Origin of the sequence: Microbacterium sp. (genome assembly GCF_047607225.1) — a bacterium.
Lineage (GTDB): Bacteria > Actinomycetota > Actinomycetes > Actinomycetales > Microbacteriaceae > Microbacterium.
This window is the reverse complement of sequence record NZ_JASGDO010000072.1, coordinates 1-57,140: the sequence shown is the minus strand read 5'-3', so window position 1 is coordinate 57,140 and position 57,140 is coordinate 1. Positions and strand designations below refer to the sequence as shown.

General features: G+C 68.2%; 53 protein-coding genes and 4 tRNA genes (1 of these 57 running past the window's edge). 30 read left to right on the top strand and 27 right to left on the bottom strand.

Annotated elements, in window-relative coordinates; genetic code table 11:
* From QM591_RS15265 to rpmH, 8 genes are all read right to left on the bottom strand, one after another.
* Positions 1 to 364 carry the start of a ParB/RepB/Spo0J family partition protein gene (locus QM591_RS15265; protein WP_415133577.1) on the bottom strand. The gene continues 599 nt to the left of window position 1, outside the view, so the window shows 364 of its 963 coding nt (coding positions 1–364); the start codon lies at positions 362 to 364; the stop codon falls past the left edge of the window.
* On the bottom strand, positions 364 to 1,296 hold the full coding sequence (locus tag QM591_RS15260) for a ParA family protein (RefSeq protein ID WP_415133575.1): 933 nt from the start codon (positions 1,294 to 1,296) through the stop codon (positions 364 to 366). The genes QM591_RS15265 and QM591_RS15260 overlap by 1 nt, the downstream gene beginning before the upstream one ends.
* A gap of 217 nt (positions 1,297 to 1,513) precedes the next feature.
* Positions 1,514 to 2,203, bottom strand: a complete 690-nt coding sequence (gene rsmG / locus QM591_RS15255; RefSeq protein ID WP_415133573.1) for a 16S rRNA (guanine(527)-N(7))-methyltransferase RsmG — start codon at positions 2,201 to 2,203, stop codon at positions 1,514 to 1,516.
* Positions 2,160 to 2,660 (bottom strand): protein jag, encoded by a 501-nt coding sequence (locus tag QM591_RS15250; protein WP_415133571.1) that lies wholly within the window; start codon positions 2,658 to 2,660, stop codon positions 2,160 to 2,162. Before QM591_RS15250 ends, rsmG begins: the two co-directional genes overlap by 44 nt.
* A gap of 19 nt (positions 2,661 to 2,679) precedes the next feature.
* Entirely contained in the window at positions 2,680 to 3,783 is a 1,104-nt protein-coding gene (yidC, locus tag QM591_RS15245) for a membrane protein insertase YidC (RefSeq protein ID WP_415133638.1), read from the bottom strand.
* Between the two features lie 6 nt (positions 3,784 to 3,789).
* A complete protein-coding gene (gene yidD / locus QM591_RS15240) occupies positions 3,790 to 4,131 on the bottom strand; it encodes a membrane protein insertion efficiency factor YidD (protein ID WP_415133636.1) in 342 nt (113 codons plus the stop codon).
* Positions 4,132 to 4,142: 11 nt separating this feature from the next.
* Positions 4,143 to 4,481 carry a ribonuclease P protein component gene (gene rnpA / locus QM591_RS15235; RefSeq protein WP_415133569.1) on the bottom strand — a complete coding sequence of 113 codons (339 nt, stop codon included), beginning with the start codon at positions 4,479 to 4,481 and terminating at the stop codon, positions 4,143 to 4,145.
* A gap of 12 nt (positions 4,482 to 4,493) precedes the next feature.
* The gene (gene rpmH, locus QM591_RS15230; protein ID WP_204391190.1) at positions 4,494 to 4,631 is read right to left on the bottom strand and encodes a 50S ribosomal protein L34; all 138 of its coding nucleotides are present in this window, start codon (positions 4,629 to 4,631) and stop codon (positions 4,494 to 4,496) included.
* A 384-nt stretch (positions 4,632 to 5,015) separates the two neighbouring features.
* Between rpmH and dnaA the strand changes: the two genes are divergently transcribed.
* The 9 genes from dnaA to QM591_RS15185 all read left to right on the top strand — a co-directional run bounded on the left by dnaA (position 5,016) and on the right by QM591_RS15185 (position 15,315).
* Positions 5,016 to 6,419, top strand: a complete 1,404-nt coding sequence (gene dnaA / locus QM591_RS15225) for a chromosomal replication initiator protein DnaA (RefSeq protein WP_415133634.1) — start codon at positions 5,016 to 5,018, stop codon at positions 6,417 to 6,419.
* 431 nt (positions 6,420 to 6,850) lie between these two features.
* On the top strand, positions 6,851 to 7,996 hold the full coding sequence (gene dnaN / locus QM591_RS15220) for a DNA polymerase III subunit beta (protein ID WP_415133567.1): 1,146 nt from the start codon (positions 6,851 to 6,853) through the stop codon (positions 7,994 to 7,996).
* An 87-nt stretch (positions 7,997 to 8,083) separates the two neighbouring features.
* On the top strand, positions 8,084 to 9,271 hold the full coding sequence (recF, locus tag QM591_RS15215) for a DNA replication/repair protein RecF (RefSeq protein ID WP_415133565.1): 1,188 nt from the start codon (positions 8,084 to 8,086) through the stop codon (positions 9,269 to 9,271).
* A complete protein-coding gene (locus QM591_RS15210) occupies positions 9,264 to 9,752 on the top strand; it encodes a DUF721 domain-containing protein (RefSeq protein ID WP_415133563.1) in 489 nt (162 codons plus the stop codon). The genes recF and QM591_RS15210 overlap by 8 nt, the downstream gene beginning before the upstream one ends.
* A 121-nt stretch (positions 9,753 to 9,873) precedes the next feature.
* Positions 9,874 to 11,916: a DNA topoisomerase (ATP-hydrolyzing) subunit B gene (gyrB, locus tag QM591_RS15205; protein WP_415133561.1), complete on the top strand. Its 2,043-nt coding sequence runs from the start codon at positions 9,874 to 9,876 to the stop codon at positions 11,914 to 11,916.
* A 176-nt stretch (positions 11,917 to 12,092) separates the two neighbouring features.
* Positions 12,093 to 14,687 carry a DNA gyrase subunit A gene (gene gyrA / locus QM591_RS15200; RefSeq protein ID WP_415133559.1) on the top strand — a complete coding sequence of 865 codons (2,595 nt, stop codon included), beginning with the start codon at positions 12,093 to 12,095 and terminating at the stop codon, positions 14,685 to 14,687.
* Positions 14,684 to 15,088 carry a DUF3566 domain-containing protein gene (locus QM591_RS15195; RefSeq protein ID WP_415133557.1) on the top strand — a complete coding sequence of 135 codons (405 nt, stop codon included), beginning with the start codon at positions 14,684 to 14,686 and terminating at the stop codon, positions 15,086 to 15,088. The genes gyrA and QM591_RS15195 overlap by 4 nt, the downstream gene beginning before the upstream one ends.
* Before the next feature lie 66 nt (positions 15,089 to 15,154).
* Positions 15,155 to 15,228 (top strand) — tRNA-Ile (locus tag QM591_RS15190).
* Positions 15,229 to 15,242: 14 nt separating this feature from the next.
* A tRNA-Ala gene (locus tag QM591_RS15185) sits at positions 15,243 to 15,315 on the top strand.
* 19 nt (positions 15,316 to 15,334) lie between these two features.
* On the opposite strand, the gene xerC is transcribed toward QM591_RS15185, so the two are convergent.
* Positions 15,335 to 16,522 carry a site-specific integrase gene (gene xerC, locus QM591_RS15180; RefSeq protein WP_415133555.1) on the bottom strand — a complete coding sequence of 396 codons (1,188 nt, stop codon included), beginning with the start codon at positions 16,520 to 16,522 and terminating at the stop codon, positions 15,335 to 15,337.
* On the opposite strand from xerC, the gene QM591_RS15175 reads away from it, so the two are divergent.
* The 8 genes from QM591_RS15175 to QM591_RS15140 all read left to right on the top strand — a co-directional run bounded on the left by QM591_RS15175 (position 16,521) and on the right by QM591_RS15140 (position 20,177).
* Positions 16,521 to 16,673: a hypothetical protein gene (locus tag QM591_RS15175; RefSeq protein ID WP_415133553.1), complete on the top strand. Its 153-nt coding sequence runs from the start codon at positions 16,521 to 16,523 to the stop codon at positions 16,671 to 16,673. The genes xerC and QM591_RS15175 overlap by 2 nt on opposite strands.
* A 200-nt stretch (positions 16,674 to 16,873) precedes the next feature.
* Complete coding sequence (locus QM591_RS15170; RefSeq protein ID WP_415133551.1) at positions 16,874 to 17,212, top strand: hypothetical protein; 339 nt, start codon at positions 16,874 to 16,876, stop codon at positions 17,210 to 17,212.
* Between the two features lie 12 nt (positions 17,213 to 17,224).
* Positions 17,225 to 17,350: a hypothetical protein gene (locus QM591_RS15165; protein ID WP_415133549.1), complete on the top strand. Its 126-nt coding sequence runs from the start codon at positions 17,225 to 17,227 to the stop codon at positions 17,348 to 17,350.
* A 14-nt stretch (positions 17,351 to 17,364) separates the two neighbouring features.
* Positions 17,365 to 18,162, top strand: coding sequence for a hypothetical protein (locus QM591_RS15160; protein WP_415133547.1), 798 nt, complete (start codon positions 17,365 to 17,367; stop codon positions 18,160 to 18,162).
* Complete coding sequence (locus QM591_RS15155) at positions 18,159 to 18,431, top strand: hypothetical protein (RefSeq protein WP_415133545.1); 273 nt, start codon at positions 18,159 to 18,161, stop codon at positions 18,429 to 18,431. The genes QM591_RS15160 and QM591_RS15155 overlap by 4 nt, the downstream gene beginning before the upstream one ends.
* Complete coding sequence (locus QM591_RS15150) at positions 18,431 to 18,880, top strand: helix-turn-helix domain-containing protein (RefSeq protein WP_415133543.1); 450 nt, start codon at positions 18,431 to 18,433, stop codon at positions 18,878 to 18,880. The genes QM591_RS15155 and QM591_RS15150 overlap by 1 nt, the downstream gene beginning before the upstream one ends.
* Before the next feature lie 200 nt (positions 18,881 to 19,080).
* Positions 19,081 to 19,494, top strand: coding sequence for a hypothetical protein (locus QM591_RS15145; protein ID WP_415133541.1), 414 nt, complete (start codon positions 19,081 to 19,083; stop codon positions 19,492 to 19,494).
* Complete coding sequence (locus QM591_RS15140) at positions 19,491 to 20,177, top strand: hypothetical protein (RefSeq protein WP_415133539.1); 687 nt, start codon at positions 19,491 to 19,493, stop codon at positions 20,175 to 20,177. The genes QM591_RS15145 and QM591_RS15140 overlap by 4 nt, the downstream gene beginning before the upstream one ends.
* 386 nt (positions 20,178 to 20,563) lie before the next feature.
* Here QM591_RS15140 and QM591_RS15135 read toward each other — a convergent pair whose 3' ends face one another.
* Together QM591_RS15135 and QM591_RS15130 are read right to left on the bottom strand one after the other, a co-directional pair.
* Positions 20,564 to 22,729 (bottom strand): phage tail tape measure protein, encoded by a 2,166-nt coding sequence (locus tag QM591_RS15135; RefSeq protein WP_415133537.1) that lies wholly within the window; start codon positions 22,727 to 22,729, stop codon positions 20,564 to 20,566.
* A 163-nt stretch (positions 22,730 to 22,892) separates the two neighbouring features.
* A complete protein-coding gene (locus QM591_RS15130; protein WP_415133535.1) occupies positions 22,893 to 23,558 on the bottom strand; it encodes a hypothetical protein in 666 nt (221 codons plus the stop codon).
* A gap of 108 nt (positions 23,559 to 23,666) precedes the next feature.
* On the opposite strand from QM591_RS15130, the gene QM591_RS15125 reads away from it, so the two are divergent.
* From QM591_RS15125 to QM591_RS15110, 4 genes are all read left to right on the top strand, one after another.
* The gene (locus QM591_RS15125; protein ID WP_415133533.1) at positions 23,667 to 24,320 is read left to right on the top strand and encodes a DUF433 domain-containing protein; all 654 of its coding nucleotides are present in this window, start codon (positions 23,667 to 23,669) and stop codon (positions 24,318 to 24,320) included.
* Positions 24,321 to 24,327: 7 nt separating this feature from the next.
* The gene (locus QM591_RS15120) at positions 24,328 to 24,735 is read left to right on the top strand and encodes a hypothetical protein (RefSeq protein WP_415133531.1); all 408 of its coding nucleotides are present in this window, start codon (positions 24,328 to 24,330) and stop codon (positions 24,733 to 24,735) included.
* A 95-nt stretch (positions 24,736 to 24,830) separates the two neighbouring features.
* Complete coding sequence (locus QM591_RS15115) at positions 24,831 to 25,271, top strand: hypothetical protein (protein WP_415133529.1); 441 nt, start codon at positions 24,831 to 24,833, stop codon at positions 25,269 to 25,271.
* Between the two features lie 206 nt (positions 25,272 to 25,477).
* Positions 25,478 to 25,547: transfer RNA gene (locus QM591_RS15110), tRNA-Ala, on the top strand.
* Positions 25,548 to 25,676: 129 nt separating this feature from the next.
* On the opposite strand, the gene QM591_RS15105 is transcribed toward QM591_RS15110, so the two are convergent.
* The 3 genes from QM591_RS15105 to QM591_RS15095 form a co-directional block, all read right to left on the bottom strand.
* Complete coding sequence (locus QM591_RS15105; RefSeq protein ID WP_415133527.1) at positions 25,677 to 27,308, bottom strand: DUF1501 domain-containing protein; 1,632 nt, start codon at positions 27,306 to 27,308, stop codon at positions 25,677 to 25,679.
* 10 nt (positions 27,309 to 27,318) lie between these two features.
* Entirely contained in the window at positions 27,319 to 28,938 is a 1,620-nt protein-coding gene (locus QM591_RS15100) for a DUF1800 domain-containing protein (protein WP_415133525.1), read from the bottom strand.
* Between the two features lie 64 nt (positions 28,939 to 29,002).
* Positions 29,003 to 29,446 (bottom strand): GNAT family N-acetyltransferase, encoded by a 444-nt coding sequence (locus tag QM591_RS15095; protein ID WP_415133523.1) that lies wholly within the window; start codon positions 29,444 to 29,446, stop codon positions 29,003 to 29,005.
* A gap of 51 nt (positions 29,447 to 29,497) precedes the next feature.
* Between QM591_RS15095 and QM591_RS15090 the strand changes: the two genes are divergently transcribed.
* Entirely contained in the window at positions 29,498 to 29,926 is a 429-nt protein-coding gene (locus QM591_RS15090; protein WP_415133521.1) for an NUDIX hydrolase, read from the top strand.
* 2 nt (positions 29,927 to 29,928) lie between these two features.
* Here the strand turns inward: QM591_RS15090 and QM591_RS15085 are convergent, their stop codons facing one another.
* Both QM591_RS15085 and QM591_RS15080 read right to left on the bottom strand, forming a co-directional pair.
* Complete coding sequence (locus tag QM591_RS15085; protein WP_415133632.1) at positions 29,929 to 30,354, bottom strand: aminoacyl-tRNA deacylase; 426 nt, start codon at positions 30,352 to 30,354, stop codon at positions 29,929 to 29,931.
* Between the two features lie 114 nt (positions 30,355 to 30,468).
* A complete protein-coding gene (locus tag QM591_RS15080) occupies positions 30,469 to 31,044 on the bottom strand; it encodes a DNA helicase (protein ID WP_415133519.1) in 576 nt (191 codons plus the stop codon).
* A 134-nt stretch (positions 31,045 to 31,178) separates the two neighbouring features.
* Between QM591_RS15080 and QM591_RS15075 the strand changes: the two genes are divergently transcribed.
* Positions 31,179 to 31,736, top strand: coding sequence for a peptidylprolyl isomerase (locus QM591_RS15075; protein WP_415133517.1), 558 nt, complete (start codon positions 31,179 to 31,181; stop codon positions 31,734 to 31,736).
* Between the two features lie 25 nt (positions 31,737 to 31,761).
* The gene (locus tag QM591_RS15070; RefSeq protein WP_415133515.1) at positions 31,762 to 32,628 is read left to right on the top strand and encodes a rhomboid family intramembrane serine protease; all 867 of its coding nucleotides are present in this window, start codon (positions 31,762 to 31,764) and stop codon (positions 32,626 to 32,628) included.
* Between the two features lie 134 nt (positions 32,629 to 32,762).
* Here the strand turns inward: QM591_RS15070 and QM591_RS15065 are convergent, their stop codons facing one another.
* Positions 32,763 to 33,005, bottom strand: a complete 243-nt coding sequence (locus QM591_RS15065) for a cell division protein CrgA (protein ID WP_067164914.1) — start codon at positions 33,003 to 33,005, stop codon at positions 32,763 to 32,765.
* A 106-nt stretch (positions 33,006 to 33,111) separates the two neighbouring features.
* Between QM591_RS15065 and QM591_RS15060 the strand changes: the two genes are divergently transcribed.
* Genes QM591_RS15060 through QM591_RS15050 form a run of 3 tightly spaced genes read left to right on the top strand, consistent with a single transcriptional unit; the run spans position 33,112 to position 34,638 of the window.
* The gene (locus QM591_RS15060; RefSeq protein ID WP_415133513.1) at positions 33,112 to 33,810 is read left to right on the top strand and encodes a class E sortase; all 699 of its coding nucleotides are present in this window, start codon (positions 33,112 to 33,114) and stop codon (positions 33,808 to 33,810) included.
* Positions 33,810 to 33,968 (top strand): hypothetical protein, encoded by a 159-nt coding sequence (locus tag QM591_RS15055; RefSeq protein WP_415133511.1) that lies wholly within the window; start codon positions 33,810 to 33,812, stop codon positions 33,966 to 33,968. Before QM591_RS15060 ends, QM591_RS15055 begins: the two co-directional genes overlap by 1 nt.
* Positions 33,961 to 34,638: an anthranilate synthase component II gene (locus tag QM591_RS15050; RefSeq protein WP_415133509.1), complete on the top strand. Its 678-nt coding sequence runs from the start codon at positions 33,961 to 33,963 to the stop codon at positions 34,636 to 34,638. Before QM591_RS15055 ends, QM591_RS15050 begins: the two co-directional genes overlap by 8 nt.
* Positions 34,639 to 34,649: 11 nt before the next feature.
* Here the strand turns inward: QM591_RS15050 and pknB are convergent, their stop codons facing one another.
* From pknB to QM591_RS15015, 7 genes are all read right to left on the bottom strand, one after another.
* Entirely contained in the window at positions 34,650 to 36,332 is a 1,683-nt protein-coding gene (gene pknB, locus QM591_RS15045) for a Stk1 family PASTA domain-containing Ser/Thr kinase (RefSeq protein WP_415133507.1), read from the bottom strand.
* 87 nt (positions 36,333 to 36,419) lie between these two features.
* The gene (locus tag QM591_RS15040) at positions 36,420 to 38,198 is read right to left on the bottom strand and encodes a serine/threonine-protein kinase (RefSeq protein WP_415133505.1); all 1,779 of its coding nucleotides are present in this window, start codon (positions 38,196 to 38,198) and stop codon (positions 36,420 to 36,422) included.
* Entirely contained in the window at positions 38,195 to 39,652 is a 1,458-nt protein-coding gene (locus QM591_RS15035; RefSeq protein ID WP_415133503.1) for a peptidoglycan D,D-transpeptidase FtsI family protein, read from the bottom strand. The genes QM591_RS15040 and QM591_RS15035 overlap by 4 nt, the downstream gene beginning before the upstream one ends.
* The gene (locus tag QM591_RS15030; RefSeq protein WP_415133501.1) at positions 39,649 to 41,040 is read right to left on the bottom strand and encodes an FtsW/RodA/SpoVE family cell cycle protein; all 1,392 of its coding nucleotides are present in this window, start codon (positions 41,038 to 41,040) and stop codon (positions 39,649 to 39,651) included. The genes QM591_RS15035 and QM591_RS15030 overlap by 4 nt, the downstream gene beginning before the upstream one ends.
* Positions 41,037 to 42,269, bottom strand: coding sequence for a PP2C family protein-serine/threonine phosphatase (locus QM591_RS15025; RefSeq protein ID WP_415133499.1), 1,233 nt, complete (start codon positions 42,267 to 42,269; stop codon positions 41,037 to 41,039). Before QM591_RS15025 ends, QM591_RS15030 begins: the two co-directional genes overlap by 4 nt.
* Positions 42,270 to 42,282: 13 nt before the next feature.
* A complete protein-coding gene (locus tag QM591_RS15020; protein WP_415133497.1) occupies positions 42,283 to 42,801 on the bottom strand; it encodes an FHA domain-containing protein in 519 nt (172 codons plus the stop codon).
* A complete protein-coding gene (locus tag QM591_RS15015; protein ID WP_415133495.1) occupies positions 42,798 to 43,538 on the bottom strand; it encodes an FhaA domain-containing protein in 741 nt (246 codons plus the stop codon). The genes QM591_RS15020 and QM591_RS15015 overlap by 4 nt, the downstream gene beginning before the upstream one ends.
* A gap of 189 nt (positions 43,539 to 43,727) precedes the next feature.
* Between QM591_RS15015 and QM591_RS15010 the strand changes: the two genes are divergently transcribed.
* A complete protein-coding gene (locus tag QM591_RS15010; RefSeq protein ID WP_415133493.1) occupies positions 43,728 to 50,702 on the top strand; it encodes a beta strand repeat-containing protein in 6,975 nt (2,324 codons plus the stop codon).
* An 81-nt stretch (positions 50,703 to 50,783) separates the two neighbouring features.
* Positions 50,784 to 50,867: transfer RNA gene (locus QM591_RS15005), tRNA-Leu, on the top strand.
* A gap of 193 nt (positions 50,868 to 51,060) precedes the next feature.
* Here QM591_RS15005 and QM591_RS15000 read toward each other — a convergent pair.
* Entirely contained in the window at positions 51,061 to 54,126 is a 3,066-nt protein-coding gene (locus tag QM591_RS15000) for a carboxypeptidase regulatory-like domain-containing protein (protein WP_415133491.1), read from the bottom strand.
* Positions 54,127 to 54,541: 415 nt separating this feature from the next.
* A complete protein-coding gene (locus QM591_RS14995) occupies positions 54,542 to 55,225 on the bottom strand; it encodes a TetR/AcrR family transcriptional regulator (RefSeq protein WP_415133489.1) in 684 nt (227 codons plus the stop codon).
* 98 nt (positions 55,226 to 55,323) lie between these two features.
* Here QM591_RS14995 and QM591_RS14990 point away from each other — a divergent pair, with 98 nt between their 5' ends.
* Positions 55,324 to 56,769, top strand: coding sequence for an MFS transporter (locus QM591_RS14990; protein WP_415133487.1), 1,446 nt, complete (start codon positions 55,324 to 55,326; stop codon positions 56,767 to 56,769).
* Between the two features lie 259 nt (positions 56,770 to 57,028).
* Here the strand turns inward: QM591_RS14990 and QM591_RS14985 are convergent.
* The coding region (locus QM591_RS14985) for an integrase core domain-containing protein (protein WP_415128629.1) at positions 57,029 to 57,140 on the bottom strand (112 nt) is incomplete at its 5' end.

The window sequence follows — 57,140 nt, the reverse complement described above, 5'->3', positions numbered from 1 at the left end:
CTCGCGATGCGCGCGTCCGCCGCTCACCCATGATGAGCTCGTACTTGCCCTCTTCGTTCGTGCGCACGACGACCGGCTGCAGCACGCCGAACTCGCGGACGCTGTGGATGAGCTCCGCGAGGTCGTCGGGGTCGAAGTGCGTCCGCGGCTGACGCGGGTTGGGCACGATCTCGCGGGGGTCGATCTCGACCAGTCGGGTCCCCGGGATGGCGAGGAGCTCCGACGCCTCACCGTGGGCTTCCGCGCCCTCACCCTTGTCGGCCGGCGCTCCGGGGAAGAAGACGTCGACGGGCCGTGCCTCATTCGACTCGGCAGTGGGGATGAGCGCGCCGATCCCCCGGCCCAGACCAGTTCTCTTCGCCATCAGGACTCCTCTTCTTCACTGCCGCCACGACCACGTCGGGCGATCTCCACGGCGGCCTCGCGGTAAGCGACGGCGCCCGCCGATGCCCCGTCGTACGCGATCACCGTCTGACCGAAACTCGGTGCCTCCGAGACCCGAACGGATCGAGGGATGACGGTGCGCAGAACTTCCCGCGGGAAATGCGAGCGGACTTCGTCCGCCACCTGCTGAGCCAACCGGGTACGTCCGTCGTACATCGTGAGCAGGATGGTGGAGAGGTGCAGCCGCGGATTGAGATGCTTCTGGATCATGCCCACGCTGCCGAGCAGCTGACTGAGTCCCTCGAGGGCGTAGTACTCGCACTGGATCGGGATCATGAGCTCGTCAGCGGCCGTGAAGGCGTTGATCGTCAGGAGTCCGAGCGACGGCGGGCAGTCGATGAGCACGAAGTGCGGCGGTTGCTCGGCAGCAGAGAGATAGTCTTCCAGCGCCGTCCGAAGGCGATGTTCCCGGGCGACCTGAGAGACCAGCTCGATCTCCGCCCCGGCGAGGTGGATCGTCGAGGGGGCACAGAAGAGACGATCCGACTCCGGGCTCGTCTGCACGATGTCACTGAGGGGGAACTCGTCGATCAGAACGTCATAGATGCTGGGGATATCAGCGGTGTGGGGGACTCCCAGCGCCGTTGACGCGTTGCCCTGAGGGTCGAGATCGATGACGAGCACGCGCGCGCCGACCGAGGCGAGAGCCGAAGCGATGTTGACAGTGCTCGTGGTCTTCCCGACGCCACCCTTCTGATTCGACACGGTGAGCACACGGGTCGGCCCGGTGAACTCCAGCTCGACCGCATCCAGGGCCTTTCGGCGGGAGGTGAGGTCGGCGAGCTCGCGGGCAATCGGACTGTCGTCGAACGAGAAGGGTGCGGAGGACGTGGGGTTCTCCGATTCCGTCACCGGCTACTCCTGTCGTTCAAGGGCCTGTTCCACTGTAGTCGAGAGCGCTGACCCTGCTCGGCGTGGGAGGGGGCGCTCCCGGTTCCGTTTCACGTGAAACGGAGGGGTTGACTGTCCGCTCGACGTTTCACGTGAAACGACGACGTTCGGTGCGACGCCGTGGGGTGAACCACTGTTTCACGTGAAACACTCGCCCACGGGTGTGATGAGTTGTCCCTCATCGCACGACGGCACGGAGGACACGGGTCGGCTCGGTGATGAGACCCTCCCCGACGGGCTCTACCCGGACCTGGGTAAGCCTGAACTTCCGGATGACCCTCTCCGCCGCGTCGATCTCACGCTCCGCGCTCGCACCCTTGAGGAAGATGAGCTCACCGCCATCCCGCACCAGTGGTGCGGTCAGGGGAACCAGCGTGCGGAACGCACTGACGGCTCGGGCCGTGACGGCATCGAGGACGGGCCCGCGCTTCCAGTCCTCACCGCGTGCGCGCACCACCTCGACGTTGTCGAGACCCTGCTCCCGGGCCTGTTCCGTCAACCAGGCGACTCGACGCTCCATGGGCTCAATCAAGACCCACCGGATGTCCGGTCGAGCAATGGCGAGCACCAGCCCGGGAAGGCCGGCGCCAGAGCCGACATCGCCGACCTCCGCTCCCGCCGAAAACAGCGGTGCTGCCACGGCACTGTTCAGAATGTGTCGCGTCCAGAGCCGCGGGAGCTCCAGGGGGCCGATGAGACCGCGCCGCTCGCCCTGCTCGGCAAGCGCCGCTGTGAAGGAACGGGCAATCTCGAGACGATCACCGAAGATCAGCGCTGCGGCCGAGGGCTCCGGTTCGACCCCACCGACTGTTTCACGTGAAACATCAGCCACGACGAATGACCGTGTGGCGGTCCGAACCCTCACCATAGGACTCGGAGACGAAGCCCCGCTCAGCGACGATGTCATGCACGAGTTTGCGCTCGTAGCTCGACATGGCCGGGAGCGACGCCTGGGATGCGCCGTCATCGATCCGCTCGATCGCGCGGTCGACGAGCTTCTCCAACTGCTGCTGACGAGCGTCGCGCGAGCCGCCGATGTCGAGGATCAACCGAGAGAACCGTCCGGTCTTGGTCTGCACCGCGATGCGCGTCAACTCTTGCAGCGCCTGGACGGTGTCCGGGTTGGAGAGGAGGCGCAACGAGGAAGCGTTATCGTTCTCGACCGTGACGTAGGCGCGTCCCGAGCGCACGTCGAGTGCGAGGTCACCGTCGATATCGGCGATATCGAGGAGCCCTTCGAGGTAGTCGGCGGCGACGTCGCCTTCCTCTTCGAGCTGGGCGACGGTCGCGGGAGTGGATGCGGTCGATGCGGGCGTGGTGTTCATGAGGATCCTCGGGCGTCGATCAGGACGGATTCTGTGGCTTGTTCTTCTGCGATTGCTTCTTGGCCCGCTGCTTGCTCACGGGCTGCTGACGCTTCGGAGCCTGCTCCTTGGCGCGCTGCGCCTCTTCATAGAGTCGCTGCTGCTCGGCCTCGTACTTCTCCAGCGGAACGATCTTGCCCTGCGCATCGATCGCCTTGCCCTTACGCGCCAGGCGCTCCTCACGAGCCTTGGCCGCCTCCGACCCAGGAGTGGGGAGGTTACGGATGACGAGGAACTGCTGCACCATCGTCCAGATGTTGGACGTGAACCAGTAGAGCACCACACCCAGCGGGAAGAACACACCCGAGAAGATGAATGCCAGCGGAAGGACGTACAGCATGATGCGCTGCATCTGGTACGCCTGACCGGTCTTGGCCTCGGGGGAGAGGTTCTTCGAGATGATCTGCAGCTGCGTGATGAACTGCGACGCGATCATCAGCACGACGAGGATCACGAGGATGACGACGGTCGCCGTCTGGCCGAGACCGATCGCCTCCGTCATGTTGGTGTGCAACGGCGCGACCCCGAACAGCTGGGCGTCGTAGAACTGCCTCGTCAGGTCGGCGTTCAGAAGTCCGACGCCACCGACACCCCACTCGGCGTGCCGTTTCACGTCGCTCAGCGTGTAGAACATGCCGAGGAGGATGGGCATCTGCACCAGGAGAGGAAGACAGCTCGACACCGGAGTGGTGCCGTGCTTCTTGTACAGCGCCATGGTCTCCCGGCTCATGGCCTCCCGGGAGAGCTGATCCTTCTTGCCGCGGTACTTCTCCTGAACTTTCCGCAGTTCAGGAGCGATTTCCATCATCTTCCGCTGACTCTTGATCTGCCGAACGAACAGCGGGATGAGCGCCGAGCGCACCACGATCACGAGACCGATGATCGACAGCACCCAGGTCAAGCCGGCCGCCGGCTCGAGCCCGATGGTCGTGAAGATCCAGTGCCAGAAGACGAGGATCGTCTCGACGATCCACTTGAACGGCCACATGATGGCGCTGAAGAAGTCGAGGCCGCCCGACGGGGCCGGAGTCGTCGGGGTGGGCACGGCCGGACTCGGGGTGGCCGCGGTCAAGAGAAGATCCAGCAAGGATCAGTCCTTTCTCGGGTGCACGACGAATCCGTGCGGAGTGAGACGGTGTCGGAAGTGGTCGTGCGGCGGAACGTCGTCGATACCGCCCTGCGCCCAGGGGTGGCATCGCGCCAGTCGCGCAGCCGTGAGCGCGGCGCCTTTGACGGCTCCGTGCTGCTGCACCGCCCCGACCGCATAGGCCGAGCACGACGGGTAGTACTTGCAGACGTCACCATACGTGTGGGAGATCGTCGCGCGATATGCGTGGAGCACAGCCAGCACGGCATTGCGTGGAACCAGTGCGAGTGACCACCCCGGATCGGCACCGCGAAGGCGACCGTCGCCCAAGGCGTAGGAAGGCAGAGTGGTCGTGCTCACGCGGCGGCTTTCCGTTGCAGACAGCGCACGACATCGCGGCGCAGCACGGCGAACGTGGCGTCGGCCGAAGCGGGCAAGGCGCGGATCACGACGTCGAGGCCGGGACGCACCGTGGGCAGCGCCTCCGCACACACGGCCTTCAACCGCCGACGGACGGTGTTGCGGACGACTGCGGAGCCGACCTGTTTGCTCACGATGAAACCAAAACGCGCCGGTCCCTCTTCTTCAGAGGGAACGACGTACGTGATGGTCATCGTTCCGGCACAGCGGGAACCCCTGCGGACGGCGGCCTTGTACTCCGCCCCGCGGGTGATGCGGTTCCCGCGCGCCAGCACTGCGATGTCGGATCAGGCCGAGAGCTCGGTGCGACCCTTGGAGCGACGGGCCGCGATGATCGCGCGGCCGGCGCGGGTGCGCATGCGAGCGCGGAAGCCGTGCTTCTTGGCGCGACGGCGGTTGTTGGGCTGGAACGTACGCTTGCTCATGAGGATCACTCCGGATCGGCGGTCACCGGAACGCTCTAGACCGGGGACACGGGTACAGGGGACTGCCCGGATGGGCATAAGTCAACCGACTAAGGGTACGTCGAGTCACGCGCGAACTCAAACTCGCGCGGCCGGAACGGAACATTATCCACTGACCTCACAGGTCGCCTGGCGAGGACACGCGGACCGGATCTACAGTGGGTTTGGCTCGTCTCGGCGGGCGTGACTACCGTGTCACGGACGAGTTATCCACAGGTTCCGCGTCGTCGTCACGACGTGGAGTGGATCCGTCCGCCGCAGCTCGTGACGCGACGGCGTCGTCCCACCGACGCCATGCGCCCATCTTTCGACGACCACCCCAGGGGAGCCATGACACCGCACGATCTGCCGGACGTTCCCGTCTGGACCGCTGTGCTCGAAGCACTCGCGGACGACGAGCGGGTCACTCCGCAGTTGCAGGGCTTCCTCAGTCTGGCCGTCGCTCAAGGCGTCATGAGCGGCACCCTGTATCTCGACGTCCCGAACGACCTCACCGCGGCCCAGTTCAACAAGCGCCTCCGCACTCCCATCATGGAAGCACTCGCGCGAGTCGACGCGGAGCCGGCGGCCTCGAGCTTCCGCGTCGTCGTGAACCCGGACCTCGCCGACGCGCACCTGACCGCGCCGGTCCCGGTGCAATCGACGGCGCCGACGGTGCCGGTGAGCCGGCCGCCCATCGAGGACTACACCGAGCCGGTCGCTCCACCCTCGCGCCACGACACACGCCTGAACCCGAAGTACACCTTCGACAACTTCGTCATCGGACAGTCCAACCGTTTCGCGCATGCCGCGGCGGTCGCCGTGGCCGAGGCTCCCGCCAAGGCCTACAACCCGCTGTTCATCTACGGAGACTCGGGGCTCGGAAAGACCCACCTCCTCCACGCCATCGGCGACTACGCATTGAGCCTCTACACCGGGATCCGCGTGCGGTACGTCTCGAGCGAGGAGTTCACGAACGACTTCATCAACTCGATCGCGAACAACCGCGGCGCTGCCTTCCAGGCGCGCTATCGCGACGTCGACATCCTCCTCATCGACGACATCCAGTTCCTGCAGGGGCGTGCCGAGACGCAGGAGGCGTTCTTCCACACCTTCAACACGCTGCACGACCACGACAAGCAGGTCGTGATCACGAGCGACGTGCCGCCGCGGCACCTCACCGGCTTCGAAGATCGCATGCGCAGTCGATTCGAGTGGGGCCTCATCACCGACGTCCAGGCGCCCGACCTGGAGACGCGTATCGCGATCCTCCGCAAGAAGGCCCAGTCGGAGCGCCTCCTGGTTCCCGACGACGTGCTCGAGTACATCGCGACCAAGGTCTCCTCGAACATCCGCGAGCTCGAGGGCGCACTCATCCGTGTCTCCGCTTTCGCGAACCTCAACCGTTCGACCCTCGACATCTCGCTGGCCCAGACGGTGCTCCGCGACATCGTCGACCAGGACGACGCCAACGTGATCTCCCCGACCGACATCATCACCGCGACGGCGCAGTACTTCCGGCTGTCGGTCGACGACCTCTACGGCTCGAGCCGCTCGCAGTCGGTGGCCACCGCGCGCCAGATCGCCATGTACCTGTGCCGCGAGCGCACCAATCTGTCGCTCCCCAAGATCGGTCAGCTCTTCGGCAACCGTGACCACACGACCGTCATGTACGCCTACAAGAAGATCAGCGAGCTCATGAAGGAGCGTCGCTCGATCTACAACCAGGTGTCGGAGATCACGACCCAGCTCGGCAGAGTCGGTCGCTGAACCGCTCACCGGCTGCATCGGACATCCCGCGCTTGACAACCGGGCGCGGGATGTCCCATCATGCGCGTTCTACACAGTGTGGACAGCCTGTGGATAACTCGGCCGTCATGTCGAACAGATGTGAACGAATCCCGGCATCCTGTGGATGACCGGGCGCGCATACGTCTCTCCGGATTTCCGCGTCCGCACAGGCATCCGCAGCCGGCCCACAACTTACACGCGTGTGGTTTCCGCTCCTCGACAGCGATCGCTCGAGTTATCCACACTTTCCACAGGTGTTAACACCATGACAGAGAGAGAAGAAGAGAGAAGGGCAATCCATCACCCTGTGCACAGGGGGGTCGAGTCAGGCTGACGGCACAGACGCTTCCGGAGCACGCCGGTCGTGGCGCTAGCATGGAGGAGCCCTACTCGCCGTCAAGGGAGCCCTTGTGAAGTTTCACGTGAATCGCGATGTGTTCAGCGAGGCCGTGTCGTTCGTCGTGAAGCTTCTGCCGCAGCGAAACCCGCAGCCCATCCTGGCCGGTGTCCTCATCGAGGCCTCCGAGTCTGGCTTGTCGCTCGCGGCGTTCGACTACGAGGCCTCGGCACGTACGACCATCGAAGCCACCGTCGACGCCCCCGGCACGATCCTCGTCCACGGGCGCCTTCTCTCCGACATCGCCAGCCGTCTTCCCAACGCGCCGATCCAGATCGAGCAGGACGACGAGAACGGCATCGTCCTCACGTGCGGGTCCGCCCGATTCACGCTGGCTTCGATGCCGGTGCAGGAGTATCCCGCGATCCCCGAGGTCTCGGGCGACGCCGGCCTCGTCCCCGCCGAGGACTTCGCGACCGCGATCGCGCAGGTCGCCTTCGCCGCCTCTCGCGACGACGTCACCCCCGTCCTCACCGGCGTGCAGCTCGAGGTGTCGGGCAACGACCTGAGTCTCGTCGCCACCGACCGCTACCGCGTTGCACTCCGCGAGATCCCGTGGGATTCGGGAACCGTCGCCTCGGGAGAAGAAGCGACGACCGCCCTCGTTCCGGCCCGTACGCTCACCGAGGTCGGAAAGACCTTCGCTCACTCCGGCGACATCCAGGTGGCCTTCTCGGGATCAGGAGATCGCGAGATCATCGCCTTCACGTCGGGCAACAAGACGGTGACGTCGCTGCTCATCAAGGGCAACTTCCCGCCCGTCCGCCGGCTGTTCCCCGAGCAGACGGATCACTACGCGGTCGTCAACACGGCCGATCTTGCCGAAGCGGTCCGTCGCGTCGCCCTCGTTCTCGATCGCTCCGCGCCGCTGCGCTTCACCTTCACCGCCGAGGGCGTGTCGATGGACGCGTCCGGGACGGAGCAGGCCCGCGCCACCGAGTCGGTCGACGCGACGCTCACCGGCGAAGAGGTCACCCTCGGACTCAACCCGCAATATCTCCTCGAGGCACTCGGTGCCGTGCGCAGCGAGTTCGCGAGGATCACGTTCACCTCGGCCGAGAACGCCAACAAGCTCAGCCCTGTGCTGATCACCCCGCAGACGTCGGGGACGCCGGAGAGCTTCAAGTACCTCCTGCAGCCCAACCTGCTGCTGCGCTGAGTCCGGGCGCGGTCCCTTCCCGCCCCCTCACTCGACGCTCTGGAGCCCGAGACGAAACGTCGGGCCCGAGAACTAGGCTGAACAACTGTGATCGTGGAGCAGTTGAGTCTCGTGGACTTCCGCAACTATGCGGCCGCAGACGTCACGCTCCACGCGGGGACCAACGTCTTCGTCGGTCGCAACGGCCAAGGAAAAACGAACCTCGCCGAGGCGATCGGCTATTTCGCGACGCTCGGCTCGCATCGAGTCTCCCAAGACGCACCCATGGTGCGGGACGGTGCGGATGCCGCGATCGTTCGCACCCGACTCGCGCACGGCGAGCGTCGGGTGATCCTGGAGGCCCAGCTCAACCGGTCTGGATCCAACAAGGCCCGGGTGAACGGGTCGAACGTGAAGACGGCCGAACTCCCTCGGTACGCCCAGGTGGTCCTCTTCGCTCCGGAAGACCTCCAGATCGTCCGTGGTGATCCGTCGTCGCGGCGTCGGTTCGCCGACCAGCTCCTCATCCAGCGTGCCCCGCGGATGTCGGGGGTGCTGTCCGATTACGATCGCGTGCTCAAGCAGCGGACCGCGCTGCTGAAGTCGGCGCGGGCGCGGGGTATTCGTGGCGACGAGCTGACCACGCTCGATGTCTGGGACGACAAGCTCGTGCAGCTGGGGACGCAGGTGATCCGGGCCAGGCTCGCCCTCGCGCAGGATCTCCGTGCTCCCGTGACCGACGCGTACGAGACGATCGCCGGCGCCGACCACCGGCCGGAACTGGAATGGTTGCTCTCTGTCGACGGCGGTGAGTCCGATGATGATGACGAGGTCTCCGATGCCGCGGACGTGCCGCACACGACACTCATCCCGGAGCGGAGTGCCGACGACGTCGCCGCGGCGTTCCGGGAACGGCTCGCCGCGAAGCGCACCGCCGAGCTCGAACGGGGTGTGACCCTCGTCGGACCGCACCGCGACGACCTCCTGATGCGGGTCCGCGGACTGCCGGTCAAGGGATACGCATCTCACGGTGAGTCCTGGTCGGTGGCGCTCTCCTTGCGCCTCGCCTCGGCGCAACTGCTGCGGGAGCACTCGATGCTCGGCGATCCGGTGCTCATCCTCGACGACGTGTTCGCCGAACTCGACGCCGACCGTCGCGCGCGGCTCGCCCACGTCGTCGCGGGGTTCGAGCAGGTGATCGTCACCGCGGCCGTGGAGGCCGACGTCCCCGATGAGCTGCGCGCCCGGACCGTCTACGTGGAGGCGGGAACGATCCGGGAGGCACCGGATGAGTGACGACGCCGAGATCCCCGAGACGATCCGCACGTATCTGCGCCTGCGTGGCCTGGAGCCCTCGGCCCGGGCGTCCCGCAGACGCCGGCGGCGGAACGACGACGAGGAGAACCAGCCGTTCACGCCCGGTCGGGACGCGCGCGGGATCGGCGACGTCATCGCCGATCTCACGAAGCAGGCGGGATGGGACTCCCAGCTCGCTCGCGAAGACCTGGTCCTGCAGTGGGAGAGTGTCGCCGGCGAAGAAACCGCGCGCCATGCGTCGCCGGTGGCGTTGTCGGAAGGACTGCTCACCGTCCAGTGCGATTCCACGGCGTGGGCGAAGAACCTCCAGCTCATGCGTGGGGCGATCGTCACGGAGCTCATGCGTCGCTTCCCGGACGCGGGGGTCGAGAACGTCCGCTTCATCGGCCCGGACGTTCCCTCCTGGAAATGGGGCCCCAGAGCCGTTCCAGGGCGGGGTCCACGCGATACCTACGGATGAGCCACGTCCCGCGGCCTCCGGATCGATTTCCGCGCGCCACAGCGCCGTGTGGCGTCCAAACCACACCGCGGGGAGATAGACTGGAAGGGCCCTCGAATCTGATGTGGAGTGCTCGAAACCTATGACGTCCGAAAACCCCGACAGCGTTCCCGAGGAACCGCACGCAACCGCTCCCACGAAGGTTCCGAACGAGTACGGGGCAGATGCCATCCAGGTGCTCGAAGGGCTCGAGGCGGTGCGCAAGCGCCCGGGCATGTACATCGGCTCCACGGGCGAGCGCGGGCTGCACCACTTGGTCTACGAGATCGTCGACAACGCCGTGGACGAGGCTCTCGCCGGCTACTGCGACACGATCCAGGTCACGATCCTCGAAGACGGCGGTCTCCGCGTGGTCGACAACGGCCGCGGCATCCCGGTCGACCCGCATGCGTCCGACCCGACCAAGTCGACTGTCGAGGTCGTTCTGACCGTGCTTCACGCCGGGGGGAAGTTCGGCGGCGGCGGTTATGCCGTGTCGGGAGGTCTCCACGGCGTGGGATCCTCCGTCGTGAACGCCCTGTCCACTCGCTTCGAAGTCGAGATCCGTCGGCAGGGCCATGTCTGGCGGCAGGCGTTCTCGGACGGCGGCAAGCCGACGGGACCCCTGGCTCAGGGCGAGGAGAGCGAGGAGACCGGCACGATCGTCACGTTCTGGCCCGACTCGCAGATCTTCGAGACGGTCGACTTCGATTACGACACCCTCCGCACCCGCTTCCAGCAGACGGCGTTCCTCAACAAGGGTCTGCGCATCACGCTGAGCGACGAGCGTCCTGCCTCGGCCTACGTGGTCGACGGCGAGGACGGCACGGCGGTCACCCGCCAGCCGCACGACGACTTCCTCTACGAGCGTGGACTGGTCGACTACGTGGAGTACCTCAACAAACTGCGCAAGTCCGAGGTCGTCAACGAGGAGATCATCGAGATCGAGTCGGAGGACACCGTCCGCCACATCTCGCTCGAGCTCGCGATGCAGTGGACGACGAGCTACACCGAGAACGTCTTCACCTTCGCGAACACCATCAACACCCACGAGGGCGGCACCCACGAAGAGGGTTTCCGCGCCGCGCTGACGACCAAGATCAACAGCTATGCGCGCGAGAAGGGCCTGCTCAAGGAGAAGGACGACAACCTCACCGGCGACGACATCCGCGAGGGCCTGACCGCCGTCATCTCGGTCAAGCTGTCCGAGCCGCAGTTCGAGGGTCAGACCAAGACCAAGCTCGGCAACACCGAGGCGAAGGCGTTCGTCCAGAAGATCGTCGGCGATCAGCTCACCGACTGGCTGGACCGCAACCCCGCACAGGCCAAGCGCGTGATCTCCAAGGCGATCGACGCGGCCACGGCGCGTCTCGCGGCCCGCAAGGCGCGGGAGACAGCGCGGCGCAAGAGCGTCTTCGAGTCGGCGTCCATGCCCGACAAGCTCAAGGACTGCACGAGCAAAGACCCCTCGATCAGCGAGATCTTCCTCGTGGAGGGTGACTCTGCCGGCGGATCCGCGGTCCGCGGGCGTGATCCCGAGACGCAGGCGATCCTGTCGCTGCGTGGCAAGGTGCTCAACGTCGAGAAGGCGCGACTGGATCGCGCGCTGGGCAACAACGAGATCCAGGCGATCATCTCGGCCTTCGGCACCGGGATCGGCGAGGACTTCGACGTCGCCAAGGCCAGGTATCACAAGATCGTCCTGATGGCAGATGCCGACGTCGACGGCCAGCACATCACGACACTCCTCCTCACGCTCCTCTTCCGCTACATGCGAGGACTCATCGAGGCCGGCTTCGTCTACCTCGCGATGCCGCCGCTGTACCGGATCAAGTGGTCCAACGCCGACCACGAGTACGTGTTCAGCGACCGGGAGCGCGATGCGCTCGTGGCCGACGGCCTCGCGAATGGCCGCCGCCTCCCGAAGGACTCGGGCATCCAGCGTTACAAGGGTCTCGGCGAGATGAACCCGAAGGAGCTGTGGGAGACGACGATGGATCACAACACGCGGACCCTCCGCCAAGTGACGATCGACGATGCCGCCGCTGCCGACGAGATCTTCTCGGTGCTCATGGGCGAGGACGTCGAGTCCCGGCGGAGCTTCATTCAGCGCAACGCCAAGGACGTCCGCTTCCTGGACATCTGAACTCACTATCCATCTCCCGCTGCGCAGCAGCCGGGACGAAGACAAGACGAAGAACGATGAGAAGGGCGGAGGGATGCTCGTTTCACGACAATCGGGGTGCCGCGAAGCGGCGGGCCCCCGCTCTTGTCCTGAAACGAGCATCCCGGAGCCCGGCAGCGACGTGAAAACGAGAAGACATGACTGACGAAGAACGCCCCGACCCGACGGCCGGCCACAACCACGGCAACATCGACCAGGTCGACCTCCAGGTCGAGATGCAGCGGAGCTACCTCGACTACGCGATGAGCGTCATCGTCGGCCGCGCGCTTCCCGACGTGCGCGACGGGCTGAAGCCCGTGCACCGCCGCGTCATCTACGGCATGTACGACGGCGGCTATCGCCCCGACAAGAGCTTCAACAAGTGCGCGCGTGTCGTCGGCGAGGTGATGGGTCAGTACCACCCGCACGGTGACGGCGCGATCTACGACGCCCTGGTGCGCCTGGTCCAGCCGTGGTCGCTGCGGTATCCGCTGGCAGACGGGCAGGGCAACTTCGGCTCGCCGGGAAACCAGGGCGCCGCGGCTCCCCGGTACACCGAGACGAAGATGGCCCAGCTGGCCATGGAGATGGTCCGCGACATCGACGAGGAGACCGTCGACTTCGAGGACAACTACGACGGCAAGACGCAGGAGCCCGTCGTCCTGCCCGCCCGCTTCCCGAACCTCCTCGTGAACGGCTCGGTCGGCATCGCGGTCGGCATGGCCACCAACATCCCGCCGCACAATCTGCGCGAGGTCGCCGAGGGAGCGCTGTGGGCGCTCGAGCACCCGGATGCGCCCCGTGAGGAGCTGCTCGAGGCGCTCATGTCGCGGATTCACGGCCCGGACTTCCCGACTGGTGCCCAGATCCTGGGCACCAAGGGGATCCGCGAGGCCCAGCGCACGGGTCGCGGGTCGATCACGATGCGGTCGGTCGTCAACGTGGAGGAGATCCACGGGCGCACCTGCCTCGTCATCACGGAGCTCCCGTACCAGGTCAACCCCGACAACGTCGCGATCAAGATCCGTGACCTCGCCCGCGACGGCAAGATCACGGGCATCGCCGACATCCGCGACGAGACCAGCGACCGTACCGGCCAGCGACTGGTCATCGTGCTCAAGCGCGACGCGGTGGCCAAGGTCGTGCTCAACAACCTGTACAAGCACACCCAGCTACAGGAGAACTTCGGCGCGAACATGCTCGCGATCGTCGACGGCGTCCCGCGCACGCTCGCCCTCGACGGGTTCATCTCGTACTGGATCGAGCACCAGATCGAGGTCATCGTCCGGCGCACCGGATTCCGCCTGCGCAAGGCCGAGCGTCGCATGCACACTCTCGAGGGGTACCTGAAGGCCCTCGACGCGCTCGACGAGGTGATCGCGCTCATCCGCCGTTCGCCGACGGTCGAGGATGCGCGCGATGGCCTGATCGAGCTTCTCGCGGTCGACGAGGATCAGGCCAACGAGATCCTCGCGCTGCAGCTGCGCCGGCTCGCGGCCCTCGAGCGCCAGAAGATCATGGACGAAGCCGATGAGCTGCGTCTGCAGATCGAGGACTACAAGGACATCCTCGCCACGCCGCTGCGCCAGCGCGAGATCATCCGCGACGAGCTCACCGGGATCGTCGAGAAGTTCGGCGACGAGCGTCGCACCCACATCCTGCACGGCTTCGACGGCGACATGTCGATGGAGGATCTCATCCCCGAAGAGGAGATGGTGATCACCGTCACCCGCGACGGGTACATCAAGCGCACACGCAGCGACAACTACCGTTCGCAGCACCGCGGCGGCAAGGGCGTCAAGGGTGCTCAGCTGCGGGCCGACGATGTGGTCGAGCACTTCTTCGTGACCACGACGCACCACTGGCTGCTGTTCTTCACGACGAAGGGCCGTGTCTACCGCTCCAAGGCGTACGAGCTTCCCGAGGCCGGTCGCGACGCGAAGGGTCAGCACGTCGCGAACCTGCTGGCGCTGCAGCCGGGCGAGGAGATCGCGCAGATCCTCGACATCCGGGACTACTCGGCCGCCACGTACCTGGTCCTGGCGACGCGGGACGGGAAGATCAAGAAGACGGCCCTCTCGGATTACGACACCAACCGACAGGGCGGGATCATCGCGATCCGCCTTCGCGGTCAGGAGGAGGAAGAAGGCGACGAGGTCGTCAGCGCCCTGCTCGTCGACGAGACCGACGACATCCTTCTCATCTCGCGGCACGGGATGTCGCTCCGCTTCACGGCCAACGACGAGTCGCTGCGCCCGATGGGCCGCTCGACCGAGGGTGTGAAGGCGATGACCTTCCGCGAGGGCGACAGTCTGCTCTCCGCATCGGTCGTCGGCGAGAACGGGTACGTCTTCGTGGTGACCCAGGGCGGCTACGCGAAGCGCACCGCCGTGGACCAGTACCGCATCCAGGGACGCGGTGGACTGGGCATCAAGGTGGCCAAACTCAACGAGGATCGGGGCGATCTGGCGGGCGGTCTGATCGTCGGCGAGGACGACGAGGTCTTGGTGGTTCTTGCCAGCGGCAAGGTGGTACGCTCTGCCGTGGCCGAGGTCCCCGCCAAGGGACGCGACACCATGGGTGTCGTTTTCGCCCGCCCCGATGACGACGACCGCATCCTCGCGATCGCGCGGAACGGTGAGCGTGGGCTGACCGAAGCCGTGGCCGACGCTCCCGAAACCGACGCCGATGCGCAGACCGCCGCACCGGAGGGCGACGCCCCCGAGACCCCCGAGGAAAGTTCTGAAGCATGAGCACAGTAGCCGACAAGCTGGCGAAGAAGTCGTCGAGCAAAACCAGTGCGAAGCAGGTGCGCCTGCGCCTCGTCTACGTCGACTTCTGGTCGGCCGTGAAGCTGTCGTTCCTGGCGGCGGTGGCCCTGGCGATCGTGACGCTCGTGTCGGTCTTCCTCATCTACCTCGTGCTGCAGACCACGGGCCTCGTCGACAAGCTGGATGAGATCCTGCGGGCCCTGACGGACAACTCCTTCATCCTGGCCGAGGTCGTGAGCCTGCCGCAGGTGATGGCGTTCGCGGCGATCGTCGCGATCCTCAACCTGATCGTCGTCACCGTGCTGGGCGCGGTGGTCGCGGGGATCTACAACCTCATGGTCAAGGTCACCGGCGGCCTGCTCGTGGGGTTCACTTCGAACTGATTTCGGGATCGCCCGACGATCGGGTAAAGTCTTGGAGGTTGACGGCGCTGGCGCCGGTCTCCAGACGGGGCTATAGCTCAGGCGGTTAGAGCGCTTCACTGATAATGAAGAGGTCCCAGGTTCAAGTCCTGGTAGCCCCACTGCACTCCCTTCGGGGGCCTTAGCTCAGTTGGTAGAGCGCCTGCTTTGCAAGCAGGATGTCAGGAGTTCGAATCTCCTAGGCTCCACACTTCACAAGTCCCCTGGTCAGACGGAATTTTCCGCCATCAGACCGGGGGACTTTTCCGTTGCCAGGATGGCCGCTTGTGCCATCCCCGTGCCAGTAACGCTCCGAGTTGGGCTCCCTCCGAGCACGTCGAGGCCCTCCGCCAGCGCCGCGTCGCGCTCCTCCGCCGCGTGCTGATAGATGAGTGCCGCCCGCGCTGTGGAGTGCCCGGCGCGTGCCATGAGTTCGCGCGTCGTCGCTCCGTTCTGCGCCGCCATCGTGAGGCCCGCGTGGCGCACGTCGTGAGGGTGGAACTGTCCGAGCCCGACTCTCCGCGCCGCCCTCCTCCACGCCTGCCCGAGCGCGTGGTTCGTGATCGGCTCCCCATCAGCGCGCAGGAACATGGGTGCACGCGCGAACCCCTTCGACGCCGCCAGGTGCGCCTCGACCTCCGCGGCGATGCGCGGCGGCAACTTCACCCGGCGCACGTTCCCCGTCTTGGTCTTGGTCGTCACCGGCTTGCCGTTCACGAGCGTCGTCTGCCGTTCCACCTTCAGCACGCCGTCCGCGTAGTCGCCGCGCTGGAGCGCCACGAGTTCACCGAGGCGCAGGTGCGCGCCGAACATGACGCGGATGGGGAGCGCCCACTGCTCCGGCATCTCCTCCACGATCACGCCGAGCATGTCGGGCGTGAGGAGAGGCCGCTCCGGGTGCTTCACCGATCCCGCCCCGCCGATCTGGCACGGGTTCGAGCCGATCAGCCCGTCCTTCACGGCCGTGGCGAGGATGGACCGGAGGAGGGTGTAGCCCTGGCGGAGCCGGGATTCGCCGGTCTGTGCGACGGGTGCGGGCGGAGCCGGTAGGCCCCGTTTCTTCGCGGCGGCGATGGCACGGGCGTGGGATGCCGCGGCGCGCTTCCGCCCGGCGTCGGCCAACTCCTTCCGGCTCCGGGTGTACCAGGTGCGCACGTCGGAGGGGGTGATGGCGGAGAGTGCCCGGTCGTGGAACGGGAGGAGGAGCCCGGCCAGGAGGTCCTCGTTATTCGCCTTGGTCTTGGGGGCGAACTGTCCCCGCGTCCCACCGTTCGCGATCCACTCACGGGCGTAGTCACCGAAGGGGGTGAGTCCGGCGCGGTGGTCCCGGTAGACCTGCCGGGATCGGTCGGCGCGGACTCCGGCAATGTGGTCCTGCGCCTCGCGCTTCGTGGCGAATGTCGTCGGCGCGGTCATGGAGCCACGCCCGGACGTGTCGGGGTATCGCGCCTGCCATCTGCCGCTCGGCAACTTCCTGACGCTCCCGAACGCCTGCCTGTTCGTCTTCTGTTTTCGCTCGCTCATCTGCGACTCCTTCGTGGTGGTGTGGGTGTCAATGTATCACTAAGCAGGGTGACACTCTGTCACTATCCGCAGGTCAGACAAGAAATCCGTGCTCAAACAATACCGCCTAATGGCACGCAGATGATGTACATTCCTAAGCAATGGCAGGACGCCAGGAGGGCCGGAGCCACACACGCTCAGACGCCATCGCCACCAGGAAGGACCTGGGGACGCTCACACCGACGCGACCCCTAGGAGGTCCTCATGGCTACAGCCGAACTCGACAAGACCACCCAGCGAGCCTCGCTCCTGGCGGCACTCCGTACGTTCCCCGTGCCGACGATCAGCGTGCGACAGTTCGCGCTCCTCCGCGGCGTCTCCCTCCCCACGGCCTACGCGCTCATCAACAGCGGCGAGGTCGCGGTACAGAAGGACGGCCGCAAGGTTTCCGTCCTGGTCGCCCCGCTCCTGGAGGCGATGGGATTCTCACTCACGCCACCCACGGGCCTCTCCGGCGAAAGCCTGAATGAGGCGGCGGTGCACTCTGCGTATGCCCCGGCCATAGGGGAGCCCGGCATCGACTACGGCTTCGACCGGCTCTGAGGCGGCAACCCGATGGAATCGACACAGCACCCCACTGCGACGCCCAGCCCGTTCGCTCTCGCCTTCGCCCTCATCGAGCAACTCGAGGAGCGGCTGATCGAGTTCGCACGCGCCCGAGAGGGGGCGGACCGTCCGTGAGGATCACAGACCGGATGACGGAGGCCCTCACCGCGTGGGCTCTTCAGGTTGCCCCGCTCCCCTCGTCCCGCCAGGTGGGAGCCGACCGTGTTGGCCGTGTGCTCATCGCGCTCGTGACCTACGCGAACGCGGATGGCATCGCCTGGCCCTCGCACGCCACCCTCTCGCGCACGCTGGGCGGGATGAGCGTCCATGACGTGCGCAACGCTCTCGGCGTCCTCGCGGATGCGCGCCTGATCGTCCCCGCAGAGGAGGTCCGCGCGGGCCGAACGACGCGGTGGGTGTTCCCCGCCGCCCGCGCCTACCTCGCTGAGAACCTCGCGGGCATCCCCGCTAGGTCGGGTGAGTGGGCGCGCTCCAACCTCGTGGGCAACCTCGCGGGGAACCTCGCGGGGGACCTCGCGGGGGACCTCGCGGGCATCCCCGCGACGAGTAGAGAGGAGAAGAGAACAGACATAACTCATAACACCGCGTTGCCGCGCCGGAAGATGACGGACGCTCAGCGCAGAAACGTTCTCGATGCCCTCCAGGCGGTCGATGCACGATGCGACTCCATCGACGTGAGCGGGTATCGGGACGCAGAAGTCGCCCTACTCGATGGCCTCGCGCCACGAGAGCGAGAAGAGCGCATCCGCACATGGGCTGGCCTGCGCTCCCGAGCGCTCACCGACGCCGGAGACGACCTCGTGGAGGACGAACGACTGCACGCGCTCCTCACCGACCACGGCTTCGTATGGCGAGGCCCCTCCTGGCCCACCCGCATCCCAGGCACAACCACAGCCTGGACCGACCACCGAGAGGAGAGCGCATGAGCGCCCCAACCACCTTCCCCACCGACTTCCGTGTCACGAACGACATGCTCACCTGGGCGCGAGCGCGCGGCATGCGCCCCCGGAGCCGATGGATGGCGGAGCAGACCGAGCGGTTCATCGCCTACTTCTGCGATGGCCACGAGCGCTCCGACAACTGGCCCGCCGAATGGGCGGCGTGGATGTTCCGCGCTTGGGCCCAGCACTCCCACACGTTCAACGTTCGCGGCTACTGCGCTTGCGGTAGACGCATCACCCGAGAGGAGGCGTGATGAGCGCCAGGAAGCCCGACACCGCCGACCTTGCCGCCGAGTATCTCCTCGGAGACAAGCCTCGCCGCACGCCGACCGCGCGCCGCGCCGCGAAGGCGACCCGCATGCAGGAGGCCCTCACGATGCGTCTCGCTGGAGTCTCCATCCGCACCATCGCGACCCGTATGGGCGTCCACCCGAGCACCGTCTACGCGTGGGTGCGTGACGCCATCACCGGCATCCCAGCGGAGCAGGCGGACGAACTGCGACGCCTGGAACTGGAGCGCCTCGACGCACTCTTCTCCGCGGTCTGGCGAGACGCGCTCGCCGGAGACACGAAGGCCATCGACGTGTGCCTTCGCCTCATGACCCGCCGTGCCGCTCTCGTGAACCTCGACGCCTCGCACGCCGCTGGGCTCGACGCCGTGGAGAGCCTCCTGGACCGCCTCGTGCTCGGATCGGAGGGCTGACCGATGGTGTACACCCCGCCTCGCGAGCCCGCATCCCTCGCCCTCGCGCTTCAGCGACAGCGCGACACGAAGGACGCCTACCTGGCGACGATTCATACGCTCCCACCGCGTGAGCGCGAAGCAGTCCAGCGCTACGTGGCAGCGGTGCGAGATGAGGCCGCGGCCCGGCGCGCCCAGGCACGCGACGAGAGGGGAAGGCGATGACCGCGCCTACCTACGCCGCTGTGCACAAGCGGCTCACGCGCACGCGCGGTTCCGCCGTTGGCCGACGGTGCGAGCACCCGGACTGCGACCGGAGGGCCACCGGTTGGGCCCTCGTCGGGCATCCGACCCACATCGTGCTCGACCGGGGGAAGTCGAAGCGGCTCAGCACAGACCTCGACGCCTACGCCCCGACATGCACTCGGCACAACGCCCAGCGCGACCACGGCGGCACCTGGGCTCTGTGCCGCAACGGCCACGCGCGCATTGTCTGGGGCGCAGACGCGACCGGCTACTGCCGGGGATGCGCCCGTGATCGTAGCCGCCGAACCCACGCCAAGACCTCCACGCCGACCGGCGCGGACCACGCCCAGCAGGGCACCATCACCGAACAGAACGGAGGCCAGTCGTGACCGACACGGCCAGCAACATCTCTCTCGTCACCACCGCGCGCCGCGACCTCCTCGCGACCGCGCGCACCACGGACCCGCACCTGACGCTCGAAGGGCTCCGCGCCCGCCAGCGAGTCGAGGTCGAGGGCATCCGGGCGCGCCTCACCGCCGCCCTCCCCGCCGAGCCGACCACCCCCGACCGTCAGCCGGTGCTCGACGCGCTCGCGCCGAAGGGTGCCGACGACCTCGCGCTCCAGGCGCACCAGTGGTCGAAGGTGCGTGCGCTCCTCGACGCCGGGCAGGACCTCCCGACGATCATCGCGAGCGCCGACCGTGTGCGCCTCGCCGCCATCCTGGACAACCTGGAAACGATGCCGGAGGTCCTCCAGGACTCCCAGCCGGCCTCCGTGGTGGAGTTCGTGCAGGGCGCGGTCTGGGATCGACTCGTGGAGGTGGACGACGCGGCGGGAAAGGTCGCCGCCGCCGAGGTCGCCACGCTCCCGGCTCGCGCATGGCGCTCGATCCTGGAGGGCGTCGCCAACACGGGCGCGCTCCCGTGGGAGGGCCTCGTGCTCCTTCAGCAGGCCGACCCTGCCGCGTTCGACCTCCTGATGGACGGCGACGCGGAGGCTGTCCCCGGCCCGGCTGGCAACTCCATCGGACTCCTCATGGAGGCCTTGGAGCGCATCCCCGTGGTCGCCTGACACCCAGGACCACCGCTGAGGGGCGGGCCAGCGCATCCCGGCTAGTCCGCCCCTCGCGCGTCACACGAGGACGCGAACCCGAGGTCCCTTCACGCGGCCCTACTGGCACGGGGCTGGCACGAGCGGACACCGAGCCGGGCCCCGGAACCGGACTGAGCGCGCCTCACCGGCCGCCCTGGGCCGGAGGATCGGCCCGACCCGGTGTCGGCATCCGGAGCCGGACTGCCTACTTACGAAGCAGGATCACCGCCCCACCGGTCCCTGCCCCTCGTGTTCTGAGGAGCGCTCAGCGCCCGCCTAAGCGCTTCAGGGGCCGTCTGGGCCCCCCACCCCACCTCGACCCCATTCGTCGCTCTGTGCGAGTCTCACGGCCACCCAGCGTGCTTTCAGTCGGACATACCACCGAACGGTGACCGAGGCGAGCCGAGAGCGAGGAACAGGGCCTCCTCCGAGGACAGGGACTGCCCCTCGGCCGCGTGGTAGTGGAACGCACCCACCGAAGCGCCCGACCCGTAGCGGGACGACCACTCATCCGGCACGTAGTCCGGCACCGGCACCAGCGACGACATGCGCGCTTCGAGCACCGGCTGATACGCGTCGAGGCCCTCCACGAGTCCCTCCCCGATGTTCATGCCGTAGCCGAAGAACTCCCGCGAGGGCGAGTGGATGCCGAGCGCGATCTTGAACGGCTCGCGAATCCAGTCGGGGAGGAGGTTCAGGAAGAACGAGCCGATGGTCGAGGCGAGCGACTGGATGCCGTTGAGGAGGCCGTTGATGAGGTCGCGGCCGATGCTGTAGAGCCACGTGCCGACGCCCGTGAAGAACCCCTTGATCGCGTCGGGGATGCCCTCGAAGAACGACAGGATGCCCTCCCACGCCGACGAGATGGCGTCCCCGATGCTGTCCCACAGGCCGGAGAAGAACGAGGTCAGGCGCGACCAGATGACGGTCCACCGGGCGATGAAACTCGTGATGATGGAGACGGCCCACGCGACGATGCCGTTCCACACGTCCTCGAAGAACGAGCCGATGCCGGACCAGAGGCCGTTCCACCAGGAGCGGACGCCGTTGACGATGCTCATGAGCCAGGAGACGAACCCGGACCAGGTGTCGGTGATCCACCCGATGAAGCCCTCCCACACGGAGGTGATCCACTCCCCGATGGCCGCCCACGTCTCGTTCCACCAGCCCGCGAAGCCCTCCAGCACGCCAGTCACCCAGCCGATGAAACCGTCCCACACGTCGGACACCCACGCCACGACCGCATCCCAGTTCGCGATGAGGAGGACGAGCGCGGCGATCACGGCCGCGATGCCCAGGATGATCCACGTGATGGGGGACGCGAGGAGCGCGGAGTTCATCGCCCACTGTGCGACGGCGGCGATCCCGAGCGCGGCGGCCAGGACACCAAGCCCGAGGGCGACCGCCCCGACGAGCGTCGGGTTCTCCGCGAGCCACGCGGCGAGAGGCTCCAGAACGGGGAGCAGACCGCCCGCGACGGTCGTCATCAGGTACTCCAGGGAGCGCGTCACCTGCTCCCACGACGCCGCGACGTTGCCGCTCGCGGTGGCCGCCATCTCCTCCGTCGAGCCCTGCCAGTCCCCCAGACCACCCTCCATGTCGGAGAGGCCCTGAAGGAACGCCGGAATCTCGTTCGTGCCGAGGTCCTCCAGCGGGGTTCCGAAGAGAGCGAGCGCCGCCTGCGACTGCGCCACCGGGTCCTCGATCCCGAGGAGGCCGTCCACGATCCGCTGGAACGCCTCCGCTCCCTGGTCCCCTCCAGCGAGGAGCGATGCCGCCATGTCGTCGGCGGAGAGCCCGAGCGTGTCGTAGGCCGCGACCGACGACTTCGACATGTCGGTGGCCTTCAGCGTGAACTCCTTCAGCGCGTCACCGGTCTTGTCGATGCCATACATGCCCTTTTCCGAGGCGGCCACGAGCGCGCTCATCGCGTCCTCACCAGAGAGCCCCACCTGAGCGAAGAACGGGCCGTACTCATCCACGGCGTCGATGAGGTCCTCCCGTACAGCCGCGGGCACCTTCTGGAGGGACGCCGTGAGGAGGTCGAGGCCCTCATCAGCGGAGGACGCGAGGCCGGTGGAGAGCATCTGGCCCACCACCTGGGAGATACGATCCGCCTCCACCTCGAAGTTGTCCGACAGGGCCTGCACTCCACGGACGATCCCGCCGAGTTCCTCCACGGACGCGTCACGCATGCCCCGGATGCTGGAGATGACGCCTGCCGTGGTGGCCTGCATCTGTGGCACCGACTCCCCGAACCCGGCCACGTAGGCCTCGGCGGCGACCTGCCCAGCCCGCTTCGACTCCGCCTCCGTGAGCCCCAACTGGGACGCGATCTTGTCGTTCCCCGCATCGATGTTCACGGCGTTCACGAACGCGGCCGAGAACGCGGCACCCACAGCCAGCGCCGCCGTCGCACCCGCCGCCGCCATCCAGCCGGGCATCTTCGCCCCAGCCCCCTTCGCGCCCTCCTCGAACTTGCTCGTGTCGAGTTCCAGGTATCCGACGAGTGTGCCGATGTCCATAGCCATGCGGGGGTGCCGCCTCTCTCAGGTCAGGTCGGCGGCGCGCGTCCGCGCCAGCCGTGGCGCGGCACTCTACGGACCCGATGGCGACGCCACGCCGTGGCCCGGCCATGATGCAAGAGGCGTTATCGCCCCGTGATGTGCCCCCAGCGGGGAACAGTGCCCAGCATCACGTGTTCGGGCTCGAATCGCTCCCGGCCCTCGACGGGTGATCCGCGCTGAACGTCTGCCACGGTCCGTAGGTCGTACGAACGTGCGGATGTTCTCCGAACGCTGGCTCCTTGACGGCATCGCGAGAAACCCACGTGACCGCGGCACGGCCACGCTCGAAGCGGCGGACCTGTGAGTGTCCAGCGCCAGACGCGGGAACCTCGAAACGCCAGTACAGGCGGGAGAACGGCTCCAGCCGGGTCGGGATGCTCGGATCGCGGATGCCCTCCTCCGTGATGATGCCTTGCCAGTCCACATGCATCGCATACGGCTCGTCAGGGTCCGTGCTCCCGGCGACACGGAGCGGGCGCTGGGTGTCGTCCACGGCAGGGAACTCCCAGTACACGTCGATGATCTGCGTGCCCACGTCCCCCGTGTTGGTCACGGTGACCTCCAGCGTCCAGGTGTCGCGCTCCACGCGACCATCCGAGTGCTGTTCGTGCATCCGGCCCCACTCGCCGGTGACGACGAGACGCGGGCGTGCCCAGCGGTAGTGGCGAACAATCTGCCACCCGAGCGAGTAGCCGCCGATGATGAGGGCGAGCACGCTCACGATGGCCGCGGCGAGCGAGACGCCGAAGTTGAGCCCGTCGAACGACTCGGGCGGAACCGGGAGGGGAGTCATGCTGATAACCGTAGTGACGGAGTGTCACGACGCGGAGGCTGTCCAGCGTCGGTGCCCAGGCTCACACTGCTAATCTGCGAACGAGCCCCCACCAGAAGGACTGGAACGATGGACACGCTGACCACCCCTCTGTACTCACAGAGCGAGGTCGCGCGCATCCTCGGCAAGCCGCAATCGACCGTCGCCCGGTGGATGCACGGCTACACCACCGCCTCCGGCACGCACATGCCTCCGCTCATTGACGGTGTTCAGGAGGGCCGCGGCTATCACGTCCCCTTCTTGTCCCTCGCTGAGGCCTACGTCGTCGGCTTCCTGAAGGACCAGGGCCTCCGCACGCGCACGATCCGCGACTCCGTGGAGGCCGTGCGCCGTCGCTACGGCATGGAGTACGCCCTCGCCAGCCAACGGCTGAAGACCGATGGGGCCGACATCATGTGGGAGGAGATAGAGGGCGACGACTCCGCCGACCTCTCCGAAGTCGTGCACGGGCAAGGCGTCTTCCGCGCGGCGCTCGGTGACCGCCTCCGCACCATCACCTACGGACCCGCTTACGCGCACCGGCTCGCGATTCCGGTGGCTGACGACGTGCTCATGAACATAGACCCGCAACAGTCGTTCGGTCAGCCCACCCTTGCGGGCACTGGAGTGCGGGTGAGTGACGTGCTCGGACGCCTGAAAGCCGGGGAGCCGCCCGCGAGCATCGCCTACGACTACGACCTCCCGGAGCATACGGTGCAGGTGCTCCAACCGCTGGCCGCGTAGGGGCGATGTGACGGCCGGGTCGCATCGCTTCTTCATCGACAGAGGGATGGGGAGCAAGATCATCCCGGATGGTCTGCGCGAGCGTGGCTGGGAAGTCGTCACCATGAACGAGCGCTACGGTCAGCGCGTCGGTGAGGGCATGGCTGATCCCGACTGGATCACCGAGGCCACCGCGCAGGGAGAAGTGTGCCTGTGCAAGGACTCTCAGATCGCCAAGCGCCCCGCGGAGGCATCAGCGGTAAGGGTCGCCGGAGCGCGCGTGTTCGCCGTCAGCAACGCGAACATCTCTGGAGAGACGATGCTGTCCTGGCTCCTCCGGAACGAGGCGCGCATCTTGCGGCGCGCTGGCAAGCCTGGCCCGTACGTCTACGGCATCTACGAGGACGACGTGCGCCCCCTCAACCTGCGCGAGTAATGTCCCCGACCTGTCCGTGACGTGAACCCACACCGGCCATGATGCAAGAGCCAGGCATCACGAATCGGGGTGAGCCCTCTCGATAGGCTCGGCCCGTGATCCTCGTTCAAGCCAGCGACCCCTTCGCCTTGCCCGCGTTCGTCATCTCGATAGTCGCCGGAGCCATCGCGTTGTTCTCTCTCGCATGGAGCATCACTGCCTGGGCGTGGTCCGGGCCACGGGTGAAGGTGCGGGCGAACACGCATGCCACCGAGGACGAGCAGACGGTCTGGGCGTACATCTGGAACAAGGGACGCGCGCCCATCGAGATACACCATGTCGAAGTTCACCGAAGCGACGACATCCCTGGGGGCCTGATCCCCCTCATGGGAATCGAGGAGCCAGGCCTGCCGTACACACTCACGGGGGGAGCCGCGGTCGTGATGGAAGAGACGTTCCTCCGGCAGGGCACCTTCTATGGCGCTCGCTGGTACGAGGTCCGGGTGACGCTCGCGAACGGCAAGGTGAAACGCTCACGGACACGAAAGCGACGGTGAGGCTCTCCGCTTCGCGTCCGCGTGGCCCTCGGGCGGGCAGGGGCGTGGACGGTCGCGTGCTCGCCGCGTAGCGGCTGGCGGCAGTCTGCTCGTGGGGCCTTTCGTTCGTGCCAGAGTCGTGCCATTACGGGGTTGTTCGTGCCATATCTCGGTTAGTTCTGGTTGCACGAATGAGGGCCCGGCTCCGCATGATTCTGCGGGAATCCGGGCCCTCGGTGGAGGAGGTAGCCCTGCTTTGCAAGCAGGATGTCAGGAGTTCGAATCTCCTAGGCTCCACAATCTCCGTCTCGCTCTCCTCGCCCGTTCGTGCGGCCTCGCCCGCGTCGCTCACGTGGCGCATTCTGCGAGTTCCTCGAGCTCACAGGCGCAAGACGCGCCACCTGAGCAGCGGCTCAGAAGCCGCGACTACTTCTTCTTCTTGACGGTGCCCCAGCTGAAGGTCTTCGTCTTGGCCTTGTAGCCCTTCGCGGTGTAGGTCACCCGCACGCGCAAGGAGCAGCCGAGGTAGGACGCCGGGATGGTGAAGGAGCGTTTGGTTCCGCGCTTCTTGGTCTTGCCCTTCTTGACCGTCTCCCAGCGAGAGGAGGTCTTGACCTTCGCCTTCTTGCCGGCGGCGCTCAGTTTGGGGGCGGGGGCGGTCACCTTGGAGCCCACTCGACTCGATCCGGACCGCTTCCCGTAGGACGTGAAGAAGCTCGTGGGCATCTTCTTCGGTGCCGGGGTCGTGGGTCCCGTGTCGCCGCCGGTGACCACCGTGGCCATGAACCCGAGCCGCTTGTGACGGAACTGAGGGAAGATCGCCGCGAGGCTGCGTTCCGGGTAGAGGGCGGCCACCACCTCGCTGAGAACGTCGCGATAGTCGGTCGTCACCGCGAGATCCGCATCGGCGGTGTTTTCCAGGCCCGGCCACCGGCCGTAGTAGCCGCCCTTCACTCCCGCACCGACAACGAACATGACGTTGCCGTGTCCGTGGTCGAGGCCGCCGTTGCCGTTCTCTTTGACGCGGCGGCCGAACTCGGAGATCGTCACGAGCGTGACCTTCTTCTCCATGGCGCCGAGGTCGGCGAAGAAGGCGGCGAGTCCCTGGCCGAGCGGGTCGGCCATGTTCTTGAGGTTCCCGTTCGACAGGTTGCCCACCCACTGGTGGTGGTCCCACGACCCCTGATCGATCGTGATGACCTCGGCGCCGAGGTCTGCCCTGATGACCTTGGCCGCGCCCTGCAGCGCATCGCCGAGGCTGCCTTTAGGGTAGGTCACCGAACCCCCGCTCGCGGCACGGGCCGGGCCGTAGGCTTGCGCGACGGCGAGCGCCCGACCTCCGCCTCGCGCCACCGGAGCGGGCGCATTCGTCCACAGGCTCGAGAGCGCCTTCTCCCATCGCGCGGCTTCGCTGCCGCCGGGCCCGACGAGCTTGAGCTTGTCCAGGCTCGCCGCCGAGACGGCGGGCGCCGGGCCGGCGAGCTGAGTGGCGAGCACCGTCTCTCCGAGTTGCAGCGCCGTGCTGTCCGAGGCCCCGCCCCCGCGCAGCGAGATGAGGCGATTGAGCCAGCCCACCCGCGCCTGCGACCCCGGGTCGGCGTCCTCGACCTCCTCCATCGCCGCGAAGTGCGACCGCGTCGTGACCTGCTGCCCGGTCGCGTGGATCGCCGCGACACGACCCGCCTTCCACAGCGGCATGATCGGTGCGAACGACGGGTGCAGTCCGAACTGCGCGTCCGCCGCCAGCAGCTTGTCCTTCGGTACGGCGATGTTCGGGCGCGCGGCGTAGTAGACGCGGTCGGCGTGCGGAACGACGAGGGAGAGCCCGTCGGCGGCGCCGCGGAGCGACAGCACCACCAGCACGCGGTCCGCCTTCTTGCCTCCCGCCGCGTAGGAGGTCTCCACGAACGCATCGCCGAACACCGAGGCCATGACGAGACCGACGCCGATGCCGAGGGCCGAGCGGACGGCGGTGCGCCGCGACACGCTGGCGGCGAAGTCGTCGCAGCCGGCGTCCAGGGGGTCGGCGGCGAGACCGGGCGGGGAGGATTCGAGCACGGCGCCGTTCCTATCGGAGGTAGAAGAGCGGTTGATTGAGGACGAGGGCGAGCACCCACGGCATCTGCCACCGGACGATGGAGTGCTGAGTGGTCACGACCGTGCCGGGGGCGAGCTGCGTCGCGGTGCAGATCGCGCGGAGGAGGCTCTCCGTGGATGCCACCCCGGTCAGCTGACGTGAGAGGTGGTCCACGAACTCCGCCAGCGTCAGCTGCGCCTTCGGCAGGCGTGCTGCCGGGGGCACGTGGGTCGTGTCCTTCGTCGGCCACCAGCCGCCCGAGAGCGTCCAATGCGCATCCCACGAGGCGAGGAAGCGGGACGGCGTGTTCCAGGCGTCGTTGTCCAGCGGCGGGCCGTCGGGGCGCGGATGCGACCAGGGGGACGCGCCGATGCCCCCCGCCATGTAGTGCGCATGGAGTGCTCCGGTGTCCCGAGATGTCGGCTTGCCGAACGACACGCCCAGCGCGCGGTTCATCGAGACCAGTTCGTCCGTGGGCGTCTTCACCTTCGCCCCCGCGGAGGCCCAGAACTCGTCGTGGTCGAACAGCGCGCGCAGTACGGGCACGATGCGGGTGCCGTTTCGGAGGTAGACGGTGGCCAGGTGATCGACGAGCTGCGTCGACGGGCTGTCGCTCACGAAGCGCCGCGCCAGCTTCCGCGCAACCCGCTGCGCGGTGGACGGATGCCGGGCGAGGTAGGACAGGTACTGCCGCACGGCCGGGCGGCCGTCGGCGTTCGCGTTGGCGTGGGAGAAGCCCATCACCTTCACCGGCTGGGTGTCGTGCCACGTCGGATCGTAGAACGACTCCCACGTCGTCCACATGTCCACGCGATAGCCGGTGAGGAGCCGGGCCGACGCCTTGACGTCGTTCTCGCTGTAGCCGGCGCCCTTGCCCACGGTGTGGAGCTCGAGGAGCTCCCGCCCGAGGTTCTCGTTGACGGATCTCTTGGTCGAGCGCGCGTTGTCGAGTGAGCATCCCATCGCCGGATGGACGGTGGCGGCCTGCAGCAGTTCCTCGAAGCTCGTCAGCGCGAGCTCGCGCAGGCGATGTCCGAACGAGATACGGAACGGGAACACTCCGTCGTCATGGATGGGGATATAGAAGTGGTCCTCCCAGAACTCCGTCATGAGTTCGAGCACCTGACGATTCGACTCTTGACGTCTCACGAGGGCATAGGAGGCGTAGGCCGCCATCGCGTGCCACCCCTCTTCTTCGCGGCTGCGATCGCGGGCGACGATCTCATCGGGCGTCGAGGTGATGCAGCGCCACCAGGAGTCGAGGGTCGCGACCTTCGGTGACTCGGTGATGTCCTGCGGGGTGAGCTGGGCCTCGAGCCAGTCGCGGGGTCCTCCCGCCTCGCGCACGGCGACGAGGGCAGCGGGCTGGAACCCGTACGTCCACCGCCGGATGACGTGCAGTTCCGCCTTCGTGGCTACGGGTGTCGCCGGGTAGGCAACCGGCGCATAGTTGTCGGCGGCCTGAGCGCTCGGGGCGTCGAGCAGGGGCGCTGCGACGGCGGCAACGGAGGCCGTCGCGATGCCACCGAGGAAGCTCCGGCGGTGGACGAGGGGCGGGGGCGGCGGAGGAGCGGTCGCCGATTCGCCCGCGGGGGGGACGCGGGGATTCATGCGCGAAGCATAGCGTTCCCTGCGCGACAGCCCCATCTTCTTGTCGCCCGCAGGGTGGGTGGGGCTAGAGAGGGAGCTCGTAGTGGAGGAAGCCGGTGCGGTGGGCGACGCGGTCGTAGAGTGCCCGCGCGGTCGTGTTGGTCTCGGCCGTGAGCCAGTACACCTTCTCTGCTCCCGCCGCGCTCGCCCACGCGCGCACGTGATCGATCAGCGCTCGTCCCACGCCTCCCGCGCGCGCGTCGGGTGAGACGAAGAGGTCTTCGAGGTAGCAGTAGCCCTGCGTGCTCCAGGTGCTCGGATGGACGAGCCAGTGCACGAGGCCGACGGCTCGTCCCTCCGCGTCGCGGGCGATCGCCCCGTGCAGGTCGCCCGTCCCATCGACGAGGCGCCGGAACGTGGCGTCGGTCACCTGCGGATCGAGGTCCTCCTCGTAGAAGGTGAGGTATGCGTCCCACAGCACTTGCCAGTCGTCACGATCGGATGCGGTGAGAGGGAGGATGCTCGTCATGCCGCCACGCTAGCAATCGCCGTGCAGTGCCGCGTCGTCTAGGGTGACGGGATGGACCTCCGCGTCGCCGCGTACGCCGTCATCACCGACGGTGACGGACGGGTTCTGCTCGCCCACTGGAACCAGGGGCACCGCTCGGCCTGGACGCTGCCGGGCGGAGGACTGGAGGCCGGCGAGGACCCGGAGAGCGCTGCGCGCCGGGAGGTGCTCGAAGAGACGGGGTACCGCGTCGAGCTCGACGGGCTCCTCGGGATCGACTCGCGCGTCATCCCGGTACGGGAGCGGATTCAGGCCGGACGCGATCGGCCCCTGCACGCACTCCGCATCATCTATCGGGCACACGTCGTGGGCGGGCGACTCCGCAACGAGATCGACGGTTCCACCGACCGCGCCGAGTGGTTCCCGCTCGACGCGATCACGGCGCTGCAGCATGTGAAGCTGATCGACGTCGGACTGCACCTGGCCGGTCTGACGGCCTGAGCTCACTCCCCGGCGAGGGGCTGTGAGATGTCGGCGACGGTGGCCCCATAGGCGGCGATGAGCTCGTCGGCGTCGACGAAGAGGCTGTAGCCGTGAGCGCCGGCTCCCATTGCGATCCGCTGGCCCACGATCGCCTCGTCGGCGAACACCGGCCAGTCAGTCGTGCTTCCGATCGGCACGATCGTGCCGCGCTCGTACCCCGTCGCCTGCAGCGCGCGCTGCGGATCGGGAAGCTGAAGTTTGTTCACGCCCACGACGGCACGCAGCTTCGGCCACGAAATCGCCCGATCCCCCGGGATGAGCGCGAAGAGGTACGTGTCGTCGGCGCGCTTGACCACGAGGGTCTTCACGATGCTCGCGGGGGCGATCCCGAGGAGGGCAGCGGCTTCCTCGAGACTGCGGGCGGCCGGTCGTTCGCGAAGCTCGATCTCGAGCCCGCGAACGGCGGCCGCGTCGCGGACGCGCTTCGTCTCGTCGCCCCGCTGTTCGCTCAACGACCGACCTCACTCCCGCAACGTCTCGCCCGGACCAAGGGCGGGGGCTCAAGCGTCAGGCGCGCGCAGCGGGTCGTCCGCCACCCACAGCTCGTCGTCGGCACGCAGTGTCTGCCAGGCGGCGTAGACGACGCCCGCAGCGGCGGCGATGCCGAAGATGATCGCCAGCACACCGCCGGCGCCCATCTTCTTCTTCGCGGGAGGCGCGGTGACGGTCAGACGCTTGGTGGCGTTCTTGCCGTACTTCTGTGCCTTCTTCTGCAGCTTGTCGACGTCGATCGCCCCGAAGCCGCGGCCCGAGGAGAGGGCATCGCGCTTCTCGTTCGCCGCATCCCACACCGACAGGGCCGAGCCGATCACGGCACCGGCGGCCGGGGCGAGGCGCTCGTTATAGACCTTGGCGGAGGTGCGCAGACCACGGGAGACGACCGGGGCGGCGTACTTCTCGTAGCCGTGCTGAACGGTCGGAACGACCTGCTCGCGGCTGTAGTTGCCGAGCTGACGTCCGGCTTCACGCGCGACGTCGCCGGCCTGGCCCAGCAGGACCTGCTGCGACTCCCACAGGGTGTTGGCGTCCTTCTGCAGCTTGCGGAGTTGCTTCTTGCGCTTGCGGCTGAGGCTCACGGAGCCCTCCCTCGTCTGGGTCTCGTCTGGGTGCGTCAATGAACGGTTGTCCATACGAACTGATATCCCGTATTCCTTATCTTGCCAGACCACCAGCGACACGCCAGGGGTTGACAGGTGGGAGAATGGTGAGCATGCCCATCCACACCGCAGTCGCGACGATCCACACCAACCACGGCGACATCGTCGTCAATCTCTTCGGAGACCACGCACCGCGGACCGTGAAGAACTTCACCGGTCTCGCCGACGGCACGCAGGAGTGGACCCACCCCGCCACGGGCAAGCCCGGTGAGGGACCGCTGTACACCGACGTCGTCTTCCACCGCATCATCCCGAACTTCATGATCCAGGGCGGCGACCCGCTCGGTCAGGGCGTCGGCGGCCCCGGCTACACGTTCAACGACGAGATCCACCCCGAGCTCACCTTCGGCTCCCCGTACCTGCTCGCCATGGCCAACGCCGGTCTTCGCCGCAACGCCATCACCGGCCAGGCGGAGGGCACGAACGGCTCGCAGTTCTTCATCACGACCGATCCCACTCCGTGGCTCAACGGCAAGCACACGATCTTCGGCGAGGTCGCCGACGATGCGTCGCGTGCCGTGGTCGACGCCATCTCCGCCGTGCCCACCGGCCCCGGAGACCGTCCCGTCGAGCCGGTCGTGATCTCCTCGATCGACGTCGTCGCGGCCTGACCCGCCGCAGCCGCGCTCCGTTCGCGTGACAAACGCCGACCTCCGGGCCAACCCCGACAACTTCTGCTATCGGCACCCCGACCGGCAGAGCTTCGTGCTGTGCCAGCGCTGCACCCGCACGATCTGCCCCGAGTGCCAGACGCAGATGCCCGTCGGGGTCATCTGCCCGGAGTGTCTGCGCGAGCAGCAGAAGAACGTCAAGGCCACGCGACCCTCGCGCGGCACACGTGCGGTGAGGGCGATGCGTAGGTCCGACGGGACGCCCGTCGTCACCTACGCGATCGTCGCCCTCACCTCACTCCTCTACCTCGTCAGCCTGATCCCCCGGGTCGGCGGCCAGATCGAGTGGTGGCTCGCGTTCAACAGTGTGTTCGTGCTGCCCGGACCCAACCTGCAGCCGTGGCGCCTGCTGACGGTGACGCTCGTGCACGCGAGCATCTGGCACGTCGCGTTGAACATGCTCGCGCTGTGGGCGCTCGGCCGCAGCCTCGAACCCCTCCTCGGACGGTGGCGGTTCACCGCGCTGTATCTCCTGAGCGCCCTCGGCGGCTCGGTCCTCGTCGCTCTCCTAGCCCCCGGAACGTGGGTGGTCGGGGCATCCGGCGCGGTCTGGGGTCTCCTGGGTGCGATGTTCGTCATCGGTCGTCACCTCGGCGCGAACGTCACGGCGATCGCGGTGCTTCTGGGACTGAACCTCGTAATCACCTTCCTGCCCGGATCGAACATCTCGTGGCAGGCGCACATCGGTGGGGGCCTCGTCGGCGCCCTCGTCGGCGTGATCTTCGCGCGCACGCGCGCGATCCGTCAGCAGCGCACGCAGAAGCTGCTGCTGGGTGCGACCGGAGTCGGTCTGCTGGCGCTTCTCGCCATCCCCGCTCTGCTCTACATCTGACCGAGTCCGAACGAGATCCGACCGAGTCCGAACGAGGTTATCCACAGTTTCATCCACAGATGGGGATGAATTACACCGGTGTCATTCACACCTGTGGAACCACCTGTGGAGGGCGGCAGGGCGCGGAAATCCTGTCAGCGCCAGCGCGTGGTCATCAAGAAGCCGACGAACGCGATCCCGAAGCCGATGACGAGGTTCCACCCACCCGCGCCGGGGATGGGGAACTGGTTCGACCCGCTGAGGTAATACACGATCACCCACACGAGGCCGATGATCATGAGTCCGAGCATGATCGGCTTGAACCACACCGGATTGGGTGCCTGCTCGCCGTCGCGCTGCTCGACGATCGGGTCTTCGTCGTTGCCTGAACGTGCCATGCGACGATCCTATCGTCAGGTGATGTTCAGCACATGGTGTGGCACAATCGCGGGTGTGGGGGAAGTGAGCGGAGTTTCGTCGCGCGCGCGGAGGCCTCGGCGGCGGGTGACGTTCGTCGGTGTGCTCGGCGAACTGCTGATCACGGCGGGGGTCGTGGCGCTGCTGTACGTCTCGTGGCAGATGTGGATCGGCGACTGGATCATCGGGACGCAGAAGCAGGCCGAGGCCGATGACCTCGTGACCTCGTGGGCTCAGGAGTACCAGCCCGACCCGAGTCCGCCCGCCGGCGCACCGGTGATCCCGGTGCTCGACCAGCCGAAGCACGGCGACGAGTTCGGCGTCATGCGGATCCCTCGTTTCGGCGAGAAGTGGAAGTTCACGATCGCCGGAGGAGTCACCCGGCCCGACATCCTCGACCAGGGCGAGATCGGACACTACCCCGACACCGCCATGCCCGGCGAAGAGGGGAACACGGTCTACGCCGCCCACCGATGGACCTCGGGAGCGCCCTTCGACCCGATCGACAAGCTCGTCGTGGGCGATGCGATCGTGATCGAGACCAAGGCCGGCTGGTACACCTACCGGTTCCGCAACCTCGAGTACGTGCAGGACACTCAGGTCGACGTGCTGCTCCCGGTGCCCCAGCAGGTGGGGCTCGACGCGGACGGCCGCTACCTCACCCTCACCAGCTGCGCTCCGAAGTTCAACATGCTCGAGCGGATCATCGCCTACGCCCTGTTCGAGGACTTCACGCCTCGCTCCGACGGACCCCCCGCCTCCCTGACCGAAGGAGAGACTGCCTGATGTACGGTGCACTGTGGCGTCTCCTGCCCGGGCCCGTGTGGTTCCGGGTGATCATCGTGATCGCGCTGGTCGCGGCCGCTCTCTACGGACTGTTCTGGTACGTCTTCCCCTGGGCTTCGCAGTTCATCTCGCCGCAGGACTCCACCATCGGTGGCTGAGCCGATCTCCACGCCCGACCGCTCGGTGCTCGTCGTCGACAATCACGACAGCTTCGTCCACACCCTGATCGGCTACCTGCGAGAGCTCGGAGCGAGCGTCTCGGTGGTCGAGTCGGATGAGATCGACGATGCCGTCGCCGCGATCGCGGGCCACGACGGCGTGCTCGTCTCGCCGGGGCCGGGGACGCCCGAGCGCGCGGGGGCGTCCGTCGCGATCGTGCGTGCGGCAGCGTCGGCGGGGATGCCGCTGCTGGGAGTGTGTCTCGGTCACCAGTCGCTCGCCGTCGCGTTCGGAGCGACGGTCACCCACGCGCCCGAACTCCTGCACGGCATGACGTCGGAGATGCATCACGACGAGACGGTCGCGCTCTTCGAGGGACTGCCGAATCCGTTCGCGGCCACGCGCTACCACTCTCTGGCCGTCGTGAGGGACACCCTTCCGCCGGAGCTCGTCGTGACGGCGCGGACGAGCGCCGGGGTGGTGATGGCGATCGCGCACACGACACTCCCGCTCCACGGAGTGCAGTTCCATCCCGAGAGCGTCCTCACCCAAGGCGGCTACCGTCTGCTGGGCAACTGGCTCGAGAGCATCGGGCTCCACGGCGCCGCCGCGCGCGGTGCCGAGCTTCGGCCCCACGGACAGGGTGGACAGGGCGGACCGCGCGTCTGAACCGGCGCGGATCAGGAGCCGGTGCAGACCACCAGATCGATCGTCGATCCGATCGCGACGTCGCCGACGGCCGACTGCGACTTGACGATGGGCGCGTCGGGATTGCCGGCGCAGTTCGCATCCTCGACGACGTTCGCCGTGAGGCCGAGATCATCGGCTTCGAGCGCGCGTTCGGCGGCATCGACGCTGTAGCCGGACATGTCCACGACGGTGACCTTGCCGCTGGCGACCACGACGTTGACGCTCGTCCCCACCGCGACCTCCGCGCCCTCGTCGAGGCTCGCTGAGATGACGGTGTCGGCGGCGAGCTTGGGGTCGTTGCGCGTCGTGACGGTGCCGAGGGTCAGGCCGGCATCGTCGAGAGCGGCCGTCGCCTCCTCGCGTGAGAGGTTCTCCAGTCTCGGCACGGTGGCAAGCTTCTGGCCGGTCGAGACGTAGACCGTGATCTCCTCACCGGGCTCGACGCGGGTTCCGGCGATCGGATCGGTGCGGATCACATTGCCGGCCGCGACCGTGTCACTGTTCTCCTCGACCTTCGTGGCCTCGAGATCGTTGGCCACCAGCTCCTTCTCGGCGCGATCCCATGCCATCTCGACGATGTCCGGCACCTTCCGCACGTTCTCGGGCAACGTCGGCTGCGGACGGCTGGCGATCACCCAGATGAACACCGAGATCAGCAGGGCCGCGAGAACGGCCACGCCGGTCCAGATCCATGCGACGGGCGGGCCCGTCTGGGTGCGGCGCATCGTCGTGTCGGTGCTGAGCTGGCGCAGCGACCGGGCCGTCTCCGCCGCCTGTCGAGGGTTCGCTCCGTACAGCTCGCTGTGCAGGGCGCCGACCTGGCGCTTGGTGGGCGTCTTTCCGTCGCCCGTCGCATCGAGCGCGTGCCGGAACGAGGCGGCGTCGGCGAACCGCTGATACGGATCCTTCGCGAGGGCTCGCAGGACCACGGAATCGAGGGAGCGGGGGACGGAGGCCACCACATCGGACGGAGGAACGGGCGCTTCGCTCACGTGCTGATAGGCCACCGCCACCGGCGTGTCGCCCCGGAACGGCGGGCGCCCGGTGAGCAGTTCGTACAGCACGACGCCGGCGGAGTACAGGTCGGCACGGGCGTCGACGGGCTCGCCCTTGGCCTGCTCGGGCGAGAAGTACGATGCGGTGCCGATGATGGCGGTGGTCTCGGCGACGGTGGACGAGGAATCGGAGACGGCGCGGGCGATGCCGAAGTCCATCACCTTCACTTGCCCCTGCTCGGTCACCATGACGTTGCCCGGCTTGATGTCGCGATGCACGACGCCCGCGCGGTGGGAGTACTCGAGCGCCTCGAGAATGCCGTCGGTGTAACGGATCGCGTCGGCGACACTGACCGGCCCGGCGGAGATGACGTCTTTCAGGAGGTGACCCTGGACGAGCTCCATCACGATGTAGGGAACGGCACGCGTGGTGCCATCCTCGGCGGTGTCGACGTCTTCGCCTGCGTCGTAGACCCGCACGATCGCGGGGTGCGACATGCGCGAGGCAGCCTGCGCTTCGAGGCGGAACCGCGTGCGGAAGGCGCTGTCGGCGGCGAGTTCGGCCTTGAGGATCTTGATGGCGACGGTGCGGCCCAGAGTGATGTCGTGCCCGCGGTACACGGTCGCCATTCCGCCGCGACCGACGAGCTCGTCGATGCGGTAACGACCGGAAAGCACGCGCGGCTCTGCTGACACTTCACTCCCTGTGCTGAACCTCGCCAGCCTAACCGACCCTCGCTGGGACGATGGTGGACGTGACCTCGGTCAGGGGGTGGTGTCCTCGCCCTCCTCGGACGGCTCCGGGTCGGGAGACGGCGCGGCGACGATCCGCGCCTCGGCGGTGGGGGCGGACGGTGAGACCTGCTCGTTGTCGCCGTTGGTGCAGGTCACGGTGTACGTGACGCTGAGCCGGCTTCCGACGCCTCCGGTCACGGTGACCGCGACGGGCATGTCGGACAGGCCGAAGTTGGCCTTCGACGGGGAACCCGAGACGTTGAACGTTCCGTTCGTCAGCGAGATCTCGTACGTGGAGATCACCCCGCCGCCGGCGCACTGGTAGTTGGTCGGCCAGCCGATGTAGGCCGTGCCGCCGGCTTCCACCGAGTCGACCGCGTTGCCGGTGTCGTCCTGGATGGTCGCGGCACCCGGCTGCTCCAGCACGGTCATGGGACCGTAGGCGCGCATGACGAAGGACTCGTCGAACTTCACGTTGCCCTGGGGGCTGAACTCGTAGACCGTGCCGACGTCGCTCTTCTTCGTGGCGGCGTCACCGGTCTCGCACGTGGCGTTGTTGAGGCCCTCGTCCTTGACGAGCTGCAGCGCGTCGTCACACGTCATGCCCCGGAGGCCGAGGCTGTCGACCGCGACGCTCGTCGGCTCTGCGCTCGGCGAGGTGGGCGGTGTGGACGGCGGCGCGGAGGGGCTGCTCGGCGACGGGCTGCTCGGCGTCGGGTCTGGCTCACCGTTGTTGTTGAGGAGCGTGAAGACCGTGCCGGCGAGGACGATCAGGAGCAGGGCGATGAGTGCGACGAGCGGCCAGGTCCACGGGCTCCGCTTGCGCTTCTTCTTCTCGTCCGTCGTCGCGACCGGTGCATCGACGGCAGCCGTCGTCGGCAGCAAGCGTGTGGCCTCGGTCGACCCGAGACCTCCGGTGAGGAGCTGGGTGACCTCGTCGACGGGGGCGCTCCCCGCGATGGCGGGGACGATCGCGGCCGCGCCGGCGACATCGCCGCGCCGCAGTGCGGTGGCAGCCCTCGCGACGGCCGACGCGGTGGCCGGGCGGTCCTCCGGCTTCTTCGCGATCATGCTCATCACGAAGTTCTGCACCGGCTCGGCGACGGTCGCCGGCAGCGGCGGCGGGACGTCGTTGATCTGCGCCATGGCGATCGCCACTTGCGACTCACCGGTGAACGGACGCTTACCGGCGAGGCTCTCGTAGGCGACGATGCCGAGGGAGTAGGTGTCGGTCGCGGGAGACGCCGCGTGGCCGGAGGCCTGCTCGGGAGAGAGGTACTGGACCGTTCCCATGACCTGTCCCGTGGCGGTCAGCGGAACCTGGTCGGCGATGCGGGCGATGCCGAAATCGGTGATCTTGACGCGCCCGTCGGGCGTGATGAGCAGGTTCCCGGGCTTGATGTCGCGGTGGACGAGACCCGCGGCGTGGGCGGCTTGGAGCGCGGAGGCGGTCTGGGCGACGATGTCGAGGGTCTTGTCGGTGGACAGCGAGCCCTCGCGCTCGAGGATCGTCGAGAGGGCCTCGCCGGGCACGAGCTCCATGACGAGGAAGGCGGAGCCGTTCTCCTCGCCGTAGTCGAAGACGCTCGCGATGCCCTCGTGGTTGACCAGCGCCGCGTGGCGGGCCTCGGCCCGGAAACGCTCGAGGAAGCCCGGGTCGCCCATGTACTCGTCTTTGAGGATCTTGATCGCGACCGTCCGGCCGATGACGTGATCGGTGGCCTCCCAGACCTCGCCCATGCCGCCGATGGCGATCCTCGAGTCCAGCTCGTACCGTCCGCCGAAGCTCACACCTTGCGTCGGTCTCATTCGCTCAGCACCGCCTCAATGACTTTCTTCGCGATGGGGGCCGCGATCCCGTTGCTCGTGCCGTTCTGGCCGAGTCCTCCACCGTCCTGCACCATCACGGCGACGACGACCTCAGGGTTCTCCGCGGGGGCGAACCCGGTGAACCAGAGCGTGTACGGATCGCCGGGATTGTGCTCCGCGGTGCCCGTCTTCCCGGCGATGTCGACGCCGTCTATTCTTGCACCGCTGGCCGCTCCGTCACTGACATTGGCGATCATCAGCTGGGTCAGAGTGTCGGCCTGCTCGGGCGTCAGCGCCCGGCCGAACTCGGTGTTGTCGAACCTCTCCTGCACCGTGAGGTCGGGGGCGACGACCGAGTCGACGAGGCGAGGGTTCATCACGACGCCGTCGTTGGCGATCCCCGCCGAGACCATCGCCATCTGCAGCGGAGTGGCCCGCACGTCGCTCTGGCCGAAGCCGCTCAATGCGGTCTGGGCCGGGTCGAAACCCTGCGGGTACACCGAGGCCGTCGAGGACAGCGGCAGCTCGAACGAGGTGTTGAACCCGTACTTCTCGGCCTCGGCGCGGATCGCGTCGGTGCCGAGGGCCACCGCGAGCTGCGCCATGGGGATGTTGCAGCTGAGGCGCAGGGCGTCGGCGAGGGTGACCTTCTTGCCCGGTCCGCACGTGCCGCGATCGAAGTTGTGGATCTTCGTCGACGTGCCCGGCAGGGTCCACGTGGCCGGGTTGTCGAACGTGGACTCCGGTGTGAACTTGCCCGATGCGAGGGCCGCCGAGACCATGACGAGTTTGAACGTCGATCCCGGCGGGTCGAGATCGCCACCGATCGCGCGGTTGTACAGGGGCTTCGTGCGGTCGGCGTTGAGGCGGTCGAACTCCTCGTTGACCGACTTCGAGTTGTGCGCCGCGAGGAGGTTCGTATCGAAGCTCGGGCTCGTCGCCATCGCCAGGATCCGCCCCGTGTCGGGCTCCATCGCGATGACAGCGCCCTGGTACTTCTTGATCGCGTCGTAGGCGACCTTCTGCAGCGACGGGTCGATGGTCGTGATCACGTCGGAGCCGCGCGGCGGCTGCCCGCTGACGATGCGCTCGATGCGCGCGAGGAACTGCGAGCTCCCGGTGCCGGCCAGCGGGCCGTTCATCGCGCTCTCCAAGCCGGTGCGCGAGTTGAGCTCGGGGTTGAAGTAGCCCGTGACCGGCGCCCACATCTGCGCGTCCGGATAGGTGCGCAGCCAGCTGTAGACGTCGTCGCTGGGCTCCGAGGCGGCGATGACCTCACTGCCCGCGAAGATCGATCCGCGCTGCACGTCGTAGGAGTCGAAGAGCGCACGCTTGTTGTGCGGATTGGCCTGCAGCTCGTTCGCGGCCACGACCTGGATCCAGCTGACGGCGCCGAGGAGCCCCAGGAACATGACGAGCATCACGATGCTCAGCCGGCGGAGTTCCTTCGTCATCCGATCACCACCCGGGGACGCGAGCGGACGGCGTCGGAGATGCGCAGGAGCAGGGCGACGATCATCCAGTTGGCCACGAGCGAGGAGCCTCCTGCCGCGAGGAACGGTGTCGTCAGTCCGGTCAGCGGGATGAGCCGCGTGACGCCGCCGACCATGATGAACACCTGGAGCGCGATCGTGAACGACAGCCCCGTGGCCAGCAGCTTGCCGAAGTCGTCCTGCCCGGCGATGCCCACGCGGATGCCGCGGCTGACGAACACCATGTAGAGGCAGAGGATCGCGAACAGCCCGATGAGGCCGAGCTCCTCGCCGAGGCTCGGGATGATGTAGTCGCTCCAGGCGAGCGGGGTGAGCTCGGGACGCCCCTGTCCGAGGCCCGTGCCGAGCATGCCGCCCTGCGCGAGCCCGAAGATGCCGCTGGCCAGCTGCATGCTGGAGCCGTCGATCGTGTCGGGGTTGAAGGCGTCGAGCCAGTTGGTGAACCGGCCCTTCACGTACGGCAGCACTTGGGCGGCGAGGAGGGCGCCGGAGACGGCGAGGGTCACCCCGATGAGCACCCAGCTGGTCTTCCCGGTCGCGACGTAGATCATCGCGATGAACATGCCGAAGATGAGCAGGCCGGTGCCGAGGTCGCGTTGCAGCACGATGATCCCGAGCGAGGCGAACCACACCACGAGCACGGGGCCGAGCTCCCGGGCCCGAGGCCAGGTGACCCCGAGGAATCGGGTGCCGACCGACGCGAGGGCCTCACGGGTGCGGACGAGGTAGCCGGCGAAGAAGATCGCGAGGGCGATCTTGGCCAGCTCGCCCGGCTGGAACGAGAACACCCCCGCCACCGACACCCACACGTCGGCGCCGGCCTTGACGCCCAGGCCCGGCACGAACGGCAGGAGGAGGAGGACGAGGCCGGTGAAGCCGAACACGTAGGTGTAGCGGAACAGCACCCGGTAGTTGCGGAGGAGGATCACGATCGCGATGGCGGCCGCGATCGCGATCGCCGACCATGCGAGCTGGCGGGTGGAGAACCCGGTCCAGCCCTCCCATCCCTTCGCGAGGTCGATCCGGTAGATCATGGCGGTGCCCAGACCCGTCAGAAGCGTCGCGATCGGGACGACGAACGGGTCGGCCGAGGGTGCCTTGAACCGCAGGACGATGTGGAGGGCGAGGACGAGGGCGGCCAGGCCTCCGCAGAACGACAGGAACGACCAGTCGAGCCGGCCGAGCGCGCCCAGCTGCACGAGGACCGTGGCGGCGCCGTTGAGGAGGAAGGCGAACAGCAGGAGCCAGAGCTCGCGGTTGCGGTGGGTCTGCGGCACCCGCAGTCGTCGCAGGGCCTTGAGCACCTGGGTGTCGGCGCGGACGTCGGCGGTGTCGGGCGAGGCGGTCACGGGGTCACCTCCGGGCGCAGGTTTTCGACGCGGGCCTGCGCGTCGGCGAGGGAGCGCACGCTGATCGTGCGCTCGACCGAGTACCGCTGGTAGGCGCGGAGATCGGCCAGCAGGATGCCGGTGTCCTCGTAGACGGACGAGAGGGAGATCGGACCGAGATCCTGCGGGATCCCCCGATAGATCACCACCGAGTCGTCGTCGGCCCCGATGTAGTAGCGCGTCTGGGTCCACTGGTAGGCGCCGAACAGGGCGGTGGCGAGGGCGGCCAGCGTCACGACGAGGCCGACGAGCCACCAGATCCGCCGCCGGCGGGCTCGGCGGCGATCCTCTTCGATGACCTCTTCGAGGAACTCGGCCGCCGGCTCGAAGTGTGTGGGCTCGTTGGCCGCCTGACGCCCGGGGTGCAGCCAGCTCGCGCGCCCGGGACGGGCCGCGGGCACCTCGACGCCGAGAGGGTTCGAGGCCGAGCCGACGATCGTGGGAGTGCCGCTCACGACCGGGTGGGCGCCCCCGACGTCGACGAGCACGATCGTCACGTTGTCGGGCGCGCCGGCGTCCAGCGCCTGCTTGAGGAGCAGGTCGGCGGTGCGACCCGGGGCGTGCCCCTGACCGAGCGTCTTGGAGGTGTGGGCGTCGTCGACCACGCCCGAGAGCCCATCGGAGCAGATCAGCCAGCGGTCGCCGGGCTGGGTCTGCATGACGAACGCGTCGATCTCGGGATCGGGGTCCATGTCGCCGAGCACGCGCATGAGCACCGACCGGCGCGGGTGGTAACGCGCCTCTTCGGGGGTGATGCGACCCGAGTCGACCAGGCGCTGCACGAACGTGTGGTCGGTCGTGATCTGGGTGAGGGCGTCGTCTCGATAGAGGTAGACGCGAGAGTCGCCGATATGGGCGATCACGGCATAGTCGTCGACCATCACGATCGCGCTGACGGTCGTCCCCATGCCCGCCAGCTCCGGCCGCACGACGACCGTGTCGATCAGCTCGGTCGCGGTGTCGGTGATGGCGTCGCGGAGGGCGCGCTCTGCCGCATCGGTGGAGGGGAATGCGTGGTCGAGGCTCTTCAGGCGGTGGATCGCGAGGCTCGAGGCGACATCGCCACCGGCGTGCCCGCCCATCCCGTCGGCCACGGCGAACAGGTTGGAGCCGGAGTAGCCGGAGTCCTGGTTGTTCGACCGCACCTTGCCCGTGTGGGAGATGGCGACGCTCGACCCCTCGAAGACCATGGAGATGCGCCCGTTACTTCCGCAGCTCGAACGTCGTCGCGCCCACCTTGATGGTCGCGCCGACGATCACGGGCACCGGAGTGCTGACGCGCTCGCCGTCGTGCCAGGTGCCGTTGGTCGAGTCGAGATCCTGGATCATCCACTGGTCGCCCCACCGGAGCAGACGCGCATGGTGACTGGACGTGTAGTCGTCGCGGATGACGAGCCCCGACTCGCTCGAGCGTCCGATCGTCACCGGCTCGCTCCCGAGCGGAACTTCCAGACCGGACTTGGGGCCGCTGGTGATCACGATGCGCGAGACCGTGGCGGCCGTCGCCTTCTCGCGGCCGGTGGGGCCCGAGGCGACCGGCGCGACAGGAGCGGTGGCCGCCGCCGCGGGGGCGGCGACGGGAGCCGCCGGTGCCGGGTCGGGGAGCTTGCGCGCCTTGACGCCGAACACATCGGCGCGGAGCGAATACACGACGGCGAAGACGAAGAACCACAGGAGGACGAGGAAGCCCACCTGCAGCAGCAACAGCGTCAGCGAGCTCACGAGGTTCCTCCGTGGTCGAACACCCGTGTCGCGTCGTCGGGCGGAGCGGTCGGAAGCGGGGGACGCGGGGGCGTCGCCTGAGGCACGACGGAGAAGACGATGTCGGTGCGGCCGATCGTCACGACGGCTCCGCTGGTGAGGGCGGCTTCGGACACGGGAGCGCCGTTGAGCTTGGTGCCGTTGGTGGATCCCATGTCGCGCACCATTGCGCGGGTGCCGTCCCAGAGGATCTCGACGTGCCGTCGGCTGGTGCCCGCGTCGGAGATGGTGATGTCGGCATCGGAGCCGCGGCCGATCACGGTGCGGCTCTTGGTGAGGGTGTGCTTCTTGCCCTCGACGTCGATGACGCCGCGCCAGGCGACCTCGCCCGCGGCGGTGCGCGCATCCACGCGTACGGTTCCCGTCGACAGCTGCTCGTCGGCGCGGAGCGAGATGGTCACCGGACCGGCGAAGCTGTAGCCCTGCGCCTGCGCGTGGGCTTCGACGAGCTGGAGGAGCTCGGTGTCGAGGGTGGTGCCGAGCGCACCGAGGCGCTCGTGGTCGGCCGGCGCCAGCCGTACCGCGAACGTGTTGGGCGCGAGGATGCGGTCGCGGCTGACCACGGCGGATTTCGTGTCGAGCTCACTACGCAGAGCCGACGCGATCTCCACAGGTTGGACACCGCTACGGAAGGTCTTCGCGAACGCGCCGTTCACGGCGCGTTCGAGTCCCTTCTCGAAGCTGTCAAGTAGTCCCACGGGGCTCCTCTGGCAGGCGGACCGGTGTTCACATGCTAGTTGCACAGTCTGAATGCCCGCGGATGGCGCCCTGGTGGGCAAAAGCTGAGGAGAAACTGAGGGACACGGCATACGGCTCATTCATAAGATGAGAAAACCCTCATGCTCCGGGAGCCCGCTCGGAGTTTCCCCCGACGAGGAGCCCCCCTTATGTCGCGCATGTCTGCACGACGCCGTTCCGCACGTCTCACGGCGGCCACCGGTGTCATCGCCCTGCTCACCACGTCGTTGATCGCCGTGGCCGCCGCTCCCGCGAACGCGGCGCCGGTCACCACGACCAACACCTACTCCTACACCGGATCGACCGCGTCGTTCGTCGTCCCCGCCGGCGTCACCGCGCTCAATCTCACCCTCGTGGGCGGCCTGGGCGGCAACGGCGGCGCGGACGCGACGCCCGCGCCCGCTGTCGGCTCCTACCGCGGTGTGGTCAGCGGCAGTGTCGCCGTGACGCCCGGCTCGACGATCACGATCGCCGTCGGCTCAGGAGGCACCACGGGAACCTCGAGCACGTCGGGCGCCACGGCGGCACCGGCCGGGGGCAACAACCCGCTCTCCGGTTTCGACGGCGGCGCGGGGGGTCGGACGGGAACGGTCGGCTCTTCGGGCCAGGGCGGCGCCGGCGGCGCGGCGAGCGTCGTGGTGATCGGCTCCGACCAGATCGTCGCCGGCGGAGGCGGCGGTAACGGCGGATCGGGCCAGTACGCCCCGACGCGTGGTCGCAACGCCGACGGCACGTACGTCGGCCGCACCGACACGACGTCCACCAACGGTCAGACCGGCATCAACGCGTTCGATCGCTGCGCGCAGGTCTCCTGCAGCAACGACGACGGCGGCGGCTCCGGCGGTGGCGGCGGCGGCGCCCAGGGTGGTGCGCAGGGCCAGATCGAGTTCGGTGCCGGCACTTCCAACGAGTGGTTCGGCTACGGCGGCTCGGTGGGTCAGAACAGCACCGCGGGTCGCAACGGCCTGACCTCGTCGTACCAGTACGTCGCCGCGAACGGCACCAGCGGATCCATCACGATCTCCTACGACACGGGCGCCCCCTCTGCCCCGTCGGCGGTCCGCGGCGTTGCGGGCGTGTCGTCGGTCGCCCTCGAGTGGAACCCGCCGGCGTCGGCCGGTGGCGCGCCGGTCAGCGACTACGCGGTGCAGTACAGCTCCGACGGCGGTTCCACGTGGAGCGCCTCGACCCTCGTCGGCTCGGCCCGCACCAACACCACCATCAGCGGCCTGACCAACGGCACCGCCTACGTCTTCCGCGTGGCGGCCGTCTCCACCGAGGGCACCGGTGACTTCTCGGCGCAGTCGGCGCCCCTCACGCCGTACGCCGCTCCGTCGGCTCCCACGATCACGTCCGTGGAGGGCCAGGACGGCGCACTGCGTGCCTCGTTCACGGCTCCTACCTCGGGCGCCCCGGTCACCGGGTATGAGTACCGCATCGACGGCGGATCGTGGCTGCCGGCCGCGGGAACCACCTCGCCCCTGGCCATCCCCGGCCTCACCAACGGCACGACGTATCAGGTCGAGCTGCGGGCGACGAGCTCCGTCGGTGCGGGTGCGGCCAGTGCCCCGGCGTCCGGCACACCGATCGCCGTGCCGGGTGCGCCGACGATCGTCAGCGCAGCGGCTACTGCCCAGACGATCAGCCTCGACGTGACGCCCGGCTTCGACGGCGGCTCGCCCGTGATCCGGTACGAGTACCGGGTCGGCTCGGGGAACTGGGTCTCGACCGGCGACACCACGAGCCCCGTCGTCATCGGGGGCCTCGAGGACGGGACGTCGTACTCGGTCGCCGTCCGCGCCGTCAACGCCTCGGGTGCGGGTGTCGCCTCCGACGCCGTGACCGTCCGCACTCCGGGCGCGCCCGCCGCGCCGATCGGTGTGACCGTGACCCCGGGTGACGAGACGCTGACCGTGGCCTACCAGCTGGGCGACAGCAACGGCAGCCCGATCCAGCGCGTCCAGTACCGGGTGGACGGCGGGTCATGGAGCGATGTGCCCCACGCGGGAACCTTCGTCCTCACCGACCTCACCAACGGCACGTCCTACGGCGTGCAGCTGCGCGCGGTCAACGCGCTCGGAAACGGCACGGCATCCTCGACCGTCTCCGGCACGCCGCGGGGCCTCGCGTCGGCGCCGACCATCACCGCCGTCTCGGCCACCGACCCGGTGACCCTCACCGTCGACTTCACCGCGCCCGCCGCCACGGGCGGCAGCGCCATCACCGGCTACGAGTACTCGACCGACGGCGGCGTCACGTGGCGGACCCGCGACGACGGTGGTGACACCGCGTCACCGATCCTCCTCACGACGCTGTCCTCCGACGGGTCGACGCCCCTCGACTCCGGGGAGACGTACCCCATCGAGATCCGCGCGATCACCGCGGTGGGTGCGGGGGCGGCCTCGGCCGTCGTCGACGGCGTGCCGGTGGATGTCCCCTCCGCGCCGACCATCTCCTCGCTCACGCCTCGTTCGGGCGCCGTCGCGGTGTCCTTCACCCCGGGCGCGAACGGTGGCCGGGCCATCACCTCGTATGAGTACAGCGTGAACGGTGGTGGCTGGACCTCCACGGGGAGCCTTTCGACCTCGTTCGTGATCGGCGACCTGACCGACGGCGTGTCGGTCTCGGTGCGCGTCCGCGCGGTCTCCTCCGTCGGCGCCGGATCGGCCTCGGCCCCCGAGTCGGCGACCCCGGCTTCGGCTCCCGAGCGGCCGACGGTGACCTCCGTCGTCCGCAGCGACCGCACCCTCACGGCCGACATCACTCCCGGAGCGAACGGCGGCGCGGCCGTCACGTCCTGGCAGTACTCGACCGACGGCGGTGCGACCTGGGCCACCGCGTCGGGGACGTCGCTTCCGCTCGCGATCACGTCTCCCTCCGCCGACACCGGCGTCCGGCTCGTCAACGGCCAGGGGTACTCGCTCCAGGTGCGCGCGGTGAACTCGGCCGGGGTCAGCCCGGTCTCCAACATCGTCACGGTCGCCCCGGCCTCGGCCCCGCCGCGTCCCACGGTCACCGTGACGCCGGGCGACTCCGCGGTCTCGGTCTCCTACGCCCTCACGGGCGACGGTGGCTCGCCCCTCACGCGTGTGGAGTACTCGCTCGACGGCGACACGTGGGTCGACACCGCCAGCCTCGCCACCTCCTTCGTGCTCACGGGCCTCCCCAACGGCACTCCCGTGAACGTTCAGGTGCGCGCGATCAACGCGATCGGGACCGGCGCCGCCTCCGCGGTCGCCACGGCTACGCCCCGCACCGTTCCCGGCGCGCCGCAGTCGGTCACAGCGGTGTCGAACACCGGCTCGCTCGATGTGACGTGGTCCGCTCCCTCGTCCGACGGCGGCAGCACGATCACCGGGTACACCGTGCGGGTCTACGCGTCGGCGACCTCGACGAGCGTCGTCGCCTCGTGCACCACGGCATCGACGAGCTGCACGGTGACGGGGCTCACCAACGGCACGGAGTACTACGTGGCCGTCACGGCGTCGAACGTCGCCGGCGCCGGTCCCGCCTCCGCGCCCCGCGCTACGGGCACTCCGCTCGCGCGTCCGGCGGCCCCGACGATCACCTCGGTTGCAGCTGGCGATCAGCGCCTCACCGTCGCCTTCACGGCGGGTGCCGCGGGTGACCGCGCCATCACGCGCTACCAGTACACGACCGACGACGGCGCGACCTGGGCCGACCTGTCCGGCCTCAGCAGCCCGCTGGTCATCTCGGGCCTCACCAACGGCACGACGTACTCGGTCAAGCTGCGGGCCGTCAGCGCGGCCGGCGCGGGAGCGGCTTCCAACTCCGGCTCCGGAAAGCCCGTCGGCTACCCCGGTGTGCCGGGCAACATCACCGCGACCGCGGCGAACAACTCGATCGTCGTGGCCTGGACCGCCGCCGATGCGAACGGTGGCGTGGTGCAGTCGTACACGGCCACCGCGTTCAGCGCAGCGGGCGCCGGATCCACCGTCACGACGTGTACGACAGCGACCCTCACCTGCACGCTGACCGGTCTCACCAACAACACGACCTACTACGTGTCGGTGCAGACCCTCACGCAGGGAGGCCTCTACTCGGAGCGGTCAAACCCGCGCGTGCCGGCGACCCCCGGCACCGTGCCCGGAGCGCCCACCGCGGTGTCCGCCACCGCCGGGAACGCCTCGGCCGCGCTGACGTGGACCGCGCCCACCGCGGGCACCTCGACGATCGCCGGATACGACATCCTGTGCTCGGCCTCCGGCGGATCCTTCACCTCGTGCGGCACGGCCACCGGCACCAGCACGACGGTCACGGGGCTCACGAACGGCGTCAGCTACCAGTTCCGGGTCGTGGCGCGGAACGCGTCCGGCTCGGGATCGGCCTCGGCGTCGTCGAACGCCGTGACCCCCCGGGCGCCGGGAGTCGCGCCGACCTTCGGCACCCCGACCCGCACCGCCGACGGGTACTCCGTGAGCATCACGAACGTCGACCCGCTCGCGACCTACACCGTCACCTCGACGGCAGGGGCCGCCACCGTCAGCGCGGGTGTCGTGACGGTCACGGGCCTGAACGCCGGACAGACCGCCAGCGTGACGGTCACCGTCGCCCGTGCCGACCGCGCCAGTGCGTCGGGAACGACCGCCGGAACCGCGCTCGCCGCCGGCATCGCACCCGCGCTCGGCGACCCCACGAGGACGGCCGACGGCTTCACCGTCGCCATCGAGAACCTCGACCTGGGCGCCGACTACGACGTGACGACCACGGCGGGCTCGGCGAGCATCGCGGGCGGTGTCGTCACCGTCACCGGACTGGAGCCCGGTCAGTCGGCGACCGTCACCGTGACCGTCTCGAAGGCGGGCAGCACCGACGCCGACACCGACGTGGAGGGCTCCGCGCTCGACGCGGGCGTCGCTCCCGCGTTCGGCGAGCTCACCCGTACGGTCGACGGCTTCCGCGTGGTCATCGACAACCTCGACGAGGACGCCGACTACACGGTCAGCTCCTCCTCGGGCACGGCGACCGTGGACGGCGACGTCGTCACGGTCACCGGACTCGAGCCGGGCGAGACCGCGACGGTCACCGTCACCGTGACGGCTCCGGGGGCCACGCCCGCGTCGGCAGGCACCTCGGGTCGTGCGCTCACGGCGGGCTCCGCTCCCGACCTCGGCACCGTCACCCGCACGGCGGGCGGCTACACCGTGACGATCGACGACTACGACGAAGACGCGACCTACACGGTGAGCGCCACGGCGGGAACGGCGTCGATCGTGGACGGCGTCGTGGTCGTGACCGGTCTCGAGCCGGGGCAGTCGGCCTGGGTGACGGTCACCGTCACCCGTCCCGGCGACGCCCCCGCACAGACTTCAGCGCTCGCGTTCGCGCTCGCCGCAGGCGTCGCACCCGACCTGGGAGAGGTGACGCGCACGTCCGACGGCTTCACCGTCCCGGTCGTGGACGTCGATCCGGATGCGACCTACGCGGTCACGACGACCGCGGGCACGGCAACGGTCGTGGACGGTGTCGTCACCGTCTCCGGCCTGGAGCCGGGGGAGTCGGCCACCGTCACGGTCACCGTGGCGAAAGACGGCTTCACCGATGCCGAGGAGTCGGCCACCGGGACGGCCTTGGAGACGGGAGTGAAGCCTGAGTTCGGCGACCTCACCCGCACCGAGGGCGGCTTCACGGTGCCGATCGAGAACGTGGATGCCGATGCGACGTACGCCGTGTCGACGACCGCGGGTTCGGCGACCATCGCCGACGGCGTGGTCACCGTGACGGGATTGCAGCCGGGGGAAACGGCGACCGTCACGGTGACCGTGTCGACACCGGGCGCCACCACCGCCACCGAGTCGACGACGGGTGCCGCGCTGGGGGCCGGTGTGGCCCCGCAGTTCGGCGCGATCACGCGGACCGCCCACGGTTTCCTCGCCCCGATCACCAACTTCGACCCCGATGCCGACTACACCGTCAGCGTGAGCGCCGGCACGGTGGGCCTCCTCGACGGGATGGTCGTCGTCAGCGGCCTCGAGCCGGGAGAGTCGGCCGAAGTCACGGTCTCGGTCGCGACGACGGGCCGCACGGAGGCGGAGGCGAACCTCGCGGGCACGGCTCTCGAGAGCGGTTCCGTTCCGGAAGCGGGTGAGGTCACCCGCAGCGCAGGCGGCTTCTCCTTCGCGATCGAAGACCCCGACCCCGACGCCACCTACACCGTGAGCACCACGGCGGGAACGGCCGTCATCATCGACGGCGTGGTCGTGGTCACGGGCCTGCGTCCCGGCGAGACGGCGGCGGTCACCGTCACCGCCACGAAGGAAGGCGCCACGACGACCACGACGACCGTCACGGGATCGGCCCTCGACCGGGGTGTGCGTCCCATCCTGGGCGCCGTCACCCGCACGGTGACCGGCTTCACCGTTCCGATCACGAACTTCGACCCCGAGGTGACGTACACCGTCGAGACCTCGGCCGGAAGCGCCACGATCGGCGCCAACGCTCCGCGGCGGGTGGCAGCTGTTGCCGCACCGGCGGCACCGGTGGGCGCGAACATCGTGACCGTCACGGGCCTGCGCCCCGGACAGTCGGCCGTCATCACCGTGACCGCCTCGGCGACGGGGGCGACCTCCGCCGCGGCCGGCACCAACGGCGCCGCGCTCGACCCGGGCGTTCCCGCGGAGTTCGGCAAGCCCGCTTATGAGGACGGCACCATCACGGTCCTCATCAGTGACTACGACCCGAACGCGGAGTACGAGGTCACGACGTCGCGCGGCTCGGTCGAGCGTGTGGGCGCGTACCTGATCGTCACGGGCCTCGAGCCGGGCGAGGAGGCCGTGCTGACGGTCGTCGTTCGTCGCGACGGCGCCGTGGAGGCGGAGTCCACGCTCACCGTGGCCGCACCGACCGACAACGGCGGCACCGACAACGGCGGCGGGACCGGTGGCGGCGACAACGGCGGCGAGGGCAGCGGCGGCGGCAGCGGGAACGGCGGCACCGACGGTCGACCGGCCGGCAACGGCGGCAGCGAGGGCAGCCTCCCGGGCACGGGCGGCGACTCGGCCGCGCTCCTGTGGTGGAGCCTCCTCGGGGTCCTCACCCTCGGAGCCGGTACCGGCGTGACGATCCTCGGCTGGCGCCGTCGTCGTCAGGCCGAGCAGGACTGAGGCCACGGGTGGGATCGCGGTCTGCGCCCCGATCCCACCCGTGATATCCTCGGGAAGTTGATTGCACGCGTGCGTGCACTCGCGCGAGTGGCGGAATAGGCAGACGCGCTGGCTTCAGGTGCCAGTGCCCGAAAGGGCGTGGGGGTTCAACTCCCCCCTCGCGCACAGCGCAGAAACAACCCCCGACCTGGGATTCTCCGGGCGGGGGTTGTTTCGTTCCCGGGGGGGGGGATGTGTCGGCCCCTCCTCCGCTCAGGTGGCGCATTCAGTGGCTACAGCTGCAGCGAGGCAACACTCTGCGCCACCTGAGCGACGGGGACAGTGCCGCTGAGAGGCCAGAAGCCCGCGGGCGCTGCGGTCAGCGCACCTTGGTGGATCCCCTGGACGTTTTCGTGACCGTTGTGTATCCCGACTTGGCGCCCGTGACTTTGACGGTGATCACCTTCCCGCGCTGCGACTTCGTGATCGTCCATGTCGACTTCGTCGCGCCGGTGATTCTCGAGCCGTTGGCGTACCACTGGTAGCGCAACGTCGCCCCCGTGGTCCACGTGCCCGGCTTCGCCGTCAGCCTCCTCCCGACGGCGGGAGCACCCGAGATCGCCGGCGTCCCTGCGAGCATCACCCGTGTCGTTGCGCGCGATGTGACCGCTGCGGTGGCGTATCCCGTTTTCCTCCCGGTCACCGTCACGGTGATTCGATCGCCACGCAGAGAGGACGGAATGGTGAAAGTGGATGCCGTCGCGCCGGCAATCGGCTTGCCGTCTGCCTTCCATCGGTAGCTGATCGCCGTCCCGCTCGTCCATGTCCCGCGGGACGCCGTGAGCTTGCCTCCGACCACGGCGGTTCCGGAGATCGTGGGCGTCGGAGCGGTCAATAGGCCGGCGGCAGTGGCCGGTGTGGAGGGACTCGTCACTGTCACTGAGTCATAGTGAGTCCGAGATGCTGTCACAGAGACCGAGATCCTCTTGCCCACCGTCTCCGGTCCGAGGACGAGCGATGCAGTCGTCGCCCCCGGAATCGAGCGTTCGGATGCCTTCCACTGATACGTGAGACGAGCCGACGTATCCCAGCCTGCACCGGTCGCCGCCGATACACGCGCCCCCAATCGTGGTATCCCTCTCACCTCCACTGGACCGGTGGCGACAGCACCGCCCCGCACGACGGATGTCGGCGTGGCCGACGCTTCCGCGGGAATGTAGCTCTCGTACGAACCGCGGACGCGCACGGAGATTCGTTTGCCGAGGTGAGCCGTCGTCAGACGAAGCGTTCGGGATGTCGCTCCCGTGAGGGCGGCTCCGTCCGCGGTCCACTGGTAGGTGAAGCTCGCAGCTGGGCTCCACGTCCCCTCGGACGCTTCGAGCGTCGCGCCGACCCTGGGCGATCCGGTGATCTCGGGTGTGTCGGGTGCCACTCGCAGGCGCCCCATCGTCGCATCGCCGACGAAGTCCTCGGAAAGTCCGAGATCGATGGGGACCGCCTCCGCGGAAGAGGCGCGATTTTCCCACCACTCGTCGAGCAGGCCAGGCGAGCTGAAGAAGTCGGGGGAAAAGTGGAGCGTGTAGGTCCCCGGCGGGAGGCCATCGAAGGAGTACTTTCCGTTGCGGACCGTCCGATATGGCCCGAACAGCCATTCGATGGAGCCGTCAGGGCGCACGTGGCGCGTGTGGAGCCGAACGTCAACGCCATTGGCTGGCCCGCCTTCCTCCCAGCGGACCCTGCCGGAGATGGTTCCTCCGCGCGCCAGTTCCGTGTCCACACCGTTGCGGATCTCGCCCTCCTCGAGCGTGATGCGAGTCGCCTCTTCAGGGGTGAGCGCCCCGGGCCACCACTCCGAGAGGAGTGTCGACCAGTCGGGGAGGGGAGAGATGCTCACCAAATAGGTGCCGGCCGGAAGTGGTGGAGAAATGTAAGGCCCCCACCCCGCCGCCTCGCCGTACCGGTACGTGTCGAGTCGTGCTTCCTGCACCTCATGCTCACCGCCGGGGATGGTCTCGATTCGGTCGAAGTACGCCGTGTACCCGGACTTGTACGGCACACCGCCAAGAATCGTCCCGGTTATCCGTGACCCTTCTTGGAGCGTCGCATCGTCGAGAACGAGGTGTTCGTACTCCTCGAGCTCGATCGCCGCGGCTGAGTGAGCGTCCACAGCGTTGCCCCACCACTCACGCGCCGCCCCGGAAGCCGCGGGGGGGTGGAAGTTGAGTGTGTAACGTCCCGCTCTCAGCGACGGGATGACGTAGCGACCGTCCGCATCCGTAGTCACCTCCGCGAACGCGTACCAGGGCTCGCGAACGTCCTTTGATGGCCGTGCGATCTCCACCTCAGTGCCAGCGATCGGTTGCCCGTCCGGTCCTCGTACCACGCCCTCGATGGATCCCGCCGTAGGAACCGTCATATCCACGTCGCCCACGTCCTGGCCGGCGACGAGATCGATGGTCGTCGCGTCGGCCTCCGTCAGGGCATCTCGCCACCACGCGGTGGCGTCTGAGGAACCCTCCGACCGCACGCGGTAGGTGCCGGCGGGAAGATCGCCCAGACGATAGCCACCGTTCCGTTCGGTGGTGCCGTCGCCGTCGAGGTATGTTCGCGTCGACGAGTGAAAGGCGAATCGTTCCTCCACTCCCGACCACCGTTCGACGGTAACCGTGGCCGTCGCCGACGTGCCACCTGGCCCGAGTCGCACAGTGCCGGAGATCGAAGCCTCGTCCGGAGCGGGGAGGACCACACCGCTGCGGTCCTCCCCGACGCCGATCTCTATCGGCTCGGCGTCGGCCTCGTCGGGGACACCCGGCCACCAGACGGGCGCGAGTCCGTTCGAGCTGCCCAGCACATAGCGGAGGAGATACCGGCCCGCCGGTAGCCTCCCGATCAAGAACTCGCCGGGTGCCGCGACGCTGTGGGAGAGCCAGGCGGGATCAATGTCCGGCGCGACTTCAGAGCCATCTGCGGCGGGCATCCTGTACGCCCGCACGGAGCCTGACAGCACCGGCTCACCCGAAGAGTCGACGACGCGGCCGGATATCGACCCCGCCAATTGGAGCGTGACCCTGCCCACATCGACCGTGCTCTGTGTCGACTCGACACGCACTTTCGACAGATGATCCTCGATCACCCATTTCGGGTCGGGATGCTGAAAGAGGATCGTATAGACGCTGCCCGGTGTGATGGTGACTTCGAAATGTCCGCCGCCGTCGACCTCCACGGCCGCGAATTCCTCCTGCGGCGAGTGTGCCGTCACCCTGACGCCTGTCGCGGGCTCGCCTGCTTCAGTGAACACCGAGCCGCTGATCGTCGCAGTCGCCGCTGCAGCCTCCGCGGTGCCCGGCAACACACCACCGGCAACGATCACCGCCGCAGCGAGCGGGGCCGTCAACCAGAACCGCACCGCGCGAGTCCAACGACGCGAGTCGATCCGCTCATGCATGCGCGGGCTGGTGATGGCGACCTCCGAAAGTATGAGAACCCTCCAATGATCGCATGGCCGCCGGTTCGTCCACTAGGCCCGGAAGCGCGCCAAATGGCTGAGGCGACGGCTGGTTCAGCCTCACGTAATCGCCGTGCTGGGAAGAAGACGTAGTCAATACTCCCGCGACGCGAAATCGCCCGGAAATGCTAGCGCTCGGGCGCTGTTTCCTCGGCCGGAATCGGGCATTCTGCATGTCGCGAACAGCGACGAGACGACCCCCGACCGGGATGCTCCCGGCGAGGGTTGTCTCGTGCCCGGAGTTTTGTGCCCGCCCCCTCCTCCGCTCAGGTGGCGCATTCAGTGGCTACAGCTGCGGTGAGGCAGCACTCTGCGCCACCTGAGCGACGGGCGGTGCCACCCGAGGGTCCGCGGCCTACGGCGCGGGGTAGCGGGCGGAGATGCCGGCGAGGAGCAGATCGATGCCGGCGAGGTATTGCTCCTCGTCGTCGTGGGTGGGGAACCGCTCCAGGATCTGGTGCACGAAGGGATACTCGCGCGGGTCGAGTTCTCGCCACACCCGGACGAACTCCGTCAGGTAGCTCTCGCGGTCGTAGCCGGCCTGGCCGAGCACCTTCGCGAGGCGGGCATTCGCGGACTGCTGGCTGATGTTGCCGAAGATGTAGCTGCCAATCGCCGCGCAGACGTCGAACTGTTCGTCGGGGGGCACGCCAAGGGCGGACAGCCGACTGCCGATCGCCTCGTAGATCTGGGCGGCGGTCATCCGCGTGGGGTCGTCGTAGAGGGTGGACCCCAGCCACGGGTGGGCTTCGCTCGCGCGCCAGAGCGACACTGCGACCCCCCGAACCGAACCGACCGGCCCCGGCTCTTCGGGAGCCTCGGACAGACAGTCCGTGATCACCCGGTTCGTGGCGGCGGAGAGCAGCTCGTCCTTGCCCGCGACGTAGTGGTAGAGCGCGCCCGCGCCCGTCGAGAAGTGGGCGGCGAGGCCGCGGAACGTGAGTGCGTCCTCCCCATCGCGGTCGAGGATGGCGATCGCCGCGTCGACGATGCGCTCCCGTGACAGGGAGTCGCGACGCCGGGGGGCGGGCTTCTTCACGGCCTCACGCTAGCACGCTTGACAGTCTTGGAACAACGTTCCATACTCTTCCATGGAACGGCGTTCCAAAAAGAATCGTCCGGATCGGAGAGCACACCATGACCACCGCCCTGAAGACGTCGCCGCGGTACTACCCCTCGATGCGCGCGGCATGGATCCCACTCGCGGCGCTCTGTCTCGCGTTCTTCGTCGAGATGGTCGACAACACCCTTCTCACGATCGCGCTGCCCACGATCGGTCGCGATCTCGGCGGGAGCACGACGGCGCTTCAGTGGATCACGGCCGGGTACGCGCTGACCTTCGGCGGGCTGCTCCTGACCGCCGGGTCGATCGCCGACCGGTTCGGCCGCAAACGAGTGCTGATGATCGGCCTCGCCCTGTTCGGACTCATCAGCATCGGCGTGGCGTGGGTGTCGACGGCGAACGAGCTCATCGCCCTGCGCGCGGCGCTGGGCATCGCGGCGGCGATGATGGCGCCCATCACCAACTCGCTCGTCTTCCGCCTCTTCGAGACCGACGAGCTGCGCCGAAAGGCAATGACGATCATGATCGTCGTCGGAATGAGCGGCTTCGTGCTCGGCCCGCTCATCGGCGGGACGGTGCTCGCCCACGTGAGTTGGCACTGGCTCCTGCTCGTGAACGCGCCGATCGCGCTCATCGCGATCATCGGCGTCCGTTTCGGTGTCCCGGCGGACGACAAGGACGGCCTCACCGACGACAAGCTCGACATCCCCGGAGCGCTCCTCAGCATCGCGACGATCGGGCTCGCCTGCTACACCGCCACCAGCGGCGTCGAGAACGGGTGGCTGTCTCTGCCGACCATCGCGATCGGACTGGGAGCGATCGCCTCGCTCATCGCGTTCATCTGGCGGGAGCGCACGGCCCGCTATCCCATGCTCGATCTCGCGCTGTTCCGGACCGGCCCGGTACGGGGAGCCGCGATCGCGCAGGCCGGCGCCGCGCTCGCCATGGCGGGCGTCATGTTCAGCCTGATCCTGCACTTCCAGTACGCGTACGGCTGGTCGCCGCTGGTGGCCGGGCTCGCCAACCTGCCGATCATCGTGACGATGCTCGTCGCATCGCCCCTGGCCGAGTGGCTGGTGAAGAGGTACGGCCAGCGCGTGGCGTGCGTGATCGGCTCGAGCGTCCTCACCACGGCGCTCGTGGCGATGGCGTGGGCCGTCCCGAACGGCTATCCGGCGATCGCCGCGTGCATGGTGCTCTTCACCGTAGGGCTCCGCGTCGTGCTGACCACCGCCGCCATCGCGCTCATCAACGCCATGCCCGAGAACCGTACCTCGGTCGGAGCCGCCCTCAACGACACCGCGCAGGAAGTCGGCACGAGCGTCGGAACCGCGCTCATCGGCACGCTCATCGCGACGCTCGTGGCCACCGTTCTCCCCAACGGCGTGTGGAGCGCCGAGCTCGTCGCCCACTTCTTCCACGGCGAGCAGATCGCCTACCTGGTGATGGCGGTCGTCGTGGGAGCCATCTCCATCGGCGGGTCGCTGGTGCTGACGGGCTCGCGCGTCGCCGAGGAGTGAGCCCCGGCGGGGCCTCCCTTGCCCCGCTCAGGTGGCGCAAAGCGTGGTCACGCTGGTTCTTTTCGCGCGAAATGCGCTATCTGAGCGGAGTGGAGAGGGGATGTTGGATACGTCACCCACCAGCCCTCAGGTGACGCATCCGGGGGGCACCCTTGCGCTCAGGTGGCACATTCCGCGCCAACTCAGCGGTGGAAAGCACACTTTGTGCCACGTGAGCGACCCGGGGGCCTCCAACGCGAAGACACCTAGCTGTACCCGGTCATGAGGTTGGTGTCGCGCGGGTGATGGGGGGTTGGCCGCCGCAGGCGGTGTGGGGTCGAGCGTAGTTGTAGTGCTCGAGCCAGGGCGAGAGGGCGTTGAGTCGGGCTTGG

What these genes read in the sequence shown, in the direction of transcription:
- QM591_RS15195 (WP_415133557.1), top strand. Translation starts at nt 14,684, where the DNA reads ATGAGCACAGTAGCCGACAAGCTGGCGAAGAAGTCGTCGAGCAAAACC.
- QM591_RS15000 (WP_415133491.1), bottom strand. Translation starts at nt 54,126, where the DNA reads ATGCATGAGCGGATCGACTCGCGTCGTTGGACTCGCGCGGTGCGGTTC.
- QM591_RS15130 (WP_415133535.1), bottom strand. Translation starts at nt 23,558, where the DNA reads ATGACTCCCCTCCCGGTTCCGCCCGAGTCGTTCGACGGGCTCAACTTC.
- QM591_RS15210 (WP_415133563.1), top strand. Translation starts at nt 9,264, where the DNA reads ATGAGTGACGACGCCGAGATCCCCGAGACGATCCGCACGTATCTGCGC.
- QM591_RS15075 (WP_415133517.1), top strand. Translation starts at nt 31,179, where the DNA reads ATGCCCATCCACACCGCAGTCGCGACGATCCACACCAACCACGGCGAC.
- QM591_RS15055 (WP_415133511.1), top strand. Translation starts at nt 33,810, where the DNA reads ATGTACGGTGCACTGTGGCGTCTCCTGCCCGGGCCCGTGTGGTTCCGG.
- xerC (WP_415133555.1), bottom strand. Translation starts at nt 16,522, where the DNA reads ATGACCGCGCCGACGACATTCGCCACGAAGCGCGAGGCGCAGGACCAC.
- QM591_RS15135 (WP_415133537.1), bottom strand. Translation starts at nt 22,729, where the DNA reads ATGGCTATGGACATCGGCACACTCGTCGGATACCTGGAACTCGACACG.
- QM591_RS15175 (WP_415133553.1), top strand. Translation starts at nt 16,521, where the DNA reads ATGGAGCCACGCCCGGACGTGTCGGGGTATCGCGCCTGCCATCTGCCG.
- QM591_RS15165 (WP_415133549.1), top strand. Translation starts at nt 17,225, where the DNA reads ATGGAATCGACACAGCACCCCACTGCGACGCCCAGCCCGTTCGCTCTC.
- QM591_RS15010 (WP_415133493.1), top strand. Translation starts at nt 43,728, where the DNA reads ATGTCGCGCATGTCTGCACGACGCCGTTCCGCACGTCTCACGGCGGCC.
- QM591_RS15155 (WP_415133545.1), top strand. Translation starts at nt 18,159, where the DNA reads ATGAGCGCCCCAACCACCTTCCCCACCGACTTCCGTGTCACGAACGAC.
- QM591_RS14990 (WP_415133487.1), top strand. Translation starts at nt 55,324, where the DNA reads ATGACCACCGCCCTGAAGACGTCGCCGCGGTACTACCCCTCGATGCGC.
- QM591_RS15090 (WP_415133521.1), top strand. Translation starts at nt 29,498, where the DNA reads ATGGACCTCCGCGTCGCCGCGTACGCCGTCATCACCGACGGTGACGGA.
- QM591_RS15160 (WP_415133547.1), top strand. Translation starts at nt 17,365, where the DNA reads ATGACGGAGGCCCTCACCGCGTGGGCTCTTCAGGTTGCCCCGCTCCCC.
- QM591_RS15150 (WP_415133543.1), top strand. Translation starts at nt 18,431, where the DNA reads ATGAGCGCCAGGAAGCCCGACACCGCCGACCTTGCCGCCGAGTATCTC.
- QM591_RS15095 (WP_415133523.1), bottom strand. Translation starts at nt 29,446, where the DNA reads ATGACGAGCATCCTCCCTCTCACCGCATCCGATCGTGACGACTGGCAA.
- QM591_RS15145 (WP_415133541.1), top strand. Translation starts at nt 19,081, where the DNA reads ATGACCGCGCCTACCTACGCCGCTGTGCACAAGCGGCTCACGCGCACG.
- QM591_RS15025 (WP_415133499.1), bottom strand. Translation starts at nt 42,269, where the DNA reads ATGGTCTTCGAGGGGTCGAGCGTCGCCATCTCCCACACGGGCAAGGTG.
- rpmH (WP_204391190.1), bottom strand. Translation starts at nt 4,631, where the DNA reads ATGAGCAAGCGTACGTTCCAGCCCAACAACCGCCGTCGCGCCAAGAAG.
- QM591_RS15065 (WP_067164914.1), bottom strand. Translation starts at nt 33,005, where the DNA reads ATGGCACGTTCAGGCAACGACGAAGACCCGATCGTCGAGCAGCGCGAC.
- rsmG (WP_415133573.1), bottom strand. Translation starts at nt 2,203, where the DNA reads ATGGTGAGGGTTCGGACCGCCACACGGTCATTCGTCGTGGCTGATGTT.
- QM591_RS15100 (WP_415133525.1), bottom strand. Translation starts at nt 28,938, where the DNA reads ATGAATCCCCGCGTCCCCCCCGCGGGCGAATCGGCGACCGCTCCTCCG.
- QM591_RS15170 (WP_415133551.1), top strand. Translation starts at nt 16,874, where the DNA reads ATGGCTACAGCCGAACTCGACAAGACCACCCAGCGAGCCTCGCTCCTG.
- QM591_RS15250 (WP_415133571.1), bottom strand. Translation starts at nt 2,660, where the DNA reads ATGAACACCACGCCCGCATCGACCGCATCCACTCCCGCGACCGTCGCC.
- QM591_RS15040 (WP_415133505.1), bottom strand. Translation starts at nt 38,198, where the DNA reads ATGAGACCGACGCAAGGTGTGAGCTTCGGCGGACGGTACGAGCTGGAC.
- QM591_RS15125 (WP_415133533.1), top strand. Translation starts at nt 23,667, where the DNA reads ATGGACACGCTGACCACCCCTCTGTACTCACAGAGCGAGGTCGCGCGC.
- gyrB (WP_415133561.1), top strand. Translation starts at nt 9,874, where the DNA reads ATGACGTCCGAAAACCCCGACAGCGTTCCCGAGGAACCGCACGCAACC.
- gyrA (WP_415133559.1), top strand. Translation starts at nt 12,093, where the DNA reads ATGACTGACGAAGAACGCCCCGACCCGACGGCCGGCCACAACCACGGC.
- QM591_RS15035 (WP_415133503.1), bottom strand. Translation starts at nt 39,652, where the DNA reads ATGACGAAGGAACTCCGCCGGCTGAGCATCGTGATGCTCGTCATGTTC.